Genomic DNA, 55,078 nt, shown 5'->3' with positions numbered 1-55,078 from the left:
CGCCGACGACGCGCTGGCCGCGCATGATGATCTGCTGCGCCGAGTAGCCGTCGACCACAGTGACGGAACGGATCCGCGCGACCTCCCGCTCCAGCGTCTCCATGATGGCGCGGCCGGCGGCGTCGCCCATGACCCGCACGATGCGCCGGTGCGAATGCGCGGCCTCGCGCGAGGGCGCGAAGGCGCCGCCGTCGCGCCGGTCGAAGGGCGCGCCCATCGCGGCGAGATCCTCGACGCGGTCGCGCGCCTCTCGCGCCATGCCGAGCGCGACCTCGCGATCGACGATCCCGGCGCCCGCCGCGACGGTGTCGTCGGCATGCCGCTCCGGCGTATCGCCTTCCTCCACGGCCGCCGCAATGCCGCCCTGCGCCCAGTAAGAGGAGCCGCTCGAACCAACGGGCGTTGGCGCCAGGATGGCGACCGGGCGCGGCGCGAGCTTCAGCGCGCAGAAGACGCCCGCGAGGCCGCCGCCGACAATGACGATAGGAGGAAGCATTCCCGGCATCGGCTAATCGAGCGAGACGGCGGCGAGTCGCTCGAGCGCCGCCGCCTCCCGCGCCACGGCGGCCGAGACGAGCGCGCGGGCGCGGTCGGGCAGGGGCAAAGCGAGCGCCGCCGCATGCCCCTTGGGCGACATTTTGCACAGGGTCTTGCCGAGAATGTCGACGATCTTCTCGTCGTCATAGCCGTCGTATTTGGCGAGAAAGTCCTCGAAGTAATGTTCCAGGAAGACAACCGCGGCGACATTCTCCAAGGCCTGCGACTCCTTGTCTTTCTTCAGCTGCTCCTTGCGGATCAGCGCGCCGACATGGGCGATCGCCGCCTCGTCGTAGCCATGGGCGCGCATGATGTCCCCGGCGAGACGGGCGTGATGAGCGCGGCAGGCGCGCCGCCAGTCGTTGTAGCCTTTGCGTCCCTCGGGATAGTCGGCGCGTGGGATCTCCCAACGGCGCAGATGCTGCGCCCGGGCGGCGATCTTCAAAAGATCGGAGGCCTCCGGATAGATCGCCGCGAGACGCGCGCTCATGCGCTCGGCGTAGAGGGTCTCGAAGGCTTCGCCATCGACCTTGCGGGGATCCTCGGCGTTGGCGGCGTCGATTTCGGCGAGGGTGGCTACGAGAGATGGCATGTCTTTAGATGGCATGTCTTTTTTATCCCCTCCCCAACCCTCCCCCCGCTTTCGCGGGAAGAGGCGTCTGCCTGGATCACTTCGGCCTCATCCGAGGAGCGCGCGACGCGCGACGAGGCCGCCTCGCAGGTTTGTCAACAAACTGAGGCGTCTTTGTAGACGTCCTCTGGTGGGGGAGGGACGAAAGGGGCATTCACCCCAGATCGATCATCCGCTGCACGCTCCGCTTTGCGCGCGCCGCCGTCGCCGGATCGACGATCACTTCCTCGCGAATCTGCAGCAAGGCGTCGAGGATCTTCGGCAGAGTGATAAGCTTCATATGCGGGCAGAAATTGCAGGGCCGCACGAATTGCGTGCCCGTCGTCTCCGCCGCGATATTGTCCGCCATGGAGCATTCGGTGACGAGCATCACGCGCGCAGGCTTGGTGTTGCGCACATAGTCGATCATCGCCGCGGTCGAGCCGGAGAAGTCCGAAACCTCCACGACCTCGCGCGGGCATTCGGGATGGGCGATCACCTTCAGCCCGGGGTGGTCCGCCTTGAAACCGAGAATTTCCTCCGCCGTGAAAAGCTCGTGAACCTCGCAGGCCCCATGCCAGGCGATCACTTTCACCTTGGTCTGCGCGGCGACGTTCTGCGCCAGGAAGCGGTCGGGAACCATGATGACGCGGTCGACGCCGAGGCTCTCGACGACCTTCACCGCATTGGACGACGTGCAGCAGATGTCGACCTCCGCCTTCACCTCGGCGGAAGTATTCACGTAAGCCACGATCGGCACGCCGGGATATTCGCGGCGCAACGCGCGGATGTCGGCGGCCGTAATCGACGCGGCGAGCGAGCAGCCGGCTTTTGCGTCGGGAATCAGGACGGTCTTCTCTGGATTGAGGATCTTCGACGTCTCGGCCATGAAGTAGACGCCGCCCTGCACGATGACGTCGGCGTCGGACTGAGACGCGAGCTTGGCGAGCTGGAGGCTGTCGCCGATATAGTCCGAAACGCAGTGATAGATTTCCGGCGTCTGGTAATTATGCGCGAGGATCACAGCGTTGCGCGCCTTTTTGAGGTCGTTGATCGCCTTCACATAAGGGGCGTGGAACGGCCACTCGACCGGCGGGATGACCTTGGCGACGCGCTCATAAAGATGAGCGGTCGCGGCCTCGACTTCCGGCGTCCAGTCGAGATTCGGGCGGGGCAGCGTGGGAAAGCGGCGCTGTGGCGCACATTCCCGCGCGCGCGGAAGTTCGAGTTCGGCGGTAGGGAAGGTCATGGCTCCCGTGCCCTTCTTGTCCTTCTCGGTCTCTTATGCTCATTCTGAGTATAAGAGGGTCCTACAAAAACCCCGAGGCGGCGGCCGCCCGGAGCTCCCATTAGCCGAAGCTTAATGACAGGCGACGGCGCCTGCAACCCCGGCTTCACGCCCAGATATGCTCGGATGGAGCATAAATCAAGGCGTGGGTCGTGCCGGGCGCGACGATGCAACCGTCGTGCCCGGCCTCGCGCGCGAGGTCTGGCGCGGCGAAGCGGAGATTTCTTCCCGCCGCAGGTCGCGGCCCATGACAAAACTGCTATAGACGTCGCCATGCAGGCCGACGCCAGAACCTTTCCGCACCGCCATCTCCTCGGCATCGAAGGGCTCAAGCGCCCGGACATAGAGACGCTGCTCGACATGGCCGAGCAGGCGGTCGAGGTCTCGCGGCAGGTTGAGAAGAAGCGCTCGAATTTGCGCGGGCGCACGCAAATCAATCTGTTCTACGAGCCCTCGACCCGCACCCAGGCCTCCTTCGAGATCGCGGGCAAGCGGCTCGGCGCCGACGTCATGAACATGTCGGTGGCGCGCTCCTCCGAATCCAAGGGCGAGACGCTGCTCGATACGGCGATGACGCTCAACGCCATGCGGCCGGACATCATCGTCGTCCGCCATGCTCAGGCGGGGGCCGCCCACCTTCTGGCGCGCAAGGTCGATTGCTCGGTGGTGAACGCCGGCGACGGCGCCCATGAGCATCCGACCCAGGCGCTGCTCGACGCTTTGACGATCCGCCGCAACATGGGGCGCATCGAGGGGCTCGTTGTCGCAATCTGCGGCGACATTCTGCACTCCCGCGTCGCGCGCTCGAATATTCTGCTGCTGTCGGCGCTGGGCGCACGGCTGCGCGTCGTGGGCCCGTCGACGCTGGCGCCGGACAGCCTCGGCCGGCTCGGGGTCGAGGTGCATCATGATATGCGCAGCGGCCTCGCCGGCGCCGACATCGTCATGATGCTGCGCTTGCAGCGCGAGCGCATGTCGGGCGCGCTCACGCCGAGCGCGCGGGAATATTTCCACTTCTATGGGCTCGACGAGGAAAAGCTCTCCTATGCGGCGCCGGGCGCCCTGGTGATGCATCCCGGTCCGATGAACCGAGGCGTCGAAATCGATTCCGCCGTGGCGGACAGCTCGCGCTCGCTGATCCGCGAGCAGGTGGAGATGGGCGTGGCCGTCCGCATGGCCGTTCTGGAGGCTCTCGCGCAGCACCTCCCGAATGTGTAAGATCGCGCCAAAACCGGTCTAAGGACCTCAAAAGGGGTGCGAAATGCTCAAACTGCTCCGTTTCATCGGGCTCGTGTCGCAGTCAATCTTTCTCCAGTTTGTCCAACTTTTCGGCCTCGTCGCCTTCGCGGCGGCGGTGGCGCTCGGATGGTTCAGGCTGCCGTCCTGGTGGGTGCCGTTGCTGGCGGTGGGCTGCGGCGTCGTCTCGGACAAGTTTATGGATCAAAGCGCGCTGACCAGCCTGCTGGAGAAGGCCCACAACGCCAATCAGCGCGGCGGCTTTCTGATCGTCGTCTATTTCGTGATCTGCGCGGTCGGCTATGTCGCCGGCGCCTATGGCCGCCATTATCTGCGCGACAAGGGCTTCGCTGCGGCGGAATCCAAGAAGTAATCCGAGGCGGCCTCTTCCTTCAAGGACGCACGCTGGTGCAAAAGCCCCTCATGCCGAGGCGCCGCCGAAGGCGGCGTCTCGAAGCAGGAGGGGCGCTAGCGCGCTTTACAGCGGCCGTTTATCAAAGCCCTTCGAACAGCGCGGTCGACAGATAGCGCTCGGCGAAGGACGGAATGATCAGCACGATGTTCTTGCCTTCGGCCTCGGGCCGGTTGGCGATTTCCAGCGCGGCGGCCACGGCGGCGCCGGAGGAAATGCCGACCGGAATGCCTTCGACGCGGGCGAGGAGCCGCGCCGCTTCGAAAGCCGTCTGATTGCCGATCGTCACGATCTCGTCGATGACGCCGCGATCGAGGATCGGCGGCACGAAGCCGGCGCCGATGCCCTGAATCTTGTGCGGTCCCGGCGGCCGCCCGGACAGCACGGCTGAATCCTCGGGCTCCACCGCCACGACGCGCAGCGACGGGTTACGCTGTTTCAGCACCTGACCGACGCCGGTGATGGTGCCGCCCGTGCCGACTCCCGAAACGAAATAATCGACATGGCCGTTGGCGTCGTTCCAGATTTCCTCGGCCGTGGTGACGCGGTGGATTTCGGGATTGGCGGGATTTTCGAACTGCTGCGGAATGACCGCGCCGGGCGTCTCGGCGAGGAGTTCGGAGGCCTTGGCGAGCGCGCCCTTCATGCCCTGCGCCGCGGGCGTCAGCACGAGTTCGGCGCCCAGAAGCGCCAGCATCTTGCGCCGCTCGATCGACATCGACTCGGGCATGACGAGGATGAGCCGGTAGCCGCGCGCCGCCGCCACGAAAGCGAGCGCAATGCCGGTGTTGCCGGAGGTCGGTTCGATCAGCACGGACTGGCCGGGGGTGATCTTGCCGGCCTTCTCCAGCGCGTCGATCATGGCGACGCCGATGCGGTCCTTGACGCTGGCGATCGGGTTGAAAAACTCGAGCTTGGCGAGGAGATTGGCTTTGACGCCCTTTTGCTTGGCCAGGCGGTCGAGCCGCACAAGCGGCGTATCGCCAATGGTTTGGGTAATCGAATCATAGATGCGGCCGCGGCCCGGCTTGGCGGGCGGCGTGAAAGGCTTGTCGTTCGACATGTCCTGCTCCGAGAAAAACTAGATCGACAGCTTGACGCCGACCGCCGCCATCATCGTCGCCAGCACCGGCCTCAGATAATGGTCCGGCACGCGGGCGGCGAGATGACTCCCAATGGCGATGCCGGGCAGGGAGCCGACGAGCAGCGAGAAAAGCAACAGCCAGTCCACGCCGCCAAGAAGCCAATGCCCGAAGCCGGCGACGAAGGTCAATGGCACGGCGTGCGCAATGTCCGATCCGACGAGACGCACCGTCGGCGTGCGCGGATAGAGCGCAAGAAGGACGGTCATGCCGAGCGCGCCGGCGCCCACGGAGGAGACCGACACGAGCACGCCCAGAAACGCGCCGAGCGCCATCGTCAGCCCGGCGACGCGGCGGTCGGTCAGATTGTCGAGGTGGTGGGCGATGTAGTCTAAAATCCAGCGGCGGAAGAGGATGGCTCCGGCGGTGAGCAGCAGCGCAAAGCCGAGCGCCGAGGTGATGAGCCCATTCGCCGCATGCCCCGCGGTCTTGCCGAGCCAGGCGAGGGTAATGAGCGTGACGATCGTTGCGGGCAGCGAGCCGCAGGCGAGGCGCCGGGTGATCCGCCAGTCGACGGTCCCGTTCAATCCGTGGACGAGCGTGCCATTGCTCTTGGTGATGGCGGCGTAGAGCAGATCAGTGCCCACCGCCGTCGTCGGCGCGACGCCAAACAGCAACACCAGGATCGGCGTCATCAGCGATCCGCCGCCGACCCCCGTGAAGCCAACCAGGGTTCCAACCACGAAGCCCGACACCGAATAGAGCGGATTGAACGCGTGGAGCGCATCGGCGAAGGCGAACATGGAACGGGCTCCTGCTTATTCACGCTCTATATATGTGCATTAGTACGAGGCACATATCAGCACTGTCGAATAAGTGGCGCAAAAGCGGGAGCCAGTCAATCCCTCAATCTACTAAACTAATAAGCTACCGGAAAACGAGGCCGTCAAGGGCGTGCCCATATATTAAAAAGATCGAATGTGTGATTAAGTCACGACAGCAGGGTCCCGACCTGACGTAACGTCCAACTCGTCCGGCTGTTCGCGCACGGCGGCCGAATCTGTGGTAAGCTGTCGAATGCTCACGAAAAAAGCCAAATACGGGCTCAAGGCGATGGTCTATCTCGCCGGCGTCGAGCCCGGCCAGACCGCGCTCGTCGCCGACATTGCGTCGGAAAACCAGATCCCCAAGAAATTTCTCGACGCGATTCTGAGCGAATTGCGCAACGCTGGCTTCGTTCACTCCAAGAAAGGCAAGGGCGGCGGCTACATGCTGGCCAGGGCGCCGGGGGAGATCGCCGTCGGCAATCTCGTGCGCGCGCTCGACGGTCCACTGGCCCCAATTCAGTGCGCGAGCCGCAGGCTATATCGCCGATGCGACGACTGCGTCGACGAGACGCACTGCGCGGTGCGCCTCGTGATGCTGGAGGCGCGCGACGCCATCGCCCGCGTGCTCGACAACACGACTCTCGACCAGATGCGGGCGCTCGGCGAGGCTGGTCTGACCCTCCTTGAACGGAAGCGTAAGAAGGCCGCCGGTTCAGCGGCCATGGACATGGCCTGAGCCTGAACCTATAAAGCCATCGTCGGCGGCGAGCCGGCGAATCTGCGGTAAAAGAGGCCGGCGAACGCCGGGAAGCGAATGTCGGAAGCAGCGGTGGCGACGGTTCGTCGCAATGCGGAGCAGGGGCTTGCGGCGGCCGAGTTGCGACGCACCATGGTCGAACGCCAGCTGCGTCCCTTCGACCTGACGGACGTGCCGCTGCTCGAACGGTTTCTCAACGTGCCGCGCGAGTTGTTTCTGCCGTCGAGCCAGTCCTCGGTCGCCTATTCGGACCTCGCCGTGACGGTGACGGGCGCAGCCGGCCGTCGCCGCACGTTGTTGCCGCCCCTGGTGCTGGCGCGCATGCTCCAGGGCGGCGCCCCGCGTCCGGGCGAGAAGGTCCTCGCAATTGGCGGCGCTGGCTATTCCGCGGCGATTCTCTCTGGCCTCGTCGGCGAAGTCGTGTCGCTGGACAGCGATCCGGAACTTGCCGAGCGCGCCGCTCACGGGCTTTCGGCCATCGGCGTCGCCAACGTCCGGGTCGAGGCCGGACCGATGGAGCAGGGCTTTCCCGCGGCGGCGCCCTTCGACCTGATCTATGTCGAGGGCGGTGTCGAGGCCGGGCTCGAGACGCTCTTTGCGCAACTCACCCCGAACGGCCGACTGTTGGCGATCGTAACGCCCGAGGCTGGCGCGGGTCAGCATGTCGTGCGCTTCGAGCGCCAGGGCGGCCAGGCCGCTGGACGCGTGTCGCTGCTGAGCGTCAACGCGCCAACCCTGGAAGGTTTCGCGAAAGCGCCCGGCTTCAGCTTCTGACGCCGCTGTTTCGCCCCATCGCGTTTTTAGCGTTTCCCGTGCCGCGTATCGTCGCGAATCGTCGTTTGCGCGGCGGTCGGCTTGTCGTGTCTTCGGCGTTCCGCCGAACAGTTTGAGGGGAAGGCAGGAATGGACAGCGCGGCGATGAGCCAGCCGCAGGCGGCCCGCCTCAGATCCATTGCGCGCAGGGCAATCGCTACGGCGGCGCTGCTGTCCGCCCTCTCGAGCCCGGCGCGCGCCGAAACGCTTCTCTCCGCCTTGGCGCGGGCCTACGCCGGCAATCCCGACCTCAACCAGAGTCGCGCCGCGGTCCGCGTTCGCGACGAGGACATGCCCAAGGCGCTCTCCGGCATGCGTCCAAAGGCGAATATCCAGGCCCAGGCTGGCCCGCTGCACGGCAACTTGCGCTTTCCCTCTTTTGGCGGCGGGCAAAGCGCCGGCGGCGCCGGACAGCGGCAGTTTTTCAGCCAGGAATATACAGGCTATCCCCGCGGCGCGACGCTGAACATGTCGCAAAATGTCTTCGACGCCGGCCGCACGACGAACTCCGTCAGACAGGCGGAGTCGAGCGTTTTCGCGGCGCGCGCGACCATGCGGCTGACTGAGCAGGCGATCCTGCAAAACGGCGCGACCGCCTATATGAACGTGCTGCGCGACACGGCGGTCGTTAATCTGCGCAAGAACAACATTTCCGTCCTCGAGCAGCAGCTCAAGCAGACGCAGGACCGGTTTCAGGTGGGCGAGGTGACTCGCACCGACGTGGCGCAGGCGGAGGCCTCCGTCGCGCAGGCGCGCTCCGATCTTTACGCCGCGCAGGCGCAGCTCAAGAACAGCATCGCCAATTACCGCCAAATCATCGGCGACGAGCCCAGAAATCTGGAGCCCGGCCGCTCTCTCGAGCCTCTGCTGCCGAGGTCTCTCAACGAGATGATCGAGGTCGCGCTCGTCGAGCATCCGGGCGTCGTGTCGGCGTTGCATCAGGTCGACGCCGCGGAACTCGCCGTCAAGGTTCAAGAGAGCGCTTTGGCGCCGACGGTGGCGGTCAACGCCCAGGTTTCTCAGCAATGGGACTCCTTCCTCGGTCTTCCGGGAACGCGCCAGTTCACCGCGCAGGCTTATGGCCAGCTCAATGTGCCGCTTTACCAGGGCGGCGCCGAATACGCTTCAATTCGACAGGCGAAGGAGCAATTGGGGCAGGCCCGGCTCAACGCCGATCTGCAGCGCGACAGCGTGCGGGCGAGCGTCGTGTCGAGCTACGGACTGCTCGAAACCGCAAAAGCCTCGATCATTTCTGGACAGGCGGCGGTGAAGGCGGCGGAGACCGCGCTCGCCGGCGTCCGCGAAGAGGCGAAGGTCGGCCAGCGCACGACGCTCGACGTGCTCAACGCGCAACAGGCGCTGCTCAATGCGCGCGTCAGCCTGGTCATCTCGCAGCGCGACCGGGTCGTCGCCTCCTACGCCGTGCTGGGCTCCATTGGCCGCCTCTCGGCGCAGGAACTGCAACTCGATGTGGCGCTCTACGACCCGAGCATCCATTACGAGCAGGTCAAGACCAAATGGATCGGCGTCGATACGCCGGACGGGCGATAACGCGATCCAAGGGTGACAGCGCGCCGCGAAAGGTGTGGAATTCCTTAGCAACGAGTTGATTCGCATCGGCTGCGCCGTCACACATCGTCAAGGCCTGTCGCGTCGCAGCGAGACGCGAAGCATTTTGGAAAGCACGCCATGAGCGCAGCGAACGCGTCCGCACCGTCGCCTTCTCTCCAGGACGAGATGCGCGCGCACGAGCCGTCGATGGAGGAAATTCTCGCCTCGATCCGGCGCATCATCTCCGACGATCAGGTCGCGCCGCTCGGTCGCCGCGAACGTGAGACGCGCCAGCGTCTCGCAACCGAGGCTGAAGCCGAAGCGTCCGGGCCCGCCGTGCAGAACGCCTATCCCGCGCCCGCGCTCGACGCCGCGCCGGCAGTCGACGCTGAGAACGCCGCCTCGGCGGCTGCTGCGGAGGAACCCGCGCCGCCGCCCGCGGCCGTCGTCGAAATACGACAGCTCCGCCTGCATCGCGCCGCGCCGCCGCCTGCCTTGGACGCCGACGAGGCGCAGGCGCCGGAAGAGACCGACGAGCCGGACATTGATCTGGATACGCTCGAGACGGCGCACGAGACGGCGGACGAGGCGGCTGACGACGAGCCCGCGCAGGATACGCTGGTTTCGGACGACACGGCGTCATCGGTCGCCTCGCACTTCCAGGCGCTCACGGCGAGCATGTTTCTCAACGACAGCGGCCTGTTGCAGCAATATGCGCAGGAGATGATGCGTCCCATGCTCAAGCAATGGCTCGACGATAACCTGCCCGTGATTGTCGAGCGGCTGGTGCGCGCGGAAATCGAGCGCGTCGCGCGGGGCGGCAGGCGGTAAGGTCGTTAACGCTCGCTATACAAGTTGGCGTTAACGTAATTCTCATGTTGAGATTCCGTCTCTTCCTTCGCTCGCTGGTGCTCCCCGTCCTGCTCTATTGCGTGGCGGGGACGGTGGCCTCTTATTTCGTCTGGCACGGCGTCAACGGGCAGCGCGGGCTCAAGACCGGCGAGGAATATGAGCAGAAGCTTGCGCAACTCCGGCAGGAGCGCGACCTCTTACGGTTCGAGCGCATGCAGTGGGAAGCGCGCATTGCTTTGATCAAGGGCGAGAAGATCGACGCCGATGTTCTCGAAGAAGAGACGCGCAAGCGTCTCGGCCGCGTGCACAAGAATGACGTGGTGATCCTGCTGCCGCAGGATGGCGAGCGCTAAGGCCCGTCACTTCCGCGCATAGCGCGCTGCGAGAGAGGGCGGGCCGTCGCTCTCCACGAGGCCGCGCAGGACGAGGTCTTCCAAATGGGCGAAGACCGTCATGGCCGCAGCGCCGTGCAGCCGCTTGTCCACGCTTTCGTAAATACGCGCCACCATCGCGGGGACCGTGTCGTCGCCGGCGTCGAGGCGCTGAAGAATGGCCGCCTCGCGGGCGCGGCGATGATGCTGCAGGGCGCGCAGATAGCGCTGCGGCTCCGGCACCGGATCGCCATGGCCGGGCCAATAGATCGCGTCGTCGCGCTGGCGCATTCGTTCAACTGACGCCATGTAGTCCGTCATCGAGCCGTCCGGCGGCGCGATCACCGTGGTCGACCATCCCATGACGTGATCGCCCGTGAATAGCGCCTTCTCGTCGCGCAGGGCGAAACAGAGATGGTTCGTCGTGTGGCCAGGCGTCTCGAGAGCTTCGACCGTCGCCCCGCCGAGATCCAGACGATGGCCTTCCTTCAAAGTCACGTCGGGCGCATAGGCCGTGTCGTGCGAGGCGTCGAGACCGGGACCAGTCACGCCGATGTCGGGAGGCGGCGCATAGGGGGCGCAACCTGCGATGATGGCGCCGGTCGCCTCCTTCAGAGGTCGCGCGGCGGGCGAGTGGTCGCGATGCGTATGGGTCACGAGGATGTAGCGCAGCCGCTCGCCCCGTAAGGCGTCGAGCAGCGCCGCAACGTGACGCGGATCATTGGGACCGGGATCAATGAGGGCGACGTCGCCCGCGCCGACAATGTAGCTGCAGGTGCCCGTATAGGTGAAAGGCCCGGCGTTGGGCGCGGTCACGCGGCGCACCAGGGGGGAGACGCGCTCTGCGGCGTGCATAAACGGCGCGTTCATTCCTGTCCTCCGCCCAACGGAAAGGCGAAGATAGAAACTTCGCGCCGCATTTCAAAGGAGGCGCGGGCGAGGGCCGCCCGCGCCGCGTGGCTTACATGGGGAAGAGGGCGCCTTGGCGCTCGAGAAGGTTCTCCATCATATAGCCGACCTGGCCGTTGTAATTCACGATGCACCAGCGAGCCTGCCAACCGGGGACGCAGGCGCCCTTGTTCACCGTGGAGCCGCCCGGCACAGGGCCGATCACGGCCCATTTGACGCCCGGTCCCTTGTAAAGATTCGCGAGCTCAGTGGTCACCACCGGCGCGACGACGACGTCATTGCCCGAGGGCGCGAGCACGCCGGCGGCGACATAGCCTTTCACCTTACCATAGGCGACCTTGCACCAGTCGCGCCGCCAGCCGCCGCCGCAATCCAGCACCTGCACATCGGCGCCGGCTGGAATGGTCGCGATGACCGGCAATTTCGGGCTGGGGCCCAAGCGCACATTCGCGGGGCTAGTGACGGGCGCGGCCAGCGCCGCAGCGGCGGCAAGAGCGGCCGACAGAAAAGCCAGACCGAAAACAGATTTGCGCATGTATTTGCTCCCCTTAATTTTTTCTCATTGGCGATGAGCCGCAGGTAAACGGCGCGGGACAGCAATGGTTCCGCCCGAGCGGCCCGCGCCCACCTTCGTGGTAAATTCACGGCAACGCAATCCCTAGTGAAAGTTGCGGGCCTTCGGCATCGCTTCGCCCTTCGCGACGCGCATGCTTTCCAGCAGGCGCAGATCGGCGGAGAGATCGTCGACGCGCTCGGCGACGACATGGATGACCCCTGATTCCTTCTGCAGCCTGCCCGCGATGGCGACGAAGCGGGCGCCGATGATCTCAGCGCGCTGGCGTTCGAGGAGTTTCGGCCAGACGATGATATTGGCCTGTCCCGTCTCGTCCTCGATCGTCATGAAGACAACGCCCTTGGCCGTGCCCGGTCTTTGCCGCAGCAGGACGATCCCGGCGACCGTCACGCGCCGTCCCGCGCCGTCTGGAAAGCGGTCCAGCGCTGCGCAGGGCAGGGCGCCGCGCGCCTCGAGCCGGGACCGCAGAAAAGCGACCGGATGACCTTTGAGCGAGAGGGAGAGGAAGCGGTAATCCTCGACGATTTCTTCGCCGGGCGGCATGGGCGGCAAATGAGCGTCGGGCTCCAGCGGCGCGAAGGAGAGGCTGCGCAGCAGCGGCAGATCGTCTCTGTCGCCGGCGCGGTTCAGCCCGGCCGCCGCCCACAGCGCATCGCGACGGGAGAGGCCGAGCGAGGCGAAGACGTCCGCCTCGGCGAGTCGCATCAGCGTCGCCGGCGACAGTTCGGCGCGCAGCCAGACGTCGCGCACGGAATCATAGCCCTTGCCCCGCCGCGCGACGAGGCGGCGCATGTCTTCCTCCGAGACGCCCTTGATCTGACTGAAGCCCAGGCGGATGGCGTGGTCGCCGAGGATGTCGCCCGCCATGTCGGCGTGACGCGGGTGGAGAGGCAGAGGTTCCGGGGCGGTTGGACGGGGGCTCTGGCAAGAAGAACGCTCTGATCCCCCTCCCCCTTGCGGGGAGGGGCTAGGGGTGGGGGTCGACGCTCTCGCCTGGTGATCTGGGGCGCCCCACCCGACCCCGCTTCGCGGGGCCACCCTCCCCGTAAAGGGGAGGGATGGGGATCGCGCCCATGTGTGTGAGATTGAACCCTTGCAATAATGGCCATCCGATCCCCCTCCCCCTTGCGGGGAGGGGTTAGGGGTGGGGGTCGCCTCCAGCGTCGCCTCCCAGTCGGAGGCGTTGATGTCTGTCGCGCGCGCCTCGATCCCGTGCTCGCGGGCGTCCCGCACGATCTGGGCGGGCGCGTAAAAGCCCATGGGCTGGGAGTTCAAAAGCGCGCAGGCGAAGACGTCCGGATAGCGGCATTTCAGCCAGGCGGAGGCGTAGACGAGAAGCGCGAAAGACGCCGCATGGCTTTCTGGAAAGCCATAAGTGCCGAAGCCTTCGATCTGGCTGAAGCAGCGCTCGGCAAAGTCGCGGTCATAGCCCTTGCGCGCCATGCCCGAAATCATCTTGTCGCGAAAGCCGCCGATGAGGCCCGCGCGCTTGAAGGTCGCCATGGCGCGGCGAAGCTGGTCCGCCTCGGTAGGGGTGAAGTCCGCCGCGACGATGGCGATGCGCATGGCCTGCTCCTGAAACAGCGGCACGCCATAGGTTCGACCCAGCACCTGCTCGAGCTCCTTGGAAGGATAGGATACGGCCTCCTTGCCCATGCGGCGGCGCAGATAGGGATGCACCATGTCGCCCTGGATGGGGCCGGGCCGCACGATCGCCACTTCGATGACGAGATCGTAGAAGCATTTCGGCTTCAGGCGCGGCAGCATCGACATTTGCGCGCGGCTCTCGATCTGGAAGACGCCGATCGTGTCGGCGCGCGAGATCATCGCGTAGACGCGGGGATCTTCCGCCGGGATCGTCGAGAGGCGATGCGCGACGCCATAGTGCATCCGCAGAAGGTCGAGGCCCTTGCGCAGGCAGGTGAGCATGCCGAGCGCCAGCACGTCGATCTTGAGCAGGCCGAGCGCGTCAAGATCGTCCTTGTCCCATTCGATCGTGCTGCGGCCCTCCATCGCGGCCGGCGCGACGGGGACCACTTCGTCGAGCCTGTCGCGGGTGATGACGAAGCCGCCGGAATGCTGGGTCAGATGGCGGGGAAAGCCCTCGATCTCCTCGGCCAGCGCCAGCGCCTTGGCGAAGCGCGGCTCCGTGACGTCGAGGCCGAGGCGGGCAATGTCATGCGCCCGGGCGCCGCCCTCGGCTCCGCGCCCGAAGGCCGCAGAGGACAGGCGTCCGACGAGATCGGTCGAGAGGCCGAAGGCCTTGCCGATTTCGCGGATCGCGCTCTTGCCGCGATAGGTCGTGACGGCGGCGGCGAGCCCGGCGCGTTTGCGGCCGAAACGCGCGTAAATATACTGGATCACCTCTTCACGCCGCTCGTGCTCGAAATCGACGTCGATGTCCGGCGGCTCGTTGCGCGCGGCGGAAACGAAGCGTTCGAACAGCAGATCATGCTTCGTCGGATCGACTTCGGTGACGCCGAGACAAAAACAGACGACGGAATTGGCCGCCGAACCGCGCCCCTGGGCGAGGATGCCCTTGCTGCGCGCGAAACGCATGATGTCGTGCACGGTGAGGAAATAAGCCGCGTATCGAAGCTCTGCGACAAGCGCGAGCTCGCGCTCGAGCAGCGCGGAGACCGTGTCGGGAACGCCCTGCGGATAACGCTGTTTCGCGCCCTCGCGCGAGAGCGCCTCCAGCGCCTCCTGTTCGCTCGCGAAGCCTTCGCGCAATTCGCTCGGATATTCGTAAGCGAGATCGGTCAGGCGGAAATCGAGCGCCGAGACGAAGCGCGCGCTTTCCTCGACGGCCTGCGGCGCATCCTGGAAAAGCCTCGCCATCTCCGTCGCGCTTTTGAGATGACGCTCGGCGTTGGCGGCGAGCAGAAAGCCCGCGTCGGTCAACGTCGTCTTCTCGCGGATGCAGGTCAAAGCGTCGGCGAGCGGGCGGCGCTCGGGGAGATGCATATGCGCGTCATTGACCGCGACGAGCGGCAGGCCGAGCGTCTCCGACAGGGCGATGCGGCCCAGGAGGCGGGCGCGCGGGCGTGGGCCGTAAAGCGCCGTCGCCGCGAGCCAGACGCGGCCCTTCAGCGCCTCGAGAAGGGCAGGGGGCGGCGCGCCATTCTCCGCGCCATTCTCCATGACGACGACATGCTGGCCCGCGCCAAATTCGATGAGATCGTCGAGGTAGAGCGCGCAGTCGCCCTTCTGCGTGCGCAGATTGCCGCGCGTCAGCAGCTGGCACAGGCGGCCATAGGCGGCGCGATCTGTCGGATAGCAGAGGATGTCGGGCGTTTCGTCGCGAAAGACGAGGCGCGCGCCGACCGCGAGACGGAAGTCCCCGGCGCGCTCCCGATGCGCGCGCAAATAGGAGAAGGCGCGCACCACCCCCGCGAGCGAATTGCGATCGGCGATCCCGACGCCGCAATGGCCGAGGTCGAGCGCCGCCGCGGTCATTTCCTCCGGATGCGACGCGCCGCGGAGAAAGGAAAAATTGGTGGTCGCCGCAAGCTCGGCGTAGCGGGGCGATGGCGTCACGGTCAGCTGCGAGAAGAGAATTGTTCTTCTAATGTTCTCATATTCGCCAGCCGGTCAAGCAGGGCCGCCGAGATAAAAAACGCCCCGCTTGTGGCGGGGCGTTGAGAGTGCGGCGCCTCAGGGGCGCCAAAGGTTGTTAGCTAAAACGCGTCCTTGAATGCTTACGCTCTCAAAACTTCGACCTTTACTCAGTCGAAGACCGCGCCCAGCGCCACGCCGAGCAGGCCGACGACGCTCGCCGCCGGCAGAATGGCGTAGTCGCCGATCAGGAGGGCGCCGATGACGGCGCCGATCACCGCGGCGATTCCGCCGCCCACGAGCTTGCCCGTGTTGCTGTCTTTCTTTTCCGCCGCATCCCCGGCGGCATGGGTGGTCTCTTTCGACATGACATCCCCCTAGATGCGCCGATCGACCCATCGGCGCGCCGTTCCTAGCAGCCTCATGTGAGGGGGAGATGAGGGTTCTGTGATGCTGCGATGAGGTTTCGATGACCGCGGCCGTCGCCGATCGGCAATCAAAAAGACACAGGAGGCGTAAACGCCCCTCGTCCTTCGAGACGCCTGCTGCGCAAGCTCCTCAAGGGGCTTCGTCTTCGGGCTTAAAAACAAAACGGCCGGCGTCTTTCAAACGCCGGCCGCAAATTTGTCTAGTCCCGTTATTGGCCCGCGGGCTCTTCGGCGGGGGCCGCCTCGGCCGGCGCAGCCTTGGGCTTCGGCTTCGGCTTCGGTTTGGCCTTCGGCTTCGGCTTCGGCTTGGGCGCTTCGGCGGCGGCCGGCTCGGGCGCGGGAGCGGGCGTCTCCGAAGCGGCGGGCGCAGCCGTCGCCGGCAAGGGCTCGGCCGCAGGCGCGGGGGCTTCGGCGGCAGGGGCCGGCGCGGGTTCGGACGCCGCAGGGGCGGGAGTCTCGGCGGCGGCCGGCGTTTCAGCGGCAGGCGCCTCGGCGGCGGGCGCCGACTCGGCCGGCGGCGTGGCGGAGACGTCCGGCTCCTTCGGCGCTTCGGATTCAGCCGGCGCGGCGGACTCGGCAGGCGTGGCCGGCTCCTCGGTCTTCGGCGCCGTCAGCTTGTCGATCGCCGCCCGGAGGGAGGCGACGCCCTCGCTCGGCGCGACATAGACGCCGACGCCAAAGCCAATCGCGCCGGCGACGAGCGCCGTCACTATTATCGAAACAATACGCGCCATCCGATGCGTTCCTCCAGAATGTTTCTGTTCATGCCCCGGCTTTTCAGCCTGCAATCCAAATACGGATATTATTGGATCGTAGCAATTCTGAGACGGAATTGATTTGAGGCGGGCGTATCTAACCGGTCAGGCGCCATCAGCGCAAGGCGCCGGGGACGCATGGTTTTTTGAAATGTTTACAACTGCGGGCGCGTGTCCCCCCGCATCGCGTCCTCGCGCCGCCAGGGCCAGCGTCCCTCGATTTCCACCTCGAGCGAGAAGCTCAGGAATGTCCGAATCACGACGATCAGGCCAAGCACGGCGAGATTTTCGAGCGAGGGCGTCACGGCCACTGTGCCGATGATGTCCGCCGCGACGAGAAGCTCCAGGCCCAGCAGAATGCCCCGGCCGAGATTGGCGCGATAGCGGCGCAGCGCGCTCTGCCAGTCGCCCGATGTCAGTCCGCCTTGCAGAAAGGCGATTGTCGAAACGATGGCGGCGACGACGATCGCCATCACGCCGGAGGCCTCGATGAGCGTCGAGATTTGCGTCAGCGCCGGATTGATCTCGGCGCGGCTCGGCAGATGAAAAGCGGCAAGATCCACGAGGTAAAAACCCGTCCCTTTGACGCGTGAGCCAGTTTGCGCAACAGTGCGAAGGTCAACCTTAAAGTGTAAGCCCGGGCGATCTTACAGCAATCCGTCGCGGGCGCTAACAATCAAGGACAAGGGAATGAAACAAGTGATCAGCGCCGCGGCGCTTGTGACTGCGATGACCCTATTGTGCGCCGGCGCGGCGCAGGCCCAATCCGTCGCCCAGATGGAGAGCCGTTTCGCCGCCGCCGACAAGGACGGCGACGGCAAGCTCACAAAGGACGAAGCCAAGGCCGGCATGCCGCGGGTCTACGCCAATTTCGCGAAGATCGATCGCGCCGGCAATGGCTATGTCACGATCGACGACATCAAGACCGCCATGGCGTCCATGATGTAACGAACTGGCGCGCGGCGTCGTGACGTTGCGCGCCAACCATCGCGCCGCGCTAGGTTCCCTCGAACTCCAAGAGCGCATGCTGCACGATGTCCTTCCATTGGAACCGCGCGACCGCGGCTTCATAGCCGTTCGAGGCGATGCTGCTGAGCGAGGTCGCGTCCATTCGGGCGATGGCGTCGAGCTCGGAGGGAAAATCCTCGATATTGGCCACGAAGCATTGGCCGCGGCCGAATTCATAGCCTCTGTTGCCCATCGGCGTCGTCAACGTCGGTAAGCGGCTTTTCATATATGTCAGCATTTTCAGATTGGAGCCCGATCCGCTGACAATCGGGTTGAGCCCGAGATCGGCGGCGCACAGCAGTCGGTCGAGTTCCTGTTCCGACAGGCATCCCAGCATCAGCGTGTTTTGCGGTTGCGCCGCTTGCCGCACGCGCGGCGAGTCGCACATCGAGCCGACGAAGACGATGAGCCAGTTCGGGCATTTGCGCGCAATGTCGAGGAGGGCGAGCGCGCCTTCCACATTCGGCGGATGCATACTGCCGACATAGACAGCGACTCTGCCGCTCAATCCCAGCGCGCGCTTGTTCTGCTCGCGCTCGACATGCGACAGGTCGCGCGCGTCGGACACCGTCATGCCATTGGGCACGACGAACATCCGCTCCTTGGGCGCGCCGTAGAGTTCGTTCAGCGCGTCGACGTCCGACTTGCTGACGGCAAAGATTCGATCGGCGGCGGCGCAACATTCCTTTTCGACGGAAGCGACGGCGGCCAAGGCTCTGTCGCCCGCCTCGGTCTTGGGGAGAATGGCGCTCTTCAAGACATATTCGACATTATGCGCGTGATAGATCACGCGGCCTTTCCACACCTGCCGCAGCGTGCGGAAGCAATAGGGATGCTCCGCGACCGCAATGTCGGCGTCGTGGAGCGCCAGACGCAACACGGTTGCGAAATCCGGCGTGAGCGAAAGATTGTCGATCGCGGCGATGTCGGTCGCGTAGACGCCGAGCGCTTCCTGGAGTTTCGCTTCCCAGGAATATTGCTTGCGCGTCGCGGGAATGACGAATTCGCGGAAGTTCTCGTTGAAGACGAGCGTTCTGTAAGCGCAGCTCGACGGCGCGAGGGAAACGAGCGTGATGTCGGCGCGCTCGCTCAGCGTCTTGTAGAAATTGAGAATGCGGATTTGTCCGCCGCCATGCGGCGGCCAGCAGTTGAATGTATTCACCACGACGAGTCGCGGCAGGCGGGGCTCCTGCTTGCGCCCGACCATGGATCGCAGCGCCTTCTTCGCGAGCGTCAAGGCGATGAACGGCCGTCCCTTGATCGTCAAGGCAGGACCGCGCGCGCCGCGATCGCCACGACGAACGGCGCGTTCGAGCTGCCCCCGCACCTCGTCGGCGAAGGCACCTTTCATCTCTCGAGCGATTTTCCCAAAGCGACGATGCATTGCCAGACACGAAGGGTCGATTGCTGCTGCAAGCCAATCAGGCGCTGCCCATCAGGGCGCGCGGCGACCGCAAGATCGTTTTATACGGCTTAGCTTTAGCTTGTCAATTTGAGGAGTGGGCGTTGTTGCGTCGCGCTTGTGAGTTCACTCGCGATTGTGCCCTGGAAGCGAAATCAATGCGTTTGCATTCGGACGGGTTGCTGCAGAAGCCGCTTGTCACCCTCATCAAATGAAAAAAAAGCGCCCATCTACCCAAGGTCGCCAAAGCGAGGGTGACTCACTTCCTGAGCGCAAAACGGGGCCCCGAGGGGCCCCGTTCAATGTCGTTCCTGAAATCAGGTTCGGTCCCCCAGTCGGGTTACGCGACGAGCAGAACGTTATTCACGCCGAAGTTCGCGTAATCGGCCGCGGTCATGTTGATCGAGCCGACGATCGTCACGGCGTCCGCCGCTTGGATGACATTGTTCGTGCCATTCGAGTCGTCGACGATGGCGATTACGGCCTTGAAGTTCGTCGTGTCGTAGAACGACACGAAGTAACTGCTGTTGGCAGTCGCGCCAGTGATCGAGCCGGAACCGATCGCCGCGTCGAACGCCTGCTGCAAGGTGAGGCCCGCAGTCGCGACGCCGGTCGTCAACTTCACGACGTCGAGACCCGCCGCCATCGCCGCAGTCGAGTTTTGAGCAAGGTTCTGCACCGTCACCGAGCCGAGAGCAGCCGCAGCGACCGACGCGCCAAAGGCCGTACCGGAGCCGTAGTTACCCTGGGTCGCGGAAAGCTGCAGGATGTCGCCGCTCGTCGTCGTGGTCCCGACCGTGAAGTCGAGGATCGTCGCCGCGCCGGATTGGCTGGTCGCAATGGCCGCGCTGGCGTTGCTGCCGTAGAGCGCGAAGGTGTCATTGCCTGCCCCGCCGGTGAGCAAGTCTCCCTTGGTCGCCGTGACGCCAGTGGCTTCGTTGGACAGCGTGTCGTTGCCGGCGCCGCCCTTGATGACATCCGCCTGCGAGCTGCCGGTGATGGTTGTCGCCTTGGTCGAGGAACCGATCAGGCTCAAGCCATTGGTGGTTGCGGCCGACGCGTTGATGACGTTGTTGGCGCCCGTCACGGCGCTCAAGTCGATCGACTCATTGGCGTTGGCGGCCACGTTACCGGTCGTGATGCTGACAGTGCCAGCGCCCGTCGCCGTGACGCTCGTCAGAGCCGTTGCGCTCGTAAGCGCAGAGACAGTGATGTTGTCGGTCGCCGTGAGCTTGAGAGTCTCGATGCCAGCCAGAACGGGAGTCGTGATCGTGATCGTATTCACGGCCGTCAAATTATCGTTGGCTTCGATGACGACCGTGTCGAGCTGACCCACCGTGGTCGCGCCCTTGACGCCAATCGTCGGCGTATTGGAAGCGACGATCTGCACATTGCCCGCGGTGGCGGCGTTCAGGTTGGACACATCCGGCGCGCCGCCGCCGGCAAGGACGAGTTTACCAATGGTATTCGTCCCCGAGAGATTGTCCGCATCGAAAGTCTGACCGCCCGCAACGGCCAGGACCTCGAAGTTCTTGTAAAGGGCCCCGGTTGTTGCGGTGATTTGGTTACCAGCAGCCACGACGAGAGCGTCGGCATTGCCGGCGCCCGCATCGACTAAGGCGCCCGAAACAAGGATCGCGCCAGTGGTGATGGTGTCGTTGCCGGCGCCGCCCGTGAACTTGATGCCGGTATTATTGTTCAGAGTGGCGGTGACGCCACCGGCCGTGAGGCCAGACGCATCGATCGTCTTTACAGTGGTGTTCTCGATCGTGGCCAGGTCAACGGTCGTCGCCGCGCCTGAGACGGTGATCGTAGACGCTGTGCCGGTAAAACCGGTGATGTTGCCGGTCTTGAGGTTCGTGGTCGCGTTCACGGTCAAGCCGGTCGCCGCGCCACCCAGCGCGACAGTGCCGATCTCGTTCGCGGCGCCGGTCGACGTGAGGGTGACGGCCGTCGGGGCGGAGGAGATGGTGACGTTACCAGCCGTCGTGCCGCCATTCACATTGAGCGTCGCGGCGTCGGCGGCGGTCTTGTAGCCAAACCAGAAGTTGCCGTTCGTCACAGCGCCGTTGCCGTTGATCTGCGCGGTAGCGCCCGTGGCGAGTTTCGTAACCGTGACGCCTTGGGTGGAGAGATTGGAGATGACCTTGGTCAGGCCAGGCGTGTTAGTGGCGTCCAAGGTAACGCCGGCCGTGCCAACGGCGCGGACGCTGACCGTCTGAATATTTGAGACGAGCGCGCCGTTGATGACGTCGAGGGCGCCGCCTTGCGCGGTGATGTTGAGGGTGTTGGAGCCCAGACCGCCGTTGATCGAATCCGCAGCCGTGAGAGTAGAATTGGCCGCGGTCGTGCCGTCGACCAGACCGTTGACCGTATCATTGCCCGCGGTGCCGGTGATGGTGTCGGCGCTGGTCGTGAGCGTATAGGTCGTGCCCGAACCCGGCAGCGTGGGCGGGGTCTGACCGACGATCGGCGTCACATTGCCCGCCGCAACGGCGGCGTTGATCTGGCCCTGCGCGTTCTGCACCGAGGCGAGGTCGGCGCCCACGCCCTGAATGGCGTTGGTCGCAGCCTTGTAGCCGGGGTCATTGGCGTCCGCGGCGCCCGGGATCAGGAACTTGTTTGTCGACGACGCGGAGGCGTAGGACTGCGAGACGAGGATCTTGTTGTTGAACGTCTGCTGACGGATGAGCGCGTTGGCGTAATCCGCCGCATTCAGGCCGGAAGCCGCCTGGCTCGACAGATCATAGGTCTGGAAGGCCTGGACGAATTGCGCGAGCACATCGGCGCGCGACTGGCCGGCGTTGAGCAGGCCCGACCAGTAGAGAACGCCCGCCGACTCGCCCGGCAGACCGCCGAGGTTCTGATAGAGCGCCTGGATGAACTGGATGTTGTTCAGGCTGCCGTAAGTCTGATTGTAATAAGCGGCGACATTGGCGGCGCCGGCGGAACCCGCGGGCGGATTGATGAAGGCGTTGGCGAGCGCCTTATACTGCGCCGACGTCGCGATCTGGCCCGCAACCTGCGTCGGCGTCAGACCGAGAAAACCGCCCCACCCCGGATAGCTCGTGCTATCGGCCGCGCGATTGTAAAGCGTAATGTAGAGACCATCGATCGCCTGTTGCACCGTGGTAGTAGCGGTAGCCATGCTCGGTTCCTTACAAATGGGTTCTGCTTATTCAAACTGATGTCTCGTCAGCCGGCAGACGTGCGGTCCTCTGCGTCTCTCTGAGGCCAAACCTTACTGTCAAGACCAAGCTTCATTCGCACGCGTCCTGGCGTGTGTCAAGAATGCTGTATGCTGTATGGCGCGCCCGACATCGGGCGTGCGACGTCGAAAATGGAAAAAGCAAAATTAGAAAGTAACTTAGTGGAAATGAAAGATTTTCGTTTTGTACGCCGCCGCGAGTGGAGCCGCGGCGGAGCGCTCGGGCCGCGCCTGCAAAATGCAAGGCGACGGCCCGAGAGCTGATTCTGTATTCCGGCGCATCGGCGCGGCCAAAGCGCGTTCAGCGCTTTAATGAGCTTTCGGCCCGTCCGCGGAAGCGACGTTATCGCCCGCTGCTTTGGACAGCGCCTTACGCAACAGGGCGTTCTCCGCTTCCAGCGCATCGAGCCTCTGAACAAGGCTCTCCGTCGCCTCGCCGGCCGCGCTCCGGCTCTGCGATCGAAACCAGTCGATCGGGCGGAGCAGGGAGGATTTGTCTTTCGTGCGCAACGGCTTCGACGGTTTGTCGGCAAGAATGTAGGTCAACGCCCGATCCGACTTTTGATGTTGCCACGCCACGATATAGCCGAGCGCATCGGCCTTTTTGAGAAAAGGCCTGAAGTTGTCGGCGCCGACATGGATCATCAGCAGCGGCTTGGTTTCGCCGATGAGCGCTTTGGCGTTCTCGATGAAGTCCAGTTCCGCGCCGGGCTGGTCGAAGCGGATGAGATCGAAGCTCTGGTTTTGAAAAGCGCCATTGGCGAGGAGGCCGGGGAAAGACGGCGCCGCCGTCGCGTCCTGCGGGAGCAGCGAGAAATCCGCGCCCGCCACGCCGTTGAGCGCCATATTCAGGCGCAGCAGGCCGTGCTTGCGACGGTCCGGCTCCCACAAGGCGATCCGCGCCGCGTCCGCATATTTGGCGAAGAACGCCGCGTGGTTGCCGACGCCGGCGCCGAGATCGAGAATGCGCGCGCCCGCCGGCGTGAGGCGCTGCACGGCGTCGAGCTCGGCCAGATCGGCGAATTGTCCCGCTGCGTGAAAGCGCTGAACGGGGTCGACCGGATCGTCGACGAAAAAGGTCAGGCGCTCGCCGGCGTAGTCGAAGGAAAACGCCTGTCCGGCGACGCGATTGACGACATTGGGCGCCTCTTCCGCCACGCCGGCGTCGGAAAGGCTCAAGGAATGGAGCCAGAAATTGAGCAGCCGCCCGTCGAACCAGACCCAGGGCGATTTGCGCCAGTTCGGCAGATCGTTCACGCGCAGCAGGCCGCTGTGCCAGAACTCGATGCGCAGCGTCGGGGATTCGTCCGTCTCGGCTTCGAATTCGATGGTGCGGCGCCTGGAGTCCGTGAACTCGCTATTGTAAACGACCTGTCCCGCAATGCAGATCTTGACCATGGGCGTCTGTGCGAGCCGGTCCTCGACGCAGATCGGCTCGATGTCGAGCGCGAGCCGCACGCGCTTCGGCGCGCTGGGGGCGAGTTTGACCTCTACGATCGACAGATCGCCCTCGCTCACCGGGCGGCCGTTCTGGAACGAAAAGCCGCGCGCGAGCGGGGCGCCTTCGAAGACGCCGTCGAAAGCAAATTTCAGCGGCAGATGATGACCGACGCTGACATCCTCGTGGTGGATCGCAGGGAACCGCTGGACGTTGTATCGCTGCAGATACCAGCCATCTCCCTCCATATCGAAGGCGGGCCGGTCGGAGCGTTGAAAATAGGCCGTGGTCGCCGCCAGGCCGTGGGAGTAGAACGAGTCGTCCTGCAGCAGCGCCTTATAGAGATTATTGATCGTGGGAATGTGGACGTCGTCCAGGATCAAAATCCCGCCGGGAGCGAGGCGACGGTAAAAAGCGAAATATTCGAGCTCGGGAAAGGGATAGCCGTGGGGTCCGTCGATGAGGACAATGTCGACGTCCTGATCCAAAGGATCGGAGAAAATCGTCCGCTGCGTCGGGCCGAACACCCACTTCACGGCGGCGGCGTTGAAGCCCGGACACTCAACGGCGAAATTGACGCTCGAATTTTCGTCGGCGCGGTCGTCATAAGTGTAAGCCGTGTGATGCGTCGCATATGTCGAAAAGACGATGGTCGACGCGCCGCAACCCGTCTCCGCCGAGCGGACCGGCCGTCCCTTGAAATAATTTTGGAAATACCATTCGATCCGCTCGAGCGGCGCCGCGGTCAGCGTGCCGGCCTTGTGCGCCCCGCCGCGCGACCCCTGATAGTCGATGATGCTCTGAACCAACTCTGACATAGCGATTTTCCTTCAACAACTCGAACTTCCGCTACCGATCCGTGGGCGCGAAAATCTGCTGGAACCGCCTCTGATAGGCCTCTGGCGCGAAAAGCGTCTCGTAAATCTCGAGCGCCTCCTTGTTGATCTCGCGCTTGGGAAGGCGGAATGGTGAGGGGAGGCGCGCCTTGATCGCCGACTTGAATTCGGCGGCCGACCGGCAAAGCCCGGGCAGGCTTTCCCCAATCTGCCGATCGAAACCGCGCACCGCCAGGGGCGAGTAGATAAAGGGGCGGCCATAGGAGAGAGCCTCGATCGTCTTGATCGAAATCCCCTGTCCCTCGATCGTCGGCGCGAGAACCGTCCGCGCCCGATGGTACCACGGCCCCACGTCGTCGACGCGGCCCATGAAGATCGGTCCATAGCGCGTCAGATAATCGCTGGCCTCGTGTTGAAAGGCGACGTCGACATTGCCAACGATGCGAAGCCGCGCCGACCTGTTGAGTTTGCGATCCCATACCTCGTCGAGAAACCAACGAAGCGAATTGAAATTCGGGCGGTTGTTGGAAGCGACGATGAGGAAATCAATATCGAGCTTGGGTGAGCGCTCCAAGCGAGGCGGCCGGGGGAGAGCGGGATAGAGGAGATGATGTCTCTTCGTCGGCAATTGCTTCGCGAATACGCTGAATTCTTCCTCATTGAGATGAATGAACTCATCCGCTGCGCCGCAGCAACGCAGCTCGTCGCGAAAATACTGCTCGTAATGGCCCGGGGCGCCCGTCAAGGGATGCCGCGGGTCGCTGACGATCATGTGTCGACTCTGGATATCCTGCGTCTCGCAAACGATCTTCACGCCGTCGCTCCACTTCTGGATTCTTCGCGCGAGCGGCAGGTTGAAATAGTGATTGCACAACAGCGCCTCGATCTGATGCGACCGGATAAAGTCGCGCAAGCTTGCAGGCGCATCCGCGAGCCGCGCCGGCATCGTGCGCCAGAAGACAGACGTGCGCCTTCTCGCTGCGAGCTTTCCCAGCAAGACGCCCGGGCGAAAATTCGAGATACTGGAAAGCGTCGCCTCTCCGCGGGCGTCTGCGCCGAGGTCTCCGGTCTGCTCCCGGTAATGCGTCCACCAGCCGTCTCCCTGCACGCCGACGATCGACAAGACCGGCGCGACGGCGAGAAAGTAAGTTTCCATTCCCATAGCCGCCAAGGCGCGCAACTGCGCTTTGAAGAGCTGGTGGCTGCCGCATGACTCCCATGCCGGTCCGATGACAATGGCGCCGCGTCTTTTCACAGGATCACGCTCCGACGCTGACAATGAGGGCTTCGCCGCCGCGCAAGAAACGGGGCAAGGGGTCGCTCTGCAATGTCGTGAAGCGCCGCGACCAGAGTGAGCGGAATGACGACGAGACTTGCGAACCCGTCACAAGTCGACGGATCGCGCGACAGCGACCATTGACCCGGCCGCAGGAAGCCAGAAAGGCGAACTGCAAACGGCTCGAGACGCCGGCCGTTGCAACGATCATTCGTAGCGTTCCAAACACCTTGGTCTGCCGGTCTCTCGGGTTGCACACAGCGTGCTGTCGGCCGCGGGCAGTTCGTCATTGCGCAGCGATAGCTTAACTGTATCTAGACAGGCAGTCTGTAGATTGCTATACCTTGGCTGTCAAGGAATGTGGCGATGTACGGAAATCCTCAAAGGCGAACAGACTTAAATACGATGGAGCTTCGCCGGGAAGGGGGCCGTTGGCTGCGCAGTCTGCGCGAGCAGGCCGGCGTCTCGCAGCGGGATTTCGCGCGGCTCGTGGATACTGAGTACTATACGTTCATTTCGCAGGTCAAAAACGGACGTGGGCGGATTCCGCCAGACCGATATTTTTTGTGGGCGTCCGCGTTGAAGATCGAGCCGCGCGCCTTCGTCAAGACGCTGATGAAATACTACGATCCCATCGTTTATCAGATCCTGTTCGACGACGAGTGTGACGGTTGATGAGCAACGTCGCGTCCCTCTCCCTCTTTCGCAGTCGACCGCGGGATTGGTCCAATCAGGAGCTCGCGGAATTCTACCGCGTAGAGCGCGTCCTGACCCAAAGTGGAATGCGGGTTGCGACCGATCGCGGACTGAGCGACGAGGGCGATCCCTGGTTCGTGTTCTGTCGCGAGGACGACTCCGAACCAATCGTCCATTTTGCGCGCATTGACGGAGACTACGTCGTCGTCAGTTCGGCGTACGAGGGGGTTGCGCGCGGACGCGACTTCCGCTCTCTGGTTCAAAATATCATTGATCGCCAGCAGCTTTGGCCCGCCGAGGCGGTCAAGCGCGGCAATTCAAACGTGTTGATGCATCCGGCGACCCTGCTCGTCGCGGTTGTCGGCGTGGCCTTTTTGAAGGCTCCCGCGCCCGCGCAGGCGAAGGAGCCGACCAAAGACGGCGTGAAGAAAGCCGGCCCCGCAGCGGTTTCCGCATCGACAGACTTCACCCTGCCGGGAGAAATCGTCACGCGTCTCGAGGAGCGCTTGGGCGTCGAGCGTGATCTCAGTTCGGGCATGCGTCAAATATTGGCGGCGACAATTCTGTCGGAGAGTCTCTATTCAGACCTGTCGAATAGCGCCTCCGCGGGCGAGGCCGAACGCGCCAAGCGCTTACCGTTGGCAGACACGAGTCCGGGAATTCCGCTGCCGGAGGCGTCGAGAGAAGTGGTCGCTCCGGAACGTCTCGAGGATACTTATAGTTCCTCCAAGAGCCCTCATGTCGATGAGCTTGCGCCTCAACCGCAGTCCGGCTTCGAGACCGCCGTTGCGGCGATAATCGACCTTGTCGGCGCCTTGCATGACATCGGATCGCCCACAGACTCTTCGGCCGAAAGCCCCAAAGCGAGTGACGCTTCTGTTCTTTCGTCGATCGTCCCTGCGTCTCTTTTTCACAGCGATCCTGGGCTCGCGTTTTTCAGCAAGGCCGGGCTCGGCGGCGTATTCGCTAAATTCGCACCGCAGGCCTATGCAGTTCAGCTCCACACCGCCGAGGCGAATGACACGAGACCAGCGCTGAAGGTGAATAATGACAAGATCGGCTCGACCCCGGCAAAGGCCGCCGACGTCTTGGAGCCGCAAGTTTTTCACGAAGACGCTTATCTCGTGTTTCAGTTGCCGTCCGAATTCGAAAATGTCGTGCACTATAAAAACGCGTCGAAATCGGGATCAGCGGCGGATTTTCTTATGCAGAACAATGTCGCCCTCACGACTCATTTTGATGACGCGTCGAATCTGCCGCTGCAAAGCCCCGACGCCTCCCCTGAATCCGACCGCGTCGAGGCGCCGCCCGGCTCTCGGACAATGTCTACGTATCGAGTGCGAGCGCGGGCACAGGCGATATTTTGACAGCGGATACGTTCATCCACGCCCTGCAACTCTTCTTATCCGAAACCCCATCTTCAAAAGTCATCGTTTCGCAGCGGCAAGAGTTCGTTTTTTACGGGCCAAATGACGTGATGGTGGCGACAACCCCGATGGAGAGCATCACGCTGTCGTTCAGCGACGGCAGTTCGATCAGCATCGTCGGCCAGCAGCAGACACTCGAGCATCTTCTTTCCAATGTACAATAAGTCCTGGCGTGAGGCCTTGCGGCGGCAGTGGGTCGTAGCGCAACCCAACGTGATCCTCCTTGCGAGCTATCTCACGAGCAGCGTCCGGCTCGTTGCATCCTTGTTTGCCGTCGGCGACAAGAAGACGCTCCCGAGCGCGACGGGCGTGCAAAGTCGCTTGATCAACGGCATTCGTGAGACGCGTCCAATTTTTCTGACGGCGGTTGTATTCAGCTTTTTCATCAATCTGCTGATGTTCGTCAGCCCGCTCTATATGTTGCAGATCTACGATCGCGTCGTCAGCAGCCGCAGTGAAACGACGCTGATCGCGCTCACTGTCCTCGCTGGCGCCTTGCTGATGATCTACGCGCTTCTGGAAGGTCTGCGCGCCCGCATCCTCGTGCGCGCCGGTCTCTTGTTCGACGCCAAGATCGCCGGTCCCGTGTTCGAAGCGATTCATCAGGGCAATGTCCGGATGCCGAGCGGGGGACACGTCCAATGTCTTCGCGACATGGACGTCGTGCGGGAGTTTCTGACCGGGTCCGGTCTCCTGGCGCTGTGCGACGCGCCGTGGTTCCCGATTTTCGTCGTGGCCTGCTTCATTCTCAATCCCTGGTTCGGCGTCATCGCCTTGCTTGGAAGCCTCGCGACGCTGGGACTGACGGCGCTGAACGAGGCGATGACCAAGAAGCACCTGAATGCGGCGACGCTCGCGAACGCGCGGTCGAGCCAGAGCGCCAACGCCGTCTTCCGTAATACGGAAGTGTTGCAGGCGATGGGCATGGTGGAGAACCTCAAGAAGATCTGGCTCGATCAGCATGACAGTGTTCTTGCCGCTCAAGCCTGGGCCAGCGATCGATCGGGAGCGATCGTCGCCTTCACCAAGTTCTTCCGCATGTTCCTGCAGACGATCATTCTGGGGACTGGGGCGCATCTCGTAATCGCGCGCGAAATTTCGCCCGGGGCGATCGTGGCGGGCTCCATCCTCGTTGGGCGGGCGTTGCAGCCGATTGAGCTCGCCGTTGGCAATTGGAAGGGCTTTATCGCGGCGCGTTCGGCTTATGAACGGTTACACAAATTGTTTTCGATCGCGGGGAATGGAAGCCCCCGCATGTCGCTCCCCAAGCCAGACGGCGCATTGGTCGTCACGGAGGTCGTCGCCGCCGCGCCGGGACGGCCGCAGGCGCCGATCCTGAAGGGCGTTTCGTTCGCCGTGGCGCCGGGAGAGATTGTCGCCGTCGTCGGACCTAGCGGGGCGGGGAAATCGAGCCTCGCGCGAGTCCTGGTGGGGGTGTGGCTGGATCTGCGGGGATCGGTGCGGCTTGGCGGCGACGATCTCTCACATTGGAATCCCCAGGAACTGGGGGTGCACATTGGCTATTTGCCGCAAGATGTCGAATTGTTCGACGGCACCATCGCCCAGAACATTTCTCGGTTCCAAGACTATGTTCCAGAAAAAGTCATCGAAGCGGCGTCGCTTGCCGGATGCCACGAGCTGATCCAGCAGATGCCCGAGGGCTACAATACGCAGATCGGGGAAGGCGGCCACGTCCTGTCTGGCGGACAAAAGCAGAGAGTGGCGCTGGCGCGCGCACTGTATGGCGCGCCCAGTCTCGTTGTTTTGGACGAGCCGAATGCAAACCTCGACCCCGCGGGCGAAGAAGCGTTGTTGCGGGCGCTTCAGAAAATTAGGCAGCTCGGCGCGATCGTCGTCATCATTACCCACAAGGTCAACGTTTTGACGGCTGTCGACAAGATTCTCGTATTGGTCTCGTTCAGGCGTTTGGGCAGCGCGACGCCATCTTGCCGCATCTCATGGGCTCGCAGGCTCCCGGAGCCCAACCCAAGTAATCGTCGAAGGACCAACGCGTATGAGCGTGCAGACCGCTACGGATGATTGGCGCAAATTTGCATCCATGGGCTACGCCACGATTTTCTTGACCTTCGGCGTCATCGGCGGCTGGGCCGCGTTGGCGAAGATTGATCGCGCCGTGGTGGCGACCGGCTTCATCTCGACGGAGACGAACAGGAAGACGCTGCAGCATTACGAGGGCGGGATCGTGCGTGAAATCCTGGTTAAAGAGGGGGATCACGTCCGCGAAGGACAGATCCTGCTTCGCCTCGATAAGGTGCAAGCGCAAGCCAATCTCGAAGTATTGCAGAACCAGCTCGACTCGGCTCTGGCGCTCGAAGCCCGATTGATCGCCGAAAGAGAAGGAAAAGATCATATCGAGTGGTCTTCGGAGTGGTTTCGCGACAAGACCAATCCGCGAATCGGTAAGCTCGTCGAGGACGAGACAAGGCAGTTCGAAGAGCGCAGGGCCTCGCTGCGCGGGCAGCTTGAAATCCTCGAGGCCCGCATCAAGCAGCTCAGGACCGAGATCAGCGGCATCGCGATCGAGAAGGCGTCCACGGAAAAGCAAGTGCGCTACATTAACGACGAGCTCGCCGGCTTGCGCATGCTGCTCGCCAAGCAACTCGTGCCCGCCAATCGCGTGTTCGCGATGGAGCGGGAACGGACCCGGCTCGAGGGTATCGTAGGGAAACTGATTTCCGACTCCGCCAAAGCGGATGGAGCGATCAACGAAATCGGCGTTCAGATCGCACAGATGAAACAGAAATTTCAGGAGGACGTCGCTACGCTATTGTTGGACGTCCGACAGAAAATAACCGACCTTCGGCAGCGAGGCATCGTGGCCAATGATGTGCTGCGACGCATCGACGTCGCCGCGCCGAGGACTGGAACGATCCAGAACCTGAAGGTTTTCACCATCGGCCAGGTCCTGCGCCCCGGAGAGCCGATACTGGACATCGTGCCAGATCAGGACCGCTTGATTGTACAAGCGCAGTTTTCTCCCACCGACATCGACAGCGTCCGGGAGAGCCAGACGGCGGAAATTCGATTCCCGGCTTTCCACTCGCGCACGCTGCCTGTCATGGCGGGCAATCTCGAGACGATTTCGCACGACCGCCTGGTCGATGAAGCGAGCAAGCAGCCCTACTATCTGGGAATAATCGCAATCAGCCGAGCCGAGATTCCGGAGGCTTACCGGAGTCGTTTGCGCGCCGGCATGCCGGCGGAAGTCATCGTATCTGCAGGCGAGCGCACAGTTCTTGATTATCTCATATCGCCCCTGTCTGCCTCGTTACGTAAGACTTTTATCGAGCAGTAGAGGTCGCGTCCGCATCGGGTCTTGCGACACGATCAAGGGGTTGTCATGCGTATCTCGTTTGCTGTCTCCGTTATCGGCTGCGTGGCGCTCGCCGCGCCGAGCTGTCGCGCCGAAACCATGCGAGAGGCTTTGGCGCACGCCTATCTGGTCAATCCCCAGCTCAATGCTCAGCGCGCGAACACACGTGGCGTGGACGAGAACTTACCCATCGCGCAGGGGGCGTTTCTCCCGACCGCGTCCGTCCAGGGTAACTTCGGGCTCCAGGTGCAAGAGCTCCAGGGCGTTAGAAGCGGAAGCCAGATTATCAACTTGGCCGCCGCGTCCACGCAGCCGGGAGGGGGAGCCATTTCTCTCAGCCTGAATATTTTCAACGGTTTTAGAGGGATTAACGGGATCAATCAGGCGGAAGCGCAGATTTTCCAGTCGCGGCAATATCTGCGCAATATCGAGCTGTCCGTTTTGTCGGCGGCGGCGAGCGCCTATCTGAACGTGCAGCGCGACATCGCGATCTACGATCTCCGTGACCAGTATGTCGCCATCATGGCTCACCAAGTGGAGATTACGCGGGAACGCCTGATCGGCGGCGAGGTCACGATGACGGACGTCTATCAGGCCGAGACCGCCCATGCGCAAGCAAAGCAGGACCGTGCGACGGCGACCGTGAATTTGCAGGCGAGTTTATCTGTCTACAAGCAGGTGATCGGCCAAGCGGCGACCAGGTTGGCCCCCGCGCCGCCTTTGGACAATATGCTGCCCAAAAGCATCGAGGCGGCGATTCAATTCGCGGATGCGAACCATCCGCTGGCGCAGGCGGCGCGCTACAATGTCGAGATTCAGGACTACGCCGTGAGCATTATCGAGGGGCAACTCGCGCCGACGGTTGCGCTCAACGGCCAAGTGTGGAAGCAGTACGACGCTTATAACACGGCAAATCAACGCCTTTTCCAGGGTTTTGTCGGTGTGCAGCTCAACGCGCCAATCTATGAAGGCGGCGTGATCTATGGGCAGGCTCGCCAAGCAAAGGAAAAGTTGGGGGAGGCCAGGTATCTACAGGACCAGCAACTTCTTCAAATCCATCAGTCGACGGAGGCGGCTTGGGCGGCGTGGAAGCAGTCGGGAAAGTTTCTGGCCGCCGCCAAGGAGCAGGTCGCGAAAGGCGAGGAAACGCTCGCCGGGATGCGCGAAGAGGCAAAATATGGCCAGAGGATCACTCTGGAAATCTTGAACTCGCAATTGACGCTGGTTAATGCGCGCATCGCCTATGTGATTGGACAGCGCGACCGTATCGCGACCTCTTATAATCTGCTGGCGGCAATCGGCGGATTGTCGGCGGCGACGCTTGGGCTCGACGTTCCGATGTATGATCCCACCGAGCATTTCGACCGAGTCAAACATCAGTTCATTGGACTCGAGCCCTGGAAATAGCCGAGCGACGCGCGCGAAAGCGAATTTTTTAAGTGAATCGTCGGCGTCTAGCTGTCGATTCCATTAGTGTGAAGTTGCGCAGGCAAGGCGCGCGCCGCCTCGAAGAGAAGACCGCGGCCGTCGTCGGCCGCGATCCATCCAAAGAGCCAGGAGAGCAAGCAATTATCTCACGGCGCGCCGAAGTTCAGCGGAACCTGCGCCTGGATCACGGTCGATCTGTTGATAGCGGTTCCGCCGTTATAGGTGTTGCCAATCGTCTGGTTGACGGTCGCTGACTGCGAAAGGGCGCCATTCCAAACGTTGACCGGAACCTGCGCCTGCAGAAGGTAAGAACTGTTCTTGGCGAAGCCGCCGTTGTAGGTATTGCCGATCTGCTGCGTCACGTTTCCCGTCTGATTGAGCGTCAAGGGCTGGGCGAACGTGAAGCCAGTGGAAAGAACCAGAGCTGCAGGAATAAGAAGGAGCTTCCTCATGAGTATTCCTCCATACTTGGGGTGAAGCCGCCTGTCGGCGCTTCGGCGGAGGAAGTAGGCGATCATAAAGGCACGCACAGGCGCCTTTTTGGATAGGTGTCCATATTGATTAAGCGTTTTCACCTATAATCTTCACGGATGCTGCTTTGCTCAGCTGACGCGGATATAATTAAGCACAATCTCCGCAAGGGCCGCCGTATCGCGCGCAGGATGTTTGTCGCCTCTCGCAGCGGTTCGTGGCGCGCCGCTTCATGCAAAAGGATGCTCGAGCCGCCAACTCAAACGCCGCGAAGTTTGCTGAAACGGGAGGGTTCCGCAGTCGTAGCTGGGAGCGCCTTGGATCGCCGTCACGAGGCCATGCCGAACAGACGAGGCAGAGCGAATGGCGCGATGTCCGCTTAGCAGTCCCCACAGTAACAAGGGGGGCGCATGAGCGCCCCCTTTGCCGGTTTTCCGTCCCCCATAAATCCAGGATCACGGGTCCATGCAATAGCAGGCGGCGCCGTCGAAGTTATTGAAACCCTCGGGAGCGGCGGAAGCCGTGCTGGCGAAGCCAATGCTCAGGGTCAGAGCGATAGCGGCGAAGATGGTGGTCAGCTTGGTCATGGTCGGCTCCGTCAGTTCTTGCCTGTGTTCTCGATGGTCTGACGGTAGCTGATCGAGGTTCGGCCGTAGGTGCGCCAGCACACAAGAGGAGTGGGCTTTTTCCACTGCTGCCGGGGAAATGGCGCGGCCTGGGTCAATAGGTTGGCGGTGGGGGCGGGCCGCTTTCGCGCCCACGCGGTTTCCCCGACCATCCCGATGAGACGGTGCAACGCCAAGCTGTCCTTACCAAGGTTTGCTGACGCTGGCGGATGAACGCGCCGGACGTTGCAGCAGTATCGGACGCCTGATTTCTTAAGAGATGGTTAGCGGGGCCGCTCTTGCTTGTCGGATAGGGGCAGCTCGAGCACCTTGGCGGCAAGCGACGCCCCTGATCGGCGACGAAAGCCAGGCTTGCGCCGGTCGGCCTGCCTGATTGTTCGCACACGGGGGCGAAACGGACGGGCGGCGCCGGCCTCGTAACGCTCGCGGGCAGCGATATGGTCGCTACGCGCGGAAGCTGACGGTCACGTCTTTTCTTAATATATTGATTTACTTGGTGGAGCTGGGGTCCGTCAAACTAAGTTCCGCTGGCTTCCGGGCGATTCCATAATAGCGAATTAAATCAAATTGATAATTACGTGCCCCTCCGCAGGCTTCCGCCGGACTTTGCCCAAATCCACGCAAAATTGTAATACTGTTTGTAATACCAGATTGAACGGAGCTGGAACATTATGGCGGGGAAGCTGACCGCGCGAGGCGCCGCCACGACGAAGTCGGGGCAGTACAGCGACGGGGGCGGGCTCTATCTGATCGTCGCCCCGAGCGGCGCCCGAAAATGGGTCTTCCGGTTCACCTTCGGCAGCAAGATCAAGATGATGGGCCTGGGCAGCGCGGACGTTGTGTCGCTGGCCAAGGCTCGCGCCCTTCGAGACGACGCGCGCCAGATCGCCGCGGCGGGGAAAAACCCAATCGAGGAGCGCACGGCCACGCGCGAAGGCAAGCTCACCTTCGGGCAATGCGCGGATCGATATATCAAGACGAAGGAAGGCGGCTGGCGCAACGAAAAGCACCGCTGGCAGTGGCGCCACACATTTGAAGTCTACGCCGCGCCAATTCGAGCGAAGCCGGTTGACGAGATCGACACCGCCGACGTCCTCGCCCTCCTGCAACCCCTTTGGAGCGCGGACACCATCCCGCCTTGCCGTATACCGACGTTCCGGCCTTTCTGGCTCGGTTGCGCGAACGCGAGGCCGTCGGCGGCCTCGCGCTCGAATTCACGATCCTGACGGCCGCCAGGAGCGGGGAGACCCTTGGCGCGACGTGGGGCGAGCTCGACCTAGAGGAAGCCGTCTGGACCGTCCCAGCGGCCCGAATGAAAGCCGCCAAAGAGCACCGCGTCCCCCTTTGCTCGCGAGCCCTCGAGATTGTTCAGAAGCTGGCCGAGGCGAGAACCAGCGAATTCGTTTTCCCTGATCATCGAAGGGGGCGGCCCCTTTCGAACATGGCGATGGAAATGCTACTTCGGCGCATGGGCGAGGACAAGATCACCGTCCATGGCTTCCGCAGCGCCTTCCGTGACTGGGTGGGCGATGAGACAAGTTTTCCGCGAGAGATCGCGGAAGCGGCGCTGGCGCATCAAATCACGAACGAGGTTGAGCGCGCTTACCGGCGCGGCGATGCCATTCAGAAGCGCCGACAGCTTATGGACGCATGGGAAGCCTATTGTTCCCGGTCAGCGTCACAAGGCATCGAGTTTGTCAGCCTGACGGAGGCAGTCTAATGCCGCGCCGCCAAAGCAAATTCGCAAATGACAAAAATGGCACGTTTACGATTTGCGTAAGTAATCTGACGAAACATCTCGTCTCGGGCAGCACAGCCCCTTACTTGGGAAGAACCGAGCAAGAAGTTCGCGAATGCGCTAATGGGCTCGCGCTTCTGGGCAGATTGCTCACGGCGTACATGAAGGCCAATCGAGACGTCAGCACCTACGCGAACCTTGGAGTGACGAACGCAATCGGCATTATGGATTTTTTGGAAACCGGCCGAGCGCATCCAATCTCTCGGTATATCGAAGGACTTAGGACAGAGGAATTTCGCACCCAAATCGGCGAACCTAAAAAAGGGACGCCGAGGAAAACGGAATTTGAGGGAATGCGTCGCGCTATGGTTGTTGGAGCCGTAATGGCGCTGCAGTCGCGCGACGATTGCAAGCGAGACCCTGCAATAAGAAGAATGCTGTCGCTGACAAAGCATCTCGGATATGGGCTCACGAAAGCCAAAATCGCCGACTGGCAAAATGGCTGCGAGACTGAGGGAAGCGTCGGCCCCGAGGCGTTCCGCAATCACATGATGGAGCTGGCCGAGAAGAGAGGGGCGCCCTTGGAGGACGTCATTTTGGACTGCCTGCGCGGAAGCTGGGACGTAGCATTTCCAGGCTAGCCGGCAGAAATGTTTTAACCCCCTCTCTTATCACACAACTCCACATGGTCCCCTTGGTTATCGTGTAAAACCAAGGAGCGACACAGTGCCCAATCCCAAGCAGAAGCCCGAGACGGCCAAGACTTCGGGCGCAGCCACCAAGGCGCCCGTCGAGCGCATGGCGAGGGTTCTGGCGAATGTGCTTTCGTCGGCGCCGCCCGGCCGGGAGGGGGCGCGGCGCTCGAGATCGGCCCCGCCTGCTTTCGGCCTGTGCAGCCGCTCCCTGGCGCTGGCGGCGATCCGTTGCGGCCTCGATTTCACGCCCGAGCAGATCGAGGCGCAGGTGCGATCGACGCTCGACTGGCGGAAGGCCGAAGCGAGCCTTGCCGGCAAGCCCGTCTTCCGCCCGATGCGGCCTGACACGATCGGCCGCACGCTGGGCGTGACCAGCGAGACCCGCGGAGAAGCGAAGGCGTGGTTGATCGGGACGTTCGACGGGAGCCCCCAGGAGCGCGCCGAGGCGTACCGGGCTCGAGAGGCCGCCCGCCGCCGCCGTGAGCGGGTAGAGAAGGGCGCTCAGCCTCAGTCCCAATCGCTGTCCCGCCTGAAGCCCTGGGTCGCCGCGGGAATGTCCCGCGCCCGGTGGTATCGGCAGAAGGCGCAAGGGATTGAGACAGTTTCGTCCGCACCCAATAAGGTTGCAAATGGACAAGCTCGAGTTGAGACAGTTTCGTCCGCGACAACTTCGTCCGCGACCAATAAGGGACGTGAGACAACTTCGTCCGCGCCCAATAATACCAATATCACCAACGCCGCTTCGGGGTTCCCCCTCGCGTCTTGTGAACAAGCGACGAAGACCGCGACCGATATCAGCGTCGTCGGGCTTATCGATAAGATCAAAACCGTGAAATCCGAGCCGGCGCCCGCCTTCGGGCTGAAGGACGCCAAGCCGGATGGCCTGACCTGCAAGGCGATCGTCGGCAACGATCCTTAACGAAGGGGAGCGCGTGATGGCCCTCGACTACGCACAGGCCAGCCGGGCGCAGATCGTCCGCGAAATCCGTAAGGAAAAAATCAGCATCGCCGCAGCATCGCGGCGCTATGGCGTTCCGATCAGCGGGATTTGCGGATGGCTCAGGTTCGCAGGCGTGCCGATCCCTGAGGAATATAGTCGGCCGCGCAGGGAGCGCTCGGAGCAGCCGTTGAGCGCCGCGCAGATGGGGCGACGCGCGGAGACGGATCGATGACGGCAAACCGAGCTACTAGTTCCATTGGCGACGGCTTTGGAGAAATTGGGGAACGCGATAGGATCAGAGGATGCTTTACTCTAGCCGTGAGAAGCGCGGGACCACTCTAAAGGATTGAATTATGAAAGCTGCGGCGATTGGATTATTTTTATCACTAATGCCCTTACCTGCTACGTCATTCACTGTAGATAGTGATGACAAGGGCGGAATACCAGATGCATATTACGGACGGATGCAAAGAGCCAGAGCAACGGGGGAACTCATCCGTATCGGGCCAGTAGCGTGCGATTCATCCTGCACTCTTTATCTTGGTGCAAGGAATGTGTGCGTTTCACCAGAAGCCGTGTTTGGCTTTCATGCCGTTTGGACTGGATGGCAAGGAAATCCAGTGGGGTCATTCAACAATCAGCGCTGGACTGCGCTTTTTGCAGATGCGTACAAGCCTCGTTTGCGAGAGTTGTTTCTTTCTCATGTTCGAGAGTATTGGCATGTATCGCCACAGCCACTTATGAAACTAACTGGATCACAGTTATCCCATTACGGCTACAGGCTTTGCGAATAATGAATGCAATGGGCGACGGCGCAGTAAGCGGTCGTCCGAGGTGGTCGAAGCGGCGTCGCAATGAATAATCCGCGAGGGAAAAATTTCCGAGGTCGGGCTGAATAGCGGCGAGCCCAAAAGACCGGAATGTTTTTCGTCCCAAGGATTTCCAAGAGACACCCCGATTTTTCAGGGGGAAAATCGAGCGCGAGCAACAGGACCTGTTGGAGCCGACTTCGAATTTTGCCCCCGGCATACGGGGGGCCGGGGGTCGCGTGCATACGGGCCGGCCAATCCGGCGGCGCAGCCGTGTGGCGCCAGGGGGCCGGCGGCCACAGTCAGGCGGCGAGCAGCGGGGTATAGGGCAGGAGCAGGGGGCCGGGCGGCCATTGATCCAGGCCGGGGACGGGGACGAAGACGCGATCGAGGCTCGGCAAGAACTTCGGGGGGCGTGACCACATGAGATTGGGCCGCGCCATGCCCAAGTATCTGCATGTGTTCGCGGGCAGCCATTCGTCATCCGCGACCGCGACGAGCTTCATGCCGAGCGCGCCCAGCATGGCCGGCATGCTCATTGAGCCGGCTCGCTTCGAGCCAGAGAACACCTTGCCAGCCCATCCTTGCTGACAACCGCTCAGATCGTCGAGCGCGAGATTGACCAGTCCCAAGTGGCGCTTTCGCAAATCCATGAGCCAGCGATTTCAGCAGGGGTTTCGACCGTGGCGAGAAGGTGCATGGCGCGCTCCGGTTCGAGGACGCCCGCGAAGCTACTCGCAGGCCGGTCGCGCGTCCAGACTGCAGTTCTGTGGGACATATGTTCCGCAGAATGTTGCTGGCAAGACACTTAAAACACGAAGCTTACACTCACGAAACATCGAGCGGTATTACAATCGGTATGCATCCTTGGCTCGCCAAGCCCCCCGACATGCCTGGCCCCGAGCACCAGGCCGCCACCGCCAGATGGCCGCCCCGCGGGCCCACGGGCGCTCTGGATTGAGACATTGCTTGAAGCGCGGTCGCACACCGGCCCGACGCTCGGAAATGTCCAGCGGCCCCGCGCGCGCCGCTTAGCCACCACCCTAGCCCTTCCGCCCCCGCCTTTGCTCCGCAGCCATTGGAACAACCGCCTGGCCGCTTGGTTAAGCTGTCGCGACGCATGGCCTTGGCTCGTCCCGGAGCCATCCCCTCGTCCCTCTGGAGGGGCCGTGCGCCGCGTCCCTCGCTACAACCCGAGCCTATGCCCCGGAACTTCGTTTCCCCTTGGTGGGTTGTTCCTGCATCTCCTATCCAGGGAGTTCTCCCCGACTTGGCCCGGCCCTGCGCCGGGCTTTTTTGTCGGTTGGAAAATAGGTCAGTAGTGTTGACCTATTCCTGCCCGCGCGCCTACCTTGCCGCTAGACTTCGCGCGTGTATGCCGAGCGGCCATGGAACCTTCAATAGAGCAGCAAGACCGGAAGCGGGCTGAACCACGAGGCCAGCGGCTGCCTCTCCGCGCGCTCGATAGCCGCGGCCGGAAGCTATGCGACCTGATGCTTTTTGGCGCCGATCCTGACGAGGCCGAGCAATACGGCTTCCCGCCGAATTCGCCGCTGACCCTGGAGCAGGCCGCCGTGATCGTCGGTCTAAAGATGACGAACGCACGCTTCATCTTCTCCCAGAAGTTTTTCCTCGCCGCCTATTCCGAAGGGCTGAAGCAGCTTCGCCGTTCTCACCAGGCGCGGGCGCTTGGAACGCTGGCGCAGATTATGGACGACGACAGCGACCAGAGCGCGGCTAAAACGGTCAGGGTCAAGTGCGCCAACGCCTTGCTCGACAATCCCGAGGCGCGCGGGCCGAACGTCAACATTCAGGTCAACAACGGCGTAACCCTGCAGGCGGGGGTCGTGATCCGATTGCCCAGCGGCGTCCAAGCCCCACCGCTTGAGAGCGGCGATCCGGCGCCCGCGATCGAACACCAGCCGGCGCATCGGACGACCGCCGCCCCCACGCGCCTTGCGCAAGAACTCGCCGACGCCGCTTCGGCGGACTTCAAAGCCCTCGAACGCCGCCGGGCCGAAGTTGACGCGCGCCTTGGAAAACTCTCGGCCGCCGAGAAAGAGCAATTCCAGTCCGAACTGAAGCGCTTGCTCAAACGCGCCGAGATTACCGGGGCAAAGCACTCATTCCGCAGATCGTGGTCGAACGGGAAGTAGGAGAACGTCATGTCGAAGACCAAAGCAATCATGTCTGCGCCTTTGAAGGGAACCGGCGGACGCGTTGCAAACCCACCGATGACCGCGACGCAAAAGGCGCTCGCTGACAAAGCCACGCCTCTCACCGTCACGCGCGGCTCGACCGGCCGCATCATGGATGGCGGAAACCTCATTCCCAACGGCCGCAAGGCTCCCGCGCCGGGCCCCCAGGCGCGCCAGGACATCGCCCAGGGCCGCAACATCGCGCGTCCGCTCCAGCCGACCGACGCATTGTCGAAGTCACAGATCGCAGACGGCCGCGCAATGGGCCCGCGCTCCGGCGGCAAGAAACCGTAACACACACCGCGCGGCCGGCCCGCGCGTAGAAAGGAAGCTGACCTATGGCAACCGATGCAACGCTCGCCGGCCCCGCGGGCTTTCTCGCAGCAATCGACGCAAAGGCCGCGCGCATGGGCATGGACCGCGCCAAGCTCTTGCAGCGCGCTGGCGTCACCCAAGGCGCGTATGACGCATTTGCCGCGGCGCTGAACAGTGCGAGCGCCGAAACCTGGCGCCGATTGGCGAACGCGGTTTGCTCGCAACCAACTCTGTCTGGACAAACCGTGCAAGTGCTCGAAGGGCCTGGCGGCCAGGTGACGGGTCAATCCTATGGCGTCCACTGGCAGTCGCACCACGGCGATTGCGGCTGACACGCTGACATGACCGACCGCGACGAGCCCCGCCACGCTGACACGACCGCGAGCCCATGGGCGCCCGGGGAAAAGGTCATTCCGTGGCACGTCTCGCCGTTGCCTGATCGCGATCAGCTTTGGAAATTGCACAAGCAGCGCAACTGGATCGAGCGCGATCGTAAAGAACGACCACCGCCGCGACCACGCGGCATTCAAAGACGAGTTTACTGACGGAGAAGAACATGGACCGTGGCTATTGTAGATTTACTATCGGTGGCGAACTTCGCGCTTATGCGAGCGCGACGACGCCAGCTGATATTCTCGCGGGCATTTTGGCGGCGCTCGAACAGCACGGTGTTTCGCGCGAGCAGCTCGCAGTCAGCGTGGACATCGAGAAGCTGGAAGAGGATTTCGCAGCGATCGATGCGCGCGCGTTTGAAAGACTGCTGTCTGCCTTCGATTTTCATGGACTGCAAATCGCTGTCATCGAGGCGTACGAGCGCACGGGCCGCGGCGTAGTCTCGCGGAAAGACCCTGGCACGGAACACGGCCACCTGGCCGCGTGACAATGGAGGACGGCGCGATGACGACTGTTGCAGTTTTCTCACTGACCATCGCGCCGCCGCCCGAAGGCATCAACCGCCTTCATCGTGCGCTTCTGACGCACGGGCGCATTCGTGACGTGCTGTCCGAAATCCCATACAGCTACATCGTCAAATGCGAGACCGACACGACGGCCGGACAGCTCGCCGACATCGTGAGCGCGCCGCTTCCTGGCACCAAGTTTTTCGTGGCGCAGCTCCATCCTGAGCGCATCGCCGGCTTCCTATCCGACGCCGCGCGCGAATGGATGGAGGCGCCCGCGCCACCGCCAAGGAGCCCAGATCACGAGCCTGACGCCGAGGCGATCCTGCGCTTGCCGATGCTCGCCGGCCTCGAATATGCGGCCACCATCCGCCGCCATTCGGAGCGACTGCTTCACCATCAGACCGAAGGACACGCGTGACATGGGCGCCGCCGCCACCGCACTCTCGCTCGGTGCCACGGCCCTCAGCGCCGCCGGCTCTTATGCGCAAGGCCGGACTGCGGGCAGCAACGCCCGCCAGCAAGGCCAGGATGCGGTCATCTCGCGCTTCTACGACGCCGCGCAGGCGAAGCTTGCCGCGCAGGTGGGCGAGCTGCGTGCGACGCAGACCGGAACCTTTATGCGCCGGCAGCAAGAGGGCGTGCTGGCGAATGTGGACGCGGTGATGGCGCTCAATGGCGCGGTCGATCGCTCGCCGACGAGCTGGGCGGTCAAGAACCGCTACGAGTATCTGAGCGACGAGGCGCGCGACCAGGCCGTCACCAATCTTCGCATGGACGCGGCCGCCAAGCGTAATGCTGCGCAGCTCTACGCCATGTCAGGAATGCGCGCCATGCAGCTCGCCGATCAGAACGCGAGCGCGCTTGAGTTCAACGGGATTTTGGGCGGCGCGGGCGCGATTTTGAAAGCGCTCGCCGGCGCCTTTGCTCAGCCAGACCCCTATCGGTATTAATGCACAATCTGCTGCGCTCGCCCATTAGGCGACGATGCAGTCAGATTTGACCCACCTGATCGCTTCCGCGGAGTGCTCTTCCGGCATTTTCGATGAGTGATGCGCTACAATTTTCCATTCTTCCCCGATCTTATTGTAAACGAATGTGTATCGTGCATTCTTCTTGACCCGCTTTTTGGCTCGCCCCTCCGCAGAGCAGCAGGTCGGGTCCGCTTCGATAGCCTTGATGTCATTGATTTCGAAGACGTAATGACCTGAATTGATCGCGACGTTTCCCGTCGAACTAATCGAGTAGTTAATGAGATAACCTTCTGGCCGAGCCGGAAGAAACTCAGCCTCGAAATAGTTCCTAATTGCTTTTTGGCCAAAACAAGGGCCATTCCAAAGTGTTGGCACCAGAACTGCGTCCGGGGCATAAAGCGCTGTGACCGTCTCTGGGTTTGTGCAGTCCTTTAGGGCTGCAAACCACTTTTCAAGAAGTCCAAGGATTTGTTCATTCGTGGCCGTCATTTCGAAGCCCTCGATTGTATTAAATTACAATAAGATCAGCCCAAGGATCGCAGTAACGTCTAAATCGAGCGATCGAGCTCTTCCTTGAGGATGTCTCATACTTGGCCTCTCCGCAAGTACTACTAATCGTCAGAGGCAGTGCGCGATTGTCGGCGTGCGGAGCTGGTAGTAGTTTAGCTTTAGGCTATCACGAAGAGCGGGGGATGCAGCCACATGGACCAAGAGCAGCCAAAGAAAAGCAAACGCGGGTTCGCCTCGATGGACCCCGAGAAACGTCGTGAGATCGCCAGCATGGGCGGCAAGAGCGTTCCCGCCGAGCGCTTTGCCGTGACCGACGACGCCAGCGCGCGCCCGCTGCTCTACGTCAAGCTTTCTGACACGCCGGCAGATTGGTCGCAGGCGCTCAACTTCCGCGGCGCGACGGGCGCGACCGGGCCAGGCGGCGGGACGGTCACGTCGGTCGGGTCGGGCTTCGGCCTCAAGGGCGGCCCGATCACGGGCTCGGGGACGCTCGCGGTCGATCTGACGCAGTTCACGGTCGGCCTGCGCAACCGCCTGGTGAACGGCGGGATGGCCATCGACCAGCGCAAGGCCGGCGCGGCGCACACGCTCTCGACCATCTCAGGCGTCACCAACTACACCGCCGATCGCTGGGCGGCCTATCTCTCCAGCGCGGCCAGTGACTTCTCGGCGCAGCGGCAGACCGTCAACGCGGGCGGGATCGGCTACGCTCTGCGGCTGCAGCGCGCGAACGGCGCGACGGCGACGCCGACGAGTACGTGGTCAATGCGGCCTCTGTAGCCTTCCCCGAACCCATGCGCGCGGCGCCGGCTTTGACGCTCTATGACAATCTCGGCGCGTCGGGAAAGATCAGCCTCTACAATTCAGGCTGGACGAACGCATACACGAGCTTCACGACGCCAACCATCAAGGACGATTTCTTCGACCTTCGCGTTCAGCCTCCCAGGCTCCGCGCTCATCTCCTTCGACTACGCCGCGAACGCTGAGCTGTGAGCGCGACGCTAGAACTGCAGGAAAAATAAACCGCGGCAGCCGCTCCCACAGGGAATGGAGCAGGTTAGGGGCGTGTCTCAACAATAGAAAGTACGACGAGTTCGCTCTGTCTAGCCTCGTCTACGCCCTCTTGAATTGAGATTGCATATTTGTTGGGGAGGCCAATTAGATCGACGGAATAGCCGGTAATGCGACTGAGCCCCTACATCTCATCCAACAATCTCTTTACTCTGTAAGCCTTTTCAACCTCAGCTTTTAGCAGTGTAGGTGGAAGGCGCCTAGCTGTCACAGCACACAAGTTTAGTGCAGTGCCATCCACCAGCTTCTTGCCGGAATGGACAACATACGTCGAGTCGAGAGTTATGGGCGACATCCACCTTGCCAACGACCCAGTATTGGCTATCTCTTTCCTCGCCGAGAATGGTGGCATTCAACTGCTTTTGCATCTCGGCGGTCGCGCGCATTGACCGCCACAATGGGGGCTGATCGAGCGCCTCCACAATTGTCTGCACCTTTTCAGGATTTGACTGCGGTCCCAACGCAAGCTGCGTCAAAAATTCTTAGCATCTCACGCGCAGTTTCACCTGATGCTGCGGGTGCTGGTAGCATAGCAACCAATACACAAATCATTATTTTGATCACGCTTCATCTCCAAAATTGGTTCACAAGTCAAAATTTCGCTGTAGAAAATCCGCAATGGGGCGATCAAAATTAGCCGGTCCACGAAACGGTGCGGCCTGTAGTATTTATACACTTAGTGTAATTTTTCTCTATCTTTACTTTGGCAAATTCTTGAGGATTATTTAGCTCGGCCGAGCCGGCGCTGGAACGCAGGCCCGGCCTTACCGCAACGCGAAGTTGGGATTCGCGTTATGGCTGATAGAGAAGTAGCGCCCATTGGTTGTAAAATCATTCCTATTCGGCCGGATATCTGCCTGGCAGAGGCAGCGGCCACGGCTACCGCCGATCGCCTCATGCACGAATATCGGCTGATCGAAGCCTTGCGCGTCCGGTCTGAGATCGAGGGCGACCGCGCCCGCGCGAAAATCGCGCGAGAGATGGCGACGAACGCGCGCAAGGAATGGCTCACCGCGCTTCGCGAGCCCGTGCGCCTTCGCCTGGCTAAGACAAGCGCGCTTTGAGACACAAAAGGCCGGCCCCGCGAGAGGCCGGCCGCTCTTCGGTTGACGCCGGAGGAGCAGGGACCCGGCAAAGCCCCACGAGCGATCAAAGCCCACGGCGCCGGAGCTGGCAGCGCACCAAGGCGTGCAGGCCAGAAATAAGCGACAGAGCGCCTCAGGATGTCGTGCTGTAATACCAAGAGTAATACAAAAGCCGACCCTTGGTCAGAACCTATTGAATTTTTAGGGGAAACTTTTGCGCGCTTGGTGGAGCTGGGGGGATTCGAACCCCCGACCTCTGCAGTGCGATTGCAGCGCTCTCCGAATTCGCTTCGCTCATTCGACGCAATCAAAGATTGCTACCATCTGAGCTACAGCCAAGAAATCAAACGGTTAGCTGGTCTAGCATCTCCTTCAGATGCAACGTCCTAGAATAGCAAATTTGGGTCAAAACACAATAAAAAAGGCTCCAACTGCTCCAGAATTGCTCCACTCTCTCAGCTCTTAACAAACTGGTTTAATTGAGCTTCTCCCTCGCAGCTCTCCACCGGAGAGCGTTTGGATGTGCCCGAGGGGGTGACGATGCTGATTGTCGGGGGCGTAGCCCCCAGGAGTCGCGAAGCGACGGGAGCCAACCTCTCGAATATGGCACTGTTGGAGTATCGTAATCTGTTTGCTTCGATTCGAGGTGGGTAATCGAAAAAAGAGCTGCGCGGAGGCTGCTTTGGACAGACGAGGGATTAGACGCTCCTATTTCAGGGGTCCTGCCGTGCCTAGCGACGATTGCGAGACGTACTCGATTGAGGTGGGTGAGACCCGATCCCCTCCGTTCAAGTCGATCGATCGAATTGTTTGGACTGATATTCCAAAGTTTGCCGTTCTCACTGGATTGAACGGATCGGGAAAATCGCAGCTCTTGCGCTTACTCGCGCTAAAGCTAACTGAAGGTGATTACCCTGATAGGAAAAGACTGGATAGAATTCCGCTAAAAATAACAGGTCTAGCCATCGGGCCTGATGAGATTGCGTACCTTCCGAATGCTGACATGGGATTTAGAGTAAGGGAAGTTGATTTTAGGGACGCGGATAACCCGGAGAAATTCCTCCAAGGTTTAAGCGGCATTGATCGAGCTGTGTACGACGCGCTTGTAAAGAAAAAGCATCATATGAGTGTCAGAGACTTTGTGTCGAAGTCACATTCCTTCACGGATGATTCTTTATTCATGAGCGAGTACAACGACGTTGCTGCGGGGCTCGGTCAAGTCTTCTTGAATTACCAAATGAAGAAAGCAGAGAAGCTACTACAAAGGTGCACTGAGCCGGAGATTTCTGAAAAGCTTGGAGTGCCTCCCTGGGAGTTCATCAATGACGCATTGAAAGCAGCGGAATTCTCGTATCGTGTTCAGCCGCCCGGAGATGTGTTGCGCCAGAATTATGTTCTGAGAGTCCGATCGGAAGCCCATGCAGCAGTCATTGATCTGAATGACTTATCGTCGGGGGAGAAGATTATCTTGCGCGCGCTTCTATGGCTTTACAATTTGGAGCGAAATAAAATTTTTCCAAAATTACTCTTGCTTGATGAACCAGATGCACATCTACACCCGACAATGACACGTCAATTTATTGACTTGATCAAAGGGGTTTTCGTGGATCAGCACGGCGTAAGGGTAATTTTGACAACTCATTCGCCATCCACCGTAGCACTGGCACCTGAGGAATCGATATTCGTTATGACGCGTGAGCAGCCTCGTATAACGCGACCTGAGTCCAAGGCGGAAGCGATTGGAATGCTAACGTCGGGTCTGGTGATCGTTTCTCCAGGAACGAGATTCGTTCTCGTCGAGGATGAGGAAGACGCAGCGTTTTATGGCGCAGTTAGAGATGTCCTTGCAGATCAAGGACCGAGTAAGGACGCAAAGGCAATAAGGCCTGTTCCAAGCCTTGTATTTATGCCTGCCGCGAGAGGGAAGGGTGCGGAGAAGACCGGAGGAGGGAGGCATACGGTGACACAGTGGGTCGAAAAATTCGACGCCCAGCCATTGAGTGAAATGTTTCGAGGTATTATTGATCTCGACCAAGGGAACACCCCTTCGTCAAGAGTTTTGGTAATTGGCCGTCACAGTATCGAGAATTATAGACTCGATCCTGTTATTATTTTTGGATTACTTGTTGAGGAAGGAAGCGCGCCATCTCTTCCCGGTGGCAAATCAATTTCTTCGGGAGACGAGCATCTGATTCGGGAATTGCCTTCTGTCGCCATCCAAGCGATGGTTGACTACGTCGCTAAGGAAATCTCGCCAAGCATTGGAGCGATGAGCGATCCTGAGAAGAAAAAGAGGCTCGTCACTTTTTCAAACGGCGTTGAGGTAAAATATCCCGCATGGATGATAACTCGTCGGGGTCACGATTTATTCCAAACATATCGCAACGCCTTCGGACAGCACGTCGTTACTCCAAAAAGACTGGACAAAGCTTTCCGCCGAATAAGAATGATTCCATTGGAACTGGCTGAGATTATGGCGTGTATCCAGGATAACTAAGATGACACGTGAATCTCCTAGGCAGACGTGTTTTGTGGTTGGTCCAATTGGACCTTCTGCATCCGAAATCCGAAAGCATGCAGACTGGCTTCTGCATGAAATAATCGAACACGTCTTCCGAGAATTCGAGCCTAAGTTTCACGTGGTGAGGGCTGACAAGATGTCCGAACCGGGGTTAATTACGTCTCAGTTGATAAATCATCTAGTCGATTCGGACCTGGTTATCGCGGATATGAGCTTTATGAATCCCAACGCTTTCTATGAGATTGGTATACGGCACATGGTTCAAAAGCCGATTATCCATTTGTATCACTACGGAACTGAAATACCATTTGATGTAAAGCTTTATAGAGCTGTGGAGTTTAGCTACTCTACTCCCGATGAATTGAAAGCTGCACGTGCGGGCCTGAAAGAAGCGCTGGTTGCGGCAACGGCCCAAGGATACGTCGTCGAGAACCCGGTTACAGCAGCAAGAGGAAAAATGAAGCTCGAACAACACGCTACTCCTGAAACTAAGCTGATATGGGATCGTCTCGACCGAATCGATTCGCAGCTTCAAGCGATGGCTAAATTGCCTGGTCCGCGCAGCAACCCTTATGATTCAATGGGGCTTGTGAGGAATTTTGCGATCGAAGGAAACTTAAAGGGGACTATGCCCTTCAGCGAGTTCGCTAGAGTGCTGCATGGATTTCTCAACGAAATTTGCGAAGACAGTTTTTACAAGCTGGCTCAGACCATGGACGGTTTTCGCCTGGAAATTAGCTTGCCAAAAGAGAACCCTGAGAAGGTTGCTCAGATGATAACGAGCTATTTGCAAGCATTCGAGGGCATAAGTTATTTGCGTGTTGCGACCTGATTTAAGTTACTGGTTTCGAGTCAGCTCGCCATGTGGATTTTGGAGGGGGGTAGGAGGGGGGATGGGGGGTACACTTATAAAGTTGAATTACAGCTTGATATTTTGACAAAGAAATTCGAGGAAACCCTCGGGTGTGCTTCTGGGCATACTATATTATAGTTCAATGGTGAAGGTATATTCACGTAACTCCTTGAAAAATATAAGTGTCGTAAGTATAGAACATTCCCTGTAGTTGTAACAGATACTTGCTTTTGCGCACTAGAGAACGCTTCCGCGTCTGGGGTATAGCTTTAGGGGCCGGCTAATCGAGCCGGCTAAGAAAAACAAAACAAAAGATAAACTTAAGGGGCCAAACTACTGGAGTCAGCCCCTTAAGTAGGTGGTCCTTTCTTTTCCTTTCAACAAAGGGATAGAGCGGTCGCCGATAGGCCCCTGACCAGCAAGGGCTAAAAGTACTCAAAAAGCCAATAGGAGACCTCTATATGGTTTTCTGAGTACTTCTTCTGGCGCAAGCCGCTACTGCGCGATGGCCTCTTTTTTATCTAAACTATCGAAGAGGCGATTTACGTTGTTCTTTCCAATTCCAAGGACTTTGGCTATCTGGGTCTTAGACATTTCCTTGAACTCAGCTTTGGCTTTCAGGTCCTTCAAGGCTTGCTCGTTCTGAGTCAGCTTCTTCGGAATAGGGTTCCAATCCACGACAGTGCAACCCGGAAACACCCTCTTCAGCATAGGTCTAGGAAACCCCGTTCCTCGGTTGGTGCTGAAGATCATGTGGAGGGTGACGCCTTGGGGGCATTGGGTTCCGATGCTTCTTCGAACTGCCCCTCTACAGGCTGCCTGATAGACATTATGGGCAAACTCTCCGAGTCTGGTTCCTTGGAAGTCCTCGTCTGAGAAGTCTTCCTCCACCTTGGCCCCTTTCGCTCCACGGCCTATGGCTTCATACTGGCTGGTGGCGTAGTTCAATAGGTCGGCAAGGATGACGTGTTCACAGTCAACGTAATCGTTGGTCGCTGTGTGCTGCCCCCAGGTGCAGAAGCTGACGTTCGATCTATCCCTGATCCGTTCCCGAATCTCCTTCTCCCAATCGAGGTCTTTTTTGCCTCTCGGCTTCTTATGGATGACAAGGATCGGCTTGCCTTCTGGAATTGACGTAATCGCTTTCACAACTCCGTCGACCAGCTTCTTTCCGTTCGCGGGGTTTTGTTTGGCGTCTCTACCGCTTCCTCTGTTCCAGTGAAAGACAGTCAATCCTTCGTAGGTCTTTTGAGGTGAATGCAGGAACTTGATACCGTGGCGATGCTCATACCACAGTCGATAAGTCTCTCTCTGCGATCCAGAGGCGTCCATAATCAGCATAGGCCCGAGGTCTTTCGGAAGGAAATCCTCGTAGTCCAAAGCCGTAATGGTGTTCTGGTCCTTCCTGACTCGGCAGGGCTTGTCACTGAGCTTCCAAAGGTATTCGGTTGCCGCTTTGTGTCTAGGCGTCTCCACTAGCCCGACGATCTCATTCAACGCAAGGCGATGGCGATGGATGTCAGGAACAATCACAACGTCTTTGTCCTTTGCGTTCTCCAGTTCCTTTCGGAAGTCGGATAGCTCTTTCGCTAGCGCCATCTCTCCGGCAAACCGTAGGGGGTCCAGCAAACCTGATATCGACCATTCGTCCACAGTGAAGTGATTAGACGGTAGGATTGCCTCGTCCCAAATCTTGACTTGTCTCGGCTTGCCGTTCCAAAGGAACTGTCGGATAGACTCGAAGCTGTCTGTACTTCGACAGCAAGCCTCAAGCATCTGCTGGGTTGTAAACAGGACTCGGGCTTGCTGCTTGTCCGTATTTCCAAGGGCCAAAATTTCCGGGTAGTGACGGCTGACTATGGTTGAAAAGTCACTGGTTGGCAGGCCCATGTCCTTCGCCAGCTTCGCTATCTCCTCCACCCTGGAAAGAAAGATGATTACTCCTGTGGCGGCGTACTCCGTCATCTTGCTCAGGTTTCGTATGGCTTGGATGATCGTGGAGGTTTTACCGATGCCTGGAGCAAGACAGCTGACGTAGAAGCTGCTGTCTTTCAGGCTCCCGTCGGCCATGCCTTGGATGACTTTCGCCGCTTCCTCCAGCCCGTCCATTTGGTCAACGGAGGGATGGTGGCCGTACTCTTTGAACTTCCTCTCTAGGTTTGCTCGGGTCCGCTCTGTGAGGTCGTCTGGCTTCCTCAGGATATCGACTCTGGTCACTGGTATTGACTTGTGATTCATCAATGAAAGAAAAATCCTGGTAAAAAAGAGGGGATTGATGGATTCCCCTCTTCTAGCTGTTAATATAACTGCGTTAGCTGTTAACGTTGGTACATGGTCTTTGCCAGGAAGCGCTCATTCGCTGTGAATGAGAAGAATCCAGGCAATCGGAAGATGGTGTCTAGGCTTGTAGGCCCCATGATCTGAGAGAAGTCCTCCCGGCTGAGGCCACGGTCTACAAACCAATAGGCAAACCATTCCCCAATTCCTGTAGCCACAACGGCTGAAGGGGGAAGACGCTTTGAGAAGGAGGAAAGGTGGCCGTCCTTCTCTGTCTTCCAGATTACACGTATTCGGTCCTCGTCATTCAATCTGACGAAGATGCCTGAATGCCTGTTATCCCTTTCGAGCTGGTAACCAATTTCGTCGAGGTGTCCCTGGTACTCGTCAAAGGCAGGCCAGCTCTTGGGAGCGTTCCTGTTCTCCCGGATGGCTACGAATTGCCAGTCCTTCTTACCTGGTTCAATGGCATTCAAGAAGGATTGAGCTTGGTAGAGGCTTCGCTGGGGGCGGACTAACGCTTCTTCTCGAAACAAACTAGACAACGAAATAGCAGCTCCTTTGACACGGTGATGAGAAGAAGAAACGAAACGTAAATGCTCTCAAGCAAGAGCCGCTCCCTTAAGAACCTTCGGTCCATGGCCTTCGGCCTTAAGGAAATCTCGGTCCCTTCGGGTGGCATGTGACCTGCCACTGAAGTTTCATCCAGCGGCGATTGGAGCCCCGTGGAGTTTTACGCCGTGAGGCGCGATGTGAGCAACATGCGATCGGCGAAGCTGGTCGGGGTTGCGCAGCCGATTGCATGTTGCGGGGAGCGAGGCGGCGTAGGCTGCCGGGGTTAGGTAGGCGAGCGCGGAATGCGGTCGCCGGTGATTGTAGTCATCGACCCAGGCCGCGATCTTCTCTCGGGCGTGGTCTAGCCCGAGAAACAGCGTCTCGTTTAGGAGTTCGTCGCGCATCCGCCCATTGAAGCTCTCACAGAAGCCGTTCTGCATGGGCTTGCCCGGGGCGATGAAATGCCAAGCGATCCGATGCTCCTCTGACCAGGAGAGCATCGCGTTCGAGGTGAACTCCGTGCCATTGTCGGAAACGATCGTCCCTGGCTTGCCGCGCCTGCCGATCAGCGCCGTAAGCTCCCGCGCGACGCGACGGCCCGAAATCGACGTGTCGGGGATTGCTGCGAGACATTCACGCGTCGCGTCGTCCACGATGTTCAGAACCCGGAAGCGGCGACCGCTAGCGAACTGGTCGTGAACGAAGTCGAGCGACCACCGCGCATTGGCCTTTGCCTCAATTGGAATTGGCCCCCGTGTCCCGACGGCGCGTTTTCGCGATCGTCGTTTGCGCACGCTCAGGCCCTCCTCGCGATAGAGCCGGTAGATGCGGTTGACGCCCGAAGGCTCGCCCGCCTGGCGCAGCAAAATGAATAAACGCCGGTAACCGAAGCGCTTGCGGGCGTTGGCGAGATCGCGGATCTGCTCCCGCAGCTCTATGTCCGGCGAACGCCGAGAACGATAGCGGATCATCGTGCGATCCGCGCCGACAAGGCCACAGGCCCGCCGTTCCGACAGGCCCATCGCGGCCCGCAGATGCGCGACTCCCTCGCGCTTGGCGGCGGGCCCTACCATTTTTTTGACAGAAGCTCACGGAGCGCGGAGGCGTCGAGCATGGCTTCCGCCAACAGCTTCTTAAGCTTTACATTCTCCTCTTCCAGCGCCTTCAGACGCTTAGCCTCCGAAACGTCCATGCCGCCGTATTTGGCTTTCCAGTTGTAGAGCGTCGCTTCGGAAACGCCGTGCTTGCGGGCGAGATCGGCGGTCTTCGCGCCTGCCTCATGCTCCCGCAGCACGCCGATAATCTGCTCTTCAGTGAAACGTGCACGCTTCATTCGTCCGTCCTCTCAAAGGCCGGACTCTAATCGGTCGTGGAGGAACTTTGCAGTGCCAGGTCACATGGCCTTTAACGAGAACGAGATTGGACCGCCTGAGGTTGGAGGGGTCGCCATCGATGTAGGCTATCTGCTGGCCCCAACCTGCTCCGATGAGAACCCTGCTGACGTAAACGTAATTGTTAGGGGAGTTGCTTTCCGGGGCTGTGATGTGCCCGTTAGGCAATTTATTCCAATTGAAGCTCAAACCCAATGAATCTAGGAATTGGATATCGTCCTTATCGATTATTGCCGCTCCCTTCCTTCCGTCCTGAACCGGGACAATCGCAACCTCTCGTCCATTTTCATCTCTAAGAAATTTGATGTCCGTGAAATCTTCATCACTCGTCATTGACTGCGCTATTCTCCAAGAAAGACTCAATCGCGTGTTGGGCTGTTGCCCTATCCGTCCATTGTCCGAGTAGGAACTTTGGAACCTTTCCCTTCGGGTTCCTGTGTCGGATTACCCAAAGGGAAAACGGAGGCTCCTTCTTGATGATGAAGTCTCCACAGGGGGTCTCGCCTTTGATGTCCTCCAGGTAGTCGGCTTCTAACTGGAGGCGTTCGGCTTGGGTCCTACTCATTATCGGTCTCCATGGTCGTGGGATTTTTGGCCAGGGTTTGCACCGTTGTAGAGAAGACGTTGTCCCTCATGCTCCAGCATTCCCCCTAGTTGGATTAGGATATCGGGGGAGCTTTGGTATTGACGGACCAAGGCTTCGAATTCCTTCTGACAAACCAAATCAGCAAACGTGTCCATCAGTTGTTGCCTCCGAAGAGATCAAGGCCGTATGAGACGGGAGCGTCTTTAGGCTGCTCCTGGGGCTGCTTCGGCTGCTCGGTCTGGCTGCCTCGGTAACCCAGTCGTCCTGCCTCCTCTCGGAGCTTATTGGCCAGCATGGCTAGGGTGGCTTGCTCTCCACCATAACGGTTTAGCAGTTGCTCGTAAGCTCGGTTAACTTCAAACTCTGTGAGCATACGCTCGGCTTCATTTTGGTTAGACTTGGAACGGATCGCTTTATCTGAGAATTTGTTATAAGACATTTGGGAATACTTTCTTTGAGAATGGATAGCCTCTAGGATGCTGTAGGAAGGCCACTGGTGAGCTTTAGTGATTTTGGCTAGGGTAGTACATCCCCAGCTCTAAAGGCCACTGTGCGGGCTAACTGTGTGGCTTCTAGAGGCTATTGCTAGTGGAGGTATGATAGGAACCTAGCATACGGCCTCCTGAAGAGGTCTGCCTTGCCAGGATTTCCGATCTGTGCTAAGAGGGAAGGGTAGATTAGGGCGGAGCCTTTTAATAAAAATATAATAATATCTAAATCTAACTTCCCCGAATGCGCAGCTCTGAGAAAGATTAACCTCCGCTTGGAGCCTCGGGGGCTCACGACTTCGGCATTTCTTTCTCAGGCTGTTAGTATAATTCTACACGAAAACTACGCTGTAGTCAAGCCCTAGAGTTTAGCAGCGATGTCCTGCGCCTTCAGCTTCGTATAGACCGCCAGCATTCTGGTGTCCTTATGACCAGAGCAAACGGCAACCTCTGGCACGGACAGACCAACTTCAAAGAATCGGCTAATCGCTTCCCTTCGAAGGTCGTGGAACCGCAGGTCCTGGATGCCCACTCGGGCCTTCACCCGGCCCCAGGCTAAACGAACGGCATTACCGGAGATTGGGAACACTGGGCCTCCAGGCTGCCTCGGAAGCTGAGACAGAACTTGCAGGGCTGCGGGAGACAGGGGAACCGTCCTAGCGTCGCCATTTTTGGTCAAAGGCAGGTGGGCTGTTCTCTGCTCCAGGTCCACGTGCTCCCAACGGAGAGCTATGACCTCGCCTCGCCTCATGCCGGTGGCCAAGGCAAATAGAAAGACGTGCCTGACAAGCGGGTTCCCACATTGCCTGAGGGCTTCGTCCAGGGTCTCAAACTCTCCAGCCTCAAGCCTCCTGGTTCTGGCCTTCCCGTTGGAAGGCTTGGAGACCTCGGCACAGGGGTTAACTTTGAGCGCTATTCCCCATTCCCTTTTCGCGATCTCAAGGCAATGGGAGAGGATGGCCAGCTCTCGCCTTACGGAGCCGGTGGAGACCTTCTGGAGCCTGTCGTCTCGGTAAGAGGCTACGGCTGCGGGAGAGAGGTTCTTGAGCGATAGGGCGGCTATCGGGTGCTCAAACATCGTCCGGAGCCGATAGGCTTCCGAATTGCTGCCTCGCTTGGTCGGGGTGATCTGCTCCAGGTAGCGAGTCAGTAGGTCCCCTAGGGTCGTCGCCTTCAGTTCGTTATGGTTGGTCGGAAGCTCGCCCCTGTCGATAGAGCGCTCTTTATCCCGCGCCCATTTCTCTGCATCCGATTTTGAGAGGAAGGACTTTGAAAGGGACGGGAAGCCAGCTCGCCTGATCTGAGCTTTCCAGCGATTGCCCCGTTTGGTGAAGGTCGCCATGCCAACTGCTCCAAATTTGCTCCAAGAGCATCTTTGAAGGAGTAGGCCGTCTAGCTAAGTATCTGATTTACTTGGTGGAGCTGGGGGGATTCGAACCCCCGACCTCTGCAGTGCGATTGCA

56 protein-coding genes and 2 tRNA genes (2 of these 58 only partly in view) are annotated in these 55,078 nt (G+C 60.7%); 32 read left to right on the top strand and 26 right to left on the bottom strand.

Translation table 11 applies throughout. The features are described 5' to 3' along the window. The 3 genes from RVU70_RS17745 to nadA form a co-directional block, all read right to left on the bottom strand. Nucleotides 1-496 carry the 5' end (the start) of an L-aspartate oxidase gene (locus tag RVU70_RS17745; RefSeq protein ID WP_405044824.1) on the bottom strand. 1,040 nt of this gene lie to the left of the window's left edge, so only the first 496 of its 1,536 coding nucleotides appear in the window; the start codon lies at nucleotides 494-496; its stop codon lies off the left edge, out of view. A 12-nt stretch (nucleotides 497-508) separates the two neighbouring features. Further along, complete coding sequence (locus RVU70_RS17740) at nucleotides 509-1,144, bottom strand: DUF4202 domain-containing protein (RefSeq protein WP_363348701.1); 636 nt, start codon at nucleotides 1,142-1,144, stop codon at nucleotides 509-511. Between the two features lie 178 nt (nucleotides 1,145-1,322). Then, nucleotides 1,323-2,396, bottom strand: coding sequence for a quinolinate synthase NadA (gene nadA, locus RVU70_RS17735; RefSeq protein ID WP_363348699.1), 1,074 nt, complete (start codon nucleotides 2,394-2,396; stop codon nucleotides 1,323-1,325). A gap of 312 nt (nucleotides 2,397-2,708) precedes the next feature. Between nadA and RVU70_RS17730 the strand changes: the two genes are divergently transcribed. Together RVU70_RS17730 and RVU70_RS17725 are read left to right on the top strand one after the other, a co-directional pair. Then, nucleotides 2,709-3,653: an aspartate carbamoyltransferase catalytic subunit gene (locus RVU70_RS17730; protein WP_363348697.1), complete on the top strand. Its 945-nt coding sequence runs from the start codon at nucleotides 2,709-2,711 to the stop codon at nucleotides 3,651-3,653. A gap of 43 nt (nucleotides 3,654-3,696) precedes the next feature. Beyond that, nucleotides 3,697-4,044, top strand: a complete 348-nt coding sequence (locus RVU70_RS17725) for a hypothetical protein (protein WP_363348695.1) — start codon at nucleotides 3,697-3,699, stop codon at nucleotides 4,042-4,044. A 121-nt stretch (nucleotides 4,045-4,165) separates the two neighbouring features. Here the strand turns inward: RVU70_RS17725 and cysK are convergent, their stop codons facing one another. Beyond that, nucleotides 4,166-5,146: a cysteine synthase A gene (gene cysK, locus RVU70_RS17720; RefSeq protein WP_363348693.1), complete on the bottom strand. Its 981-nt coding sequence runs from the start codon at nucleotides 5,144-5,146 to the stop codon at nucleotides 4,166-4,168. 18 nt (nucleotides 5,147-5,164) lie between these two features. Then, nucleotides 5,165-5,968, bottom strand: coding sequence for a sulfite exporter TauE/SafE family protein (locus RVU70_RS17715; RefSeq protein WP_363348691.1), 804 nt, complete (start codon nucleotides 5,966-5,968; stop codon nucleotides 5,165-5,167). Nucleotides 5,969-6,242: 274 nt separating this feature from the next. Between RVU70_RS17715 and RVU70_RS17710 the strand changes: the two genes are divergently transcribed. The 5 genes from RVU70_RS17710 to RVU70_RS17690 all read left to right on the top strand — a co-directional run bounded on the left by RVU70_RS17710 (nucleotide 6,243) and on the right by RVU70_RS17690 (nucleotide 10,318). Then, nucleotides 6,243-6,728, top strand: coding sequence for an Rrf2 family transcriptional regulator (locus tag RVU70_RS17710; protein ID WP_363348689.1), 486 nt, complete (start codon nucleotides 6,243-6,245; stop codon nucleotides 6,726-6,728). 78 nt (nucleotides 6,729-6,806) lie between these two features. Beyond that, nucleotides 6,807-7,523, top strand: a complete 717-nt coding sequence (locus RVU70_RS17705) for a protein-L-isoaspartate O-methyltransferase (RefSeq protein ID WP_363348687.1) — start codon at nucleotides 6,807-6,809, stop codon at nucleotides 7,521-7,523. A 129-nt stretch (nucleotides 7,524-7,652) separates the two neighbouring features. After that, the gene (locus RVU70_RS17700) at nucleotides 7,653-9,113 is read left to right on the top strand and encodes a TolC family outer membrane protein (protein ID WP_363348685.1); all 1,461 of its coding nucleotides are present in this window, start codon (nucleotides 7,653-7,655) and stop codon (nucleotides 9,111-9,113) included. Between the two features lie 138 nt (nucleotides 9,114-9,251). Continuing rightward, complete coding sequence (locus RVU70_RS17695) at nucleotides 9,252-9,944, top strand: DUF2497 domain-containing protein (RefSeq protein ID WP_363348683.1); 693 nt, start codon at nucleotides 9,252-9,254, stop codon at nucleotides 9,942-9,944. 44 nt (nucleotides 9,945-9,988) lie between these two features. After that, entirely contained in the window at nucleotides 9,989-10,318 is a 330-nt protein-coding gene (locus RVU70_RS17690) for a septum formation initiator family protein (RefSeq protein ID WP_363348681.1), read from the top strand. Nucleotides 10,319-10,324: 6 nt separating this feature from the next. Here the strand turns inward: RVU70_RS17690 and RVU70_RS17685 are convergent, their stop codons facing one another. The 6 genes from RVU70_RS17685 to RVU70_RS17660 form a co-directional block, all read right to left on the bottom strand. Then, complete coding sequence (locus tag RVU70_RS17685; protein WP_363348679.1) at nucleotides 10,325-11,206, bottom strand: MBL fold metallo-hydrolase; 882 nt, start codon at nucleotides 11,204-11,206, stop codon at nucleotides 10,325-10,327. 91 nt (nucleotides 11,207-11,297) lie between these two features. Then, nucleotides 11,298-11,780 (bottom strand): SH3 domain-containing protein, encoded by a 483-nt coding sequence (locus RVU70_RS17680; protein WP_363348677.1) that lies wholly within the window; start codon nucleotides 11,778-11,780, stop codon nucleotides 11,298-11,300. 123 nt (nucleotides 11,781-11,903) lie between these two features. Continuing rightward, a complete protein-coding gene (locus RVU70_RS17675; RefSeq protein WP_363348675.1) occupies nucleotides 11,904-15,359 on the bottom strand; it encodes an error-prone DNA polymerase in 3,456 nt (1,151 codons plus the stop codon). Between the two features lie 188 nt (nucleotides 15,360-15,547). Then, nucleotides 15,548-15,745, bottom strand: coding sequence for a hypothetical protein (locus RVU70_RS17670; protein WP_363348673.1), 198 nt, complete (start codon nucleotides 15,743-15,745; stop codon nucleotides 15,548-15,550). Nucleotides 15,746-16,014: 269 nt separating this feature from the next. Beyond that, nucleotides 16,015-16,539: a hypothetical protein gene (locus tag RVU70_RS17665; RefSeq protein ID WP_363348671.1), complete on the bottom strand. Its 525-nt coding sequence runs from the start codon at nucleotides 16,537-16,539 to the stop codon at nucleotides 16,015-16,017. Nucleotides 16,540-16,715: 176 nt separating this feature from the next. After that, complete coding sequence (locus RVU70_RS17660) at nucleotides 16,716-17,123, bottom strand: DUF1622 domain-containing protein (RefSeq protein ID WP_363348669.1); 408 nt, start codon at nucleotides 17,121-17,123, stop codon at nucleotides 16,716-16,718. Between the two features lie 127 nt (nucleotides 17,124-17,250). Here RVU70_RS17660 and RVU70_RS17655 point away from each other — a divergent pair, with 127 nt between their 5' ends. Further along, entirely contained in the window at nucleotides 17,251-17,508 is a 258-nt protein-coding gene (locus tag RVU70_RS17655) for a hypothetical protein (RefSeq protein ID WP_363348667.1), read from the top strand. A gap of 49 nt (nucleotides 17,509-17,557) precedes the next feature. On the opposite strand, the gene RVU70_RS17650 is transcribed toward RVU70_RS17655, so the two are convergent. Then, nucleotides 17,558-18,919 (bottom strand): glycosyltransferase, encoded by a 1,362-nt coding sequence (locus RVU70_RS17650; RefSeq protein WP_363348665.1) that lies wholly within the window; start codon nucleotides 18,917-18,919, stop codon nucleotides 17,558-17,560. Nucleotides 18,920-18,972: 53 nt separating this feature from the next. On the opposite strand from RVU70_RS17650, the gene RVU70_RS17645 reads away from it, so the two are divergent. Further along, a complete protein-coding gene (locus tag RVU70_RS17645; RefSeq protein ID WP_363348663.1) occupies nucleotides 18,973-19,185 on the top strand; it encodes a hypothetical protein in 213 nt (70 codons plus the stop codon). Between the two features lie 125 nt (nucleotides 19,186-19,310). Here the strand turns inward: RVU70_RS17645 and RVU70_RS17640 are convergent, their stop codons facing one another. Next, the gene (locus RVU70_RS17640; protein WP_363348661.1) at nucleotides 19,311-22,118 is read right to left on the bottom strand and encodes a DUF4214 domain-containing protein; all 2,808 of its coding nucleotides are present in this window, start codon (nucleotides 22,116-22,118) and stop codon (nucleotides 19,311-19,313) included. Nucleotides 22,119-22,268: 150 nt separating this feature from the next. On the opposite strand from RVU70_RS17640, the gene RVU70_RS17635 reads away from it, so the two are divergent. Then, complete coding sequence (locus RVU70_RS17635) at nucleotides 22,269-22,442, top strand: hypothetical protein (protein WP_363348659.1); 174 nt, start codon at nucleotides 22,269-22,271, stop codon at nucleotides 22,440-22,442. A 45-nt stretch (nucleotides 22,443-22,487) separates the two neighbouring features. Here the strand turns inward: RVU70_RS17635 and RVU70_RS17630 are convergent, their stop codons facing one another. Further along, nucleotides 22,488-24,434, bottom strand: a complete 1,947-nt coding sequence (locus RVU70_RS17630; protein WP_363348657.1) for a class I SAM-dependent methyltransferase — start codon at nucleotides 24,432-24,434, stop codon at nucleotides 22,488-22,490. A gap of 31 nt (nucleotides 24,435-24,465) precedes the next feature. Beyond that, entirely contained in the window at nucleotides 24,466-25,608 is a 1,143-nt protein-coding gene (locus RVU70_RS17625; RefSeq protein WP_363348655.1) for a glycosyltransferase, read from the bottom strand. A gap of 486 nt (nucleotides 25,609-26,094) precedes the next feature. Between RVU70_RS17625 and RVU70_RS17620 the strand changes: the two genes are divergently transcribed. The 6 genes from RVU70_RS17620 to RVU70_RS17595 are packed head-to-tail and all read left to right on the top strand — an operon-like array spanning nucleotide 26,095 to nucleotide 32,592. After that, on the top strand, nucleotides 26,095-26,403 hold the full coding sequence (locus RVU70_RS17620; protein WP_363351391.1) for a helix-turn-helix transcriptional regulator: 309 nt from the start codon (nucleotides 26,095-26,097) through the stop codon (nucleotides 26,401-26,403). Then, on the top strand, nucleotides 26,403-27,791 hold the full coding sequence (locus RVU70_RS17615) for a hypothetical protein (protein WP_363348653.1): 1,389 nt from the start codon (nucleotides 26,403-26,405) through the stop codon (nucleotides 27,789-27,791). Before RVU70_RS17620 ends, RVU70_RS17615 begins: the two co-directional genes overlap by 1 nt. Next, the gene (locus tag RVU70_RS17610; protein ID WP_363348651.1) at nucleotides 27,788-28,015 is read left to right on the top strand and encodes a hypothetical protein; all 228 of its coding nucleotides are present in this window, start codon (nucleotides 27,788-27,790) and stop codon (nucleotides 28,013-28,015) included. Before RVU70_RS17615 ends, RVU70_RS17610 begins: the two co-directional genes overlap by 4 nt. Next, nucleotides 28,005-29,891 (top strand): type I secretion system permease/ATPase, encoded by a 1,887-nt coding sequence (locus RVU70_RS17605; RefSeq protein WP_363348649.1) that lies wholly within the window; start codon nucleotides 28,005-28,007, stop codon nucleotides 29,889-29,891. Before RVU70_RS17610 ends, RVU70_RS17605 begins: the two co-directional genes overlap by 11 nt. Next, nucleotides 29,866-31,167 (top strand): HlyD family type I secretion periplasmic adaptor subunit, encoded by a 1,302-nt coding sequence (locus tag RVU70_RS17600; protein ID WP_363348647.1) that lies wholly within the window; start codon nucleotides 29,866-29,868, stop codon nucleotides 31,165-31,167. The genes RVU70_RS17605 and RVU70_RS17600 overlap by 26 nt, the downstream gene beginning before the upstream one ends. Nucleotides 31,168-31,212: 45 nt before the next feature. Then, a complete protein-coding gene (locus RVU70_RS17595; protein ID WP_363348645.1) occupies nucleotides 31,213-32,592 on the top strand; it encodes a TolC family outer membrane protein in 1,380 nt (459 codons plus the stop codon). Between the two features lie 167 nt (nucleotides 32,593-32,759). On the opposite strand, the gene RVU70_RS17590 is transcribed toward RVU70_RS17595, so the two are convergent. Beyond that, a complete protein-coding gene (locus tag RVU70_RS17590; RefSeq protein ID WP_363348643.1) occupies nucleotides 32,760-33,065 on the bottom strand; it encodes a hypothetical protein in 306 nt (101 codons plus the stop codon). A gap of 474 nt (nucleotides 33,066-33,539) precedes the next feature. Beyond that, complete coding sequence (locus tag RVU70_RS17585) at nucleotides 33,540-33,671, bottom strand: hypothetical protein (protein ID WP_363348641.1); 132 nt, start codon at nucleotides 33,669-33,671, stop codon at nucleotides 33,540-33,542. Between the two features lie 710 nt (nucleotides 33,672-34,381). Here RVU70_RS17585 and RVU70_RS17580 point away from each other — a divergent pair. The 5 genes from RVU70_RS17580 to RVU70_RS17560 all read left to right on the top strand — a co-directional run bounded on the left by RVU70_RS17580 (nucleotide 34,382) and on the right by RVU70_RS17560 (nucleotide 37,315). Beyond that, complete coding sequence (locus tag RVU70_RS17580) at nucleotides 34,382-34,936, top strand: Arm DNA-binding domain-containing protein (protein WP_363348639.1); 555 nt, start codon at nucleotides 34,382-34,384, stop codon at nucleotides 34,934-34,936. After that, nucleotides 34,849-35,430 carry a site-specific integrase gene (locus RVU70_RS17575; RefSeq protein ID WP_363348637.1) on the top strand — a complete coding sequence of 194 codons (582 nt, stop codon included), beginning with the start codon at nucleotides 34,849-34,851 and terminating at the stop codon, nucleotides 35,428-35,430. The genes RVU70_RS17580 and RVU70_RS17575 overlap by 88 nt, the downstream gene beginning before the upstream one ends. Further along, complete coding sequence (locus RVU70_RS17570) at nucleotides 35,430-36,089, top strand: hypothetical protein (RefSeq protein ID WP_363348635.1); 660 nt, start codon at nucleotides 35,430-35,432, stop codon at nucleotides 36,087-36,089. The genes RVU70_RS17575 and RVU70_RS17570 overlap by 1 nt, the downstream gene beginning before the upstream one ends. A gap of 85 nt (nucleotides 36,090-36,174) precedes the next feature. Further along, nucleotides 36,175-37,062 (top strand): hypothetical protein, encoded by an 888-nt coding sequence (locus RVU70_RS17565; protein ID WP_363348633.1) that lies wholly within the window; start codon nucleotides 36,175-36,177, stop codon nucleotides 37,060-37,062. Between the two features lie 16 nt (nucleotides 37,063-37,078). Then, complete coding sequence (locus RVU70_RS17560) at nucleotides 37,079-37,315, top strand: hypothetical protein (protein WP_363348631.1); 237 nt, start codon at nucleotides 37,079-37,081, stop codon at nucleotides 37,313-37,315. Between the two features lie 879 nt (nucleotides 37,316-38,194). Here RVU70_RS17560 and RVU70_RS17555 read toward each other — a convergent pair. Then, nucleotides 38,195-38,431, bottom strand: a complete 237-nt coding sequence (locus RVU70_RS17555; RefSeq protein ID WP_363348629.1) for a hypothetical protein — start codon at nucleotides 38,429-38,431, stop codon at nucleotides 38,195-38,197. Between the two features lie 813 nt (nucleotides 38,432-39,244). Between RVU70_RS17555 and RVU70_RS17550 the strand changes: the two genes are divergently transcribed. From RVU70_RS17550 to RVU70_RS17520, 7 genes are read left to right on the top strand one after another with little or no spacing between them, the layout of a single operon-like run. Further along, entirely contained in the window at nucleotides 39,245-40,048 is an 804-nt protein-coding gene (locus RVU70_RS17550) for a hypothetical protein (RefSeq protein ID WP_363348627.1), read from the top strand. Nucleotides 40,049-40,057: 9 nt separating this feature from the next. Beyond that, the gene (locus RVU70_RS17545) at nucleotides 40,058-40,384 is read left to right on the top strand and encodes a hypothetical protein (protein WP_363348625.1); all 327 of its coding nucleotides are present in this window, start codon (nucleotides 40,058-40,060) and stop codon (nucleotides 40,382-40,384) included. Nucleotides 40,385-40,428: 44 nt separating this feature from the next. Beyond that, nucleotides 40,429-40,737 carry a hypothetical protein gene (locus tag RVU70_RS17540; RefSeq protein ID WP_363348623.1) on the top strand — a complete coding sequence of 103 codons (309 nt, stop codon included), beginning with the start codon at nucleotides 40,429-40,431 and terminating at the stop codon, nucleotides 40,735-40,737. Nucleotides 40,738-40,746: 9 nt separating this feature from the next. Then, entirely contained in the window at nucleotides 40,747-40,950 is a 204-nt protein-coding gene (locus tag RVU70_RS17535) for a hypothetical protein (protein ID WP_363348621.1), read from the top strand. An 11-nt stretch (nucleotides 40,951-40,961) separates the two neighbouring features. Continuing rightward, on the top strand, nucleotides 40,962-41,285 hold the full coding sequence (locus tag RVU70_RS17530) for a hypothetical protein (protein WP_363348619.1): 324 nt from the start codon (nucleotides 40,962-40,964) through the stop codon (nucleotides 41,283-41,285). 17 nt (nucleotides 41,286-41,302) lie between these two features. Then, nucleotides 41,303-41,725, top strand: a complete 423-nt coding sequence (locus tag RVU70_RS17525; RefSeq protein WP_363348617.1) for a hypothetical protein — start codon at nucleotides 41,303-41,305, stop codon at nucleotides 41,723-41,725. A gap of 1 nt (nucleotide 41,726) precedes the next feature. Next, nucleotides 41,727-42,257: a hypothetical protein gene (locus RVU70_RS17520; protein ID WP_363348615.1), complete on the top strand. Its 531-nt coding sequence runs from the start codon at nucleotides 41,727-41,729 to the stop codon at nucleotides 42,255-42,257. 24 nt (nucleotides 42,258-42,281) lie between these two features. Here RVU70_RS17520 and RVU70_RS17515 read toward each other — a convergent pair whose 3' ends face one another. After that, a complete protein-coding gene (locus RVU70_RS17515) occupies nucleotides 42,282-42,767 on the bottom strand; it encodes an SgcJ/EcaC family oxidoreductase (protein ID WP_363348613.1) in 486 nt (161 codons plus the stop codon). Nucleotides 42,768-42,980: 213 nt separating this feature from the next. Here RVU70_RS17515 and RVU70_RS17510 point away from each other — a divergent pair, with 213 nt between their 5' ends. Both RVU70_RS17510 and RVU70_RS17505 read left to right on the top strand, forming a co-directional pair. After that, nucleotides 42,981-43,568, top strand: a complete 588-nt coding sequence (locus RVU70_RS17510; RefSeq protein WP_363348611.1) for a KGG domain-containing protein — start codon at nucleotides 42,981-42,983, stop codon at nucleotides 43,566-43,568. A gap of 1,085 nt (nucleotides 43,569-44,653) precedes the next feature. Next, complete coding sequence (locus RVU70_RS17505; RefSeq protein ID WP_363348609.1) at nucleotides 44,654-44,923, top strand: hypothetical protein; 270 nt, start codon at nucleotides 44,654-44,656, stop codon at nucleotides 44,921-44,923. A 244-nt stretch (nucleotides 44,924-45,167) separates the two neighbouring features. Here RVU70_RS17505 and RVU70_RS17500 read toward each other — a convergent pair. Further along, a tRNA-Ala gene (locus RVU70_RS17500) sits at nucleotides 45,168-45,281 on the bottom strand. A 390-nt stretch (nucleotides 45,282-45,671) separates the two neighbouring features. Here RVU70_RS17500 and RVU70_RS17495 point away from each other — a divergent pair. Both RVU70_RS17495 and RVU70_RS17490 read left to right on the top strand, forming a co-directional pair. Continuing rightward, nucleotides 45,672-47,441, top strand: coding sequence for an AAA family ATPase (locus RVU70_RS17495; protein ID WP_363348607.1), 1,770 nt, complete (start codon nucleotides 45,672-45,674; stop codon nucleotides 47,439-47,441). Between the two features lies 1 nt (nucleotide 47,442). Beyond that, nucleotides 47,443-48,297, top strand: coding sequence for a hypothetical protein (locus tag RVU70_RS17490; RefSeq protein ID WP_363348605.1), 855 nt, complete (start codon nucleotides 47,443-47,445; stop codon nucleotides 48,295-48,297). Between the two features lie 516 nt (nucleotides 48,298-48,813). Here RVU70_RS17490 and RVU70_RS17485 read toward each other — a convergent pair. The 6 genes from RVU70_RS17485 to RVU70_RS17460 all read right to left on the bottom strand — a co-directional run. Next, nucleotides 48,814-50,535 carry a hypothetical protein gene (locus RVU70_RS17485; protein WP_363348603.1) on the bottom strand — a complete coding sequence of 574 codons (1,722 nt, stop codon included), beginning with the start codon at nucleotides 50,533-50,535 and terminating at the stop codon, nucleotides 48,814-48,816. Nucleotides 50,536-50,636: 101 nt separating this feature from the next. Further along, complete coding sequence (locus tag RVU70_RS17480; protein WP_363348600.1) at nucleotides 50,637-51,071, bottom strand: hypothetical protein; 435 nt, start codon at nucleotides 51,069-51,071, stop codon at nucleotides 50,637-50,639. A gap of 225 nt (nucleotides 51,072-51,296) precedes the next feature. Beyond that, nucleotides 51,297-52,483 (bottom strand): IS3 family transposase gene (locus RVU70_RS17475; RefSeq protein ID WP_363346330.1). Its coding sequence is split into 2 segments (ribosomal slippage): nucleotides 51,297-52,231 and nucleotides 52,231-52,483, totalling 1,188 coding nucleotides; the frame shifts between segments, so codons are not numbered across the junction. 798 nt (nucleotides 52,484-53,281) lie between these two features. Beyond that, on the bottom strand, nucleotides 53,282-53,566 hold the full coding sequence (locus RVU70_RS17470; RefSeq protein ID WP_363348598.1) for a hypothetical protein: 285 nt from the start codon (nucleotides 53,564-53,566) through the stop codon (nucleotides 53,282-53,284). A 410-nt stretch (nucleotides 53,567-53,976) separates the two neighbouring features. Beyond that, nucleotides 53,977-54,957: a site-specific integrase gene (locus tag RVU70_RS17465; protein WP_363348596.1), complete on the bottom strand. Its 981-nt coding sequence runs from the start codon at nucleotides 54,955-54,957 to the stop codon at nucleotides 53,977-53,979. A 72-nt stretch (nucleotides 54,958-55,029) separates the two neighbouring features. After that, nucleotides 55,030-55,078, bottom strand: a tRNA-Ala gene (locus RVU70_RS17460) (it continues 27 nt past the right edge of the window).

Source organism: Methylocystis echinoides, assembly GCF_040687965.1.
GTDB lineage: Bacteria > Pseudomonadota > Alphaproteobacteria > Rhizobiales > Beijerinckiaceae > Methylocystis > Methylocystis echinoides_A.
This window is presented reverse-complemented; position numbering and strand designations above follow the sequence as displayed.

What these genes read in the sequence shown, in the direction of transcription:
- RVU70_RS17680 (WP_363348677.1), bottom strand. Translation starts at nt 11,780, where the DNA reads ATGCGCAAATCTGTTTTCGGTCTGGCTTTTCTGTCGGCCGCTCTTGCC.
- RVU70_RS17625 (WP_363348655.1), bottom strand. Translation starts at nt 25,608, where the DNA reads ATGGAAACTTACTTTCTCGCCGTCGCGCCGGTCTTGTCGATCGTCGGC.
- RVU70_RS17685 (WP_363348679.1), bottom strand. Translation starts at nt 11,206, where the DNA reads ATGAACGCGCCGTTTATGCACGCCGCAGAGCGCGTCTCCCCCCTGGTG.
- RVU70_RS17695 (WP_363348683.1), top strand. Translation starts at nt 9,252, where the DNA reads ATGAGCGCAGCGAACGCGTCCGCACCGTCGCCTTCTCTCCAGGACGAG.
- RVU70_RS17520 (WP_363348615.1), top strand. Translation starts at nt 41,727, where the DNA reads ATGGGCGCCGCCGCCACCGCACTCTCGCTCGGTGCCACGGCCCTCAGC.
- RVU70_RS17730 (WP_363348697.1), top strand. Translation starts at nt 2,709, where the DNA reads ATGCAGGCCGACGCCAGAACCTTTCCGCACCGCCATCTCCTCGGCATC.
- RVU70_RS17700 (WP_363348685.1), top strand. Translation starts at nt 7,653, where the DNA reads ATGGACAGCGCGGCGATGAGCCAGCCGCAGGCGGCCCGCCTCAGATCC.
- RVU70_RS17525 (WP_363348617.1), top strand. Translation starts at nt 41,303, where the DNA reads ATGACGACTGTTGCAGTTTTCTCACTGACCATCGCGCCGCCGCCCGAA.
- nadA (WP_363348699.1), bottom strand. Translation starts at nt 2,396, where the DNA reads ATGACCTTCCCTACCGCCGAACTCGAACTTCCGCGCGCGCGGGAATGT.
- RVU70_RS17600 (WP_363348647.1), top strand. Translation starts at nt 29,866, where the DNA reads ATGAGCGTGCAGACCGCTACGGATGATTGGCGCAAATTTGCATCCATG.
- RVU70_RS17540 (WP_363348623.1), top strand. Translation starts at nt 40,429, where the DNA reads ATGGCAACCGATGCAACGCTCGCCGGCCCCGCGGGCTTTCTCGCAGCA.
- RVU70_RS17620 (WP_363351391.1), top strand. Translation starts at nt 26,095, where the DNA reads ATGTACGGAAATCCTCAAAGGCGAACAGACTTAAATACGATGGAGCTT.
- RVU70_RS17635 (WP_363348659.1), top strand. Translation starts at nt 22,269, where the DNA reads ATGCTGTATGGCGCGCCCGACATCGGGCGTGCGACGTCGAAAATGGAA.
- RVU70_RS17705 (WP_363348687.1), top strand. Translation starts at nt 6,807, where the DNA reads ATGTCGGAAGCAGCGGTGGCGACGGTTCGTCGCAATGCGGAGCAGGGG.
- RVU70_RS17665 (WP_363348671.1), bottom strand. Translation starts at nt 16,539, where the DNA reads ATGGCGCGTATTGTTTCGATAATAGTGACGGCGCTCGTCGCCGGCGCG.
- RVU70_RS17655 (WP_363348667.1), top strand. Translation starts at nt 17,251, where the DNA reads ATGAAACAAGTGATCAGCGCCGCGGCGCTTGTGACTGCGATGACCCTA.
- RVU70_RS17725 (WP_363348695.1), top strand. Translation starts at nt 3,697, where the DNA reads ATGCTCAAACTGCTCCGTTTCATCGGGCTCGTGTCGCAGTCAATCTTT.
- RVU70_RS17580 (WP_363348639.1), top strand. Translation starts at nt 34,382, where the DNA reads ATGGCGGGGAAGCTGACCGCGCGAGGCGCCGCCACGACGAAGTCGGGG.
- RVU70_RS17595 (WP_363348645.1), top strand. Translation starts at nt 31,213, where the DNA reads ATGCGTATCTCGTTTGCTGTCTCCGTTATCGGCTGCGTGGCGCTCGCC.
- RVU70_RS17545 (WP_363348625.1), top strand. Translation starts at nt 40,058, where the DNA reads ATGTCGAAGACCAAAGCAATCATGTCTGCGCCTTTGAAGGGAACCGGC.
- RVU70_RS17490 (WP_363348605.1), top strand. Translation starts at nt 47,443, where the DNA reads ATGACACGTGAATCTCCTAGGCAGACGTGTTTTGTGGTTGGTCCAATT.
- RVU70_RS17585 (WP_363348641.1), bottom strand. Translation starts at nt 33,671, where the DNA reads ATGACCAAGCTGACCACCATCTTCGCCGCTATCGCTCTGACCCTGAGC.
- RVU70_RS17515 (WP_363348613.1), bottom strand. Translation starts at nt 42,767, where the DNA reads ATGACGGCCACGAATGAACAAATCCTTGGACTTCTTGAAAAGTGGTTT.
- RVU70_RS17470 (WP_363348598.1), bottom strand. Translation starts at nt 53,566, where the DNA reads ATGTCTTATAACAAATTCTCAGATAAAGCGATCCGTTCCAAGTCTAAC.
- RVU70_RS17535 (WP_363348621.1), top strand. Translation starts at nt 40,747, where the DNA reads ATGACCGACCGCGACGAGCCCCGCCACGCTGACACGACCGCGAGCCCA.
- cysK (WP_363348693.1), bottom strand. Translation starts at nt 5,146, where the DNA reads ATGTCGAACGACAAGCCTTTCACGCCGCCCGCCAAGCCGGGCCGCGGC.
- RVU70_RS17570 (WP_363348635.1), top strand. Translation starts at nt 35,430, where the DNA reads ATGCCGCGCCGCCAAAGCAAATTCGCAAATGACAAAAATGGCACGTTT.
- RVU70_RS17630 (WP_363348657.1), bottom strand. Translation starts at nt 24,434, where the DNA reads ATGTCAGAGTTGGTTCAGAGCATCATCGACTATCAGGGGTCGCGCGGC.
- RVU70_RS17605 (WP_363348649.1), top strand. Translation starts at nt 28,005, where the DNA reads ATGTACAATAAGTCCTGGCGTGAGGCCTTGCGGCGGCAGTGGGTCGTA.
- RVU70_RS17530 (WP_363348619.1), top strand. Translation starts at nt 40,962, where the DNA reads ATGGACCGTGGCTATTGTAGATTTACTATCGGTGGCGAACTTCGCGCT.
- RVU70_RS17555 (WP_363348629.1), bottom strand. Translation starts at nt 38,431, where the DNA reads ATGAGCATGCCGGCCATGCTGGGCGCGCTCGGCATGAAGCTCGTCGCG.
- RVU70_RS17650 (WP_363348665.1), bottom strand. Translation starts at nt 18,919, where the DNA reads ATGAAAGGTGCCTTCGCCGACGAGGTGCGGGGGCAGCTCGAACGCGCC.
- RVU70_RS17510 (WP_363348611.1), top strand. Translation starts at nt 42,981, where the DNA reads ATGGACCAAGAGCAGCCAAAGAAAAGCAAACGCGGGTTCGCCTCGATG.
- RVU70_RS17465 (WP_363348596.1), bottom strand. Translation starts at nt 54,957, where the DNA reads ATGGCGACCTTCACCAAACGGGGCAATCGCTGGAAAGCTCAGATCAGG.
- RVU70_RS17615 (WP_363348653.1), top strand. Translation starts at nt 26,403, where the DNA reads ATGAGCAACGTCGCGTCCCTCTCCCTCTTTCGCAGTCGACCGCGGGAT.
- RVU70_RS17640 (WP_363348661.1), bottom strand. Translation starts at nt 22,118, where the DNA reads ATGGCTACCGCTACTACCACGGTGCAACAGGCGATCGATGGTCTCTAC.
- RVU70_RS17505 (WP_363348609.1), top strand. Translation starts at nt 44,654, where the DNA reads ATGGCTGATAGAGAAGTAGCGCCCATTGGTTGTAAAATCATTCCTATT.
- RVU70_RS17590 (WP_363348643.1), bottom strand. Translation starts at nt 33,065, where the DNA reads ATGAGGAAGCTCCTTCTTATTCCTGCAGCTCTGGTTCTTTCCACTGGC.
- RVU70_RS17560 (WP_363348631.1), top strand. Translation starts at nt 37,079, where the DNA reads ATGGCCCTCGACTACGCACAGGCCAGCCGGGCGCAGATCGTCCGCGAA.
- RVU70_RS17710 (WP_363348689.1), top strand. Translation starts at nt 6,243, where the DNA reads ATGCTCACGAAAAAAGCCAAATACGGGCTCAAGGCGATGGTCTATCTC.
- RVU70_RS17715 (WP_363348691.1), bottom strand. Translation starts at nt 5,968, where the DNA reads ATGTTCGCCTTCGCCGATGCGCTCCACGCGTTCAATCCGCTCTATTCG.
- RVU70_RS17670 (WP_363348673.1), bottom strand. Translation starts at nt 15,745, where the DNA reads ATGTCGAAAGAGACCACCCATGCCGCCGGGGATGCGGCGGAAAAGAAA.
- RVU70_RS17740 (WP_363348701.1), bottom strand. Translation starts at nt 1,144, where the DNA reads ATGCCATCTAAAGACATGCCATCTCTCGTAGCCACCCTCGCCGAAATC.
- RVU70_RS17690 (WP_363348681.1), top strand. Translation starts at nt 9,989, where the DNA reads ATGTTGAGATTCCGTCTCTTCCTTCGCTCGCTGGTGCTCCCCGTCCTG.